Genomic DNA, 57,671 nt, shown 5'->3' on the forward strand with positions numbered 1-57,671 from the left:
GCGGTGGCGGCGCTCGGCTGGCTCGCCGTACGCCGCGGCCGGACCACCGGGTGGCGGCTGGCCGCCGGCTTCGGCCTGGGGCTGGTGCCGCTGGTCGCCGCCCCGCTCGCCGCCCAGCTGCTGTGGGCGGGGATCACCGCGGTCCGCCCCGGCTACGCCGAGCTGCTCGACCCGTATCGGCCGACCTGGTACCGGCTCGCCGTGGTGGCGTCCGCCGCCGCGATCCTCTTCACCTGGTACGCGCTGGCCCGCCGGTGGGCCGGCCCGGCCGCGCTGGCGATCGGCGGGCTGGCCTGGCTGGCCGTACTCGGGGTGCTGCTGGCCGTGGCGGTGCCCGGCGGGGCGTACCTGGCTACCCTGCCGGCCCTGGCCGGCGCGCTGGCCGGGCTGGTCGCGCTGGCGAGCCGGGTCGACGGCCCGGTGCCGGTGGTGGCGGTGACCCTGGCCGGCGCGGTGGCCGTGGTGATCCTGCTGCCGACGGTGGTGCTGCTCTTCCCGGCGCTCGGCATGGCGATGGGCGGCGTCGCGGCGCTCTTCGCGGTGCTGCTCGGGCTGGCCGCGCTGCCGGTGGTCGACCTGCTGCACCCGCAGGCGGGCGGGCAGCGCGGCCTGGTCGCGCTCCGCGCCCGCCGGCTCGGCGCGCTGCCGGCCGTCGCCGCCGCGGTCGCGGCGGCGGTGTTCGCCGGGGTCGGCCTGGCCGTCGACCGCTTCGACGCCGCCCACCCGGCGCCCACCCACCTGATGTACGCCCTGGACGCCGGCACCGGCCAGGCCCGGTGGCTCAGCCACGAGGAGGACCCGCAGCCCTGGACCGACGGGTACGTCGACGGCATGGTCTCCGTCGCCGACGATTTCCCCGGGCTGGGTGACGGGGAGTTGCGGGCCGGTCCGGCGCCGGCGGCGAACCTGCCCGCCCCGAAGTTGGAGGTTCTCTCCGACACCGGCGCGGCCGGCGGCGAACGCACCCTGCGGCTGCGCCTGGTTCCGCAGCGGTCGGTCCGGCTGGCCTCGCTGCACGTCGAGACCGCCGGTCTCGGCAGCGCGGGTGTCACCGCGGCGACGGCGGCCGGCAGGCCGGTCGAGATCGAGAAGCGGCACCTGGACGGCCGCTGGTGGGGCCTGGTGTTCCACGCCCCACCGGCGGAGGGGATCGAGGTCACCCTGACTGTGCAACCGCGCGGTGGGCAGGTGCGGCTGCGGGCGATGGACGCCAGCGACGGTCTCGAGGCGCTGCCCGGTTTCCGCCCCCGACCGTCGGACGTCGGGGTGGTCGGCTCGCACAGCTCGGAGATGCTGGCGGTGGCCCGCACCTATCCCCTCTGACCCGCACCCCCGCCCGGAAGGAGTCGCGCTGCTCCTTCCGGGCGGATGCGGGGTCGCTGTTCACGTCGGCGGAGGCGGCCCCAGCGGGGACAATGGGGCGGGAGCAGGGAGGTCGCCATGACTGAGGATCGCGAGCCCACCGACCGGCCGACGGACGACGAGTCCGAGGCGCGGCGGCGCGCCAGGTTCGGCAAGCTGCCGAAGCGGTTCGCGCCGGAGGAGCTGGTCGAGACGAAGGACACGGAGCCCCCGCCCGAGGGGCCGGGCGAGCCGCCGGTGCGCCGGGAGTGGGTGTAGCAGCTCAGGCGTCGACCCGGGTGCCCGGTTCGAGCCGGCGGTACTCCCCCTCGAAGAGCCGGCTGAAGTTGCCGTTCAGCACGCCCAGCCCGGTGTCGTTGAGGTACCCGTCGTGCAGCGCGTACGCCCGGCGCGGGGCGACCGCCCGGAGGAAGTCCAGCGACTCGGAGAACTTCGTCCACGGGGCGTGGATGGGCACGAAGAGGGTGTCGATCTGGGTGTCCTCCGGCACGACGAGCGAGTCGCCGGGGTGGTAGACCCGGTCGTCGATCAGGTACGCCAGGTTGTCCACCACGGGGATGTCGGGGTGGATCACCGCGTGCCGCCCGCCGTAGGCGCGGACCGGGACGCCAGCGGCGGTGAACTCCGCGCCCGGCTCCACCGGCGCGAGCAGGTCGGCCACTCCGTCCAGCATGGCGGCCAGCGACGCCGGCCCGTGCACGGTGAACGGGCGCCGTTCGTGCTGGGCCGCCAGGGCCTCGACGTGCACGTGGTCGGGGTGCTCGTGGGTGATCAGCACGGCGTCGACGCCGTCCAGCGCCTCCGGCTCGCTGACCGTGCCCGGGTCGATGACCAGCACTCCCCCGTCGTGCTCGACGCGTACGCAGGAATGGCCGTACTTGGTCAGGCGCACTCGTGACTCCTCGATCCTCGAATCGTGACGTCCTCAGCGCAGTCTGCCGGAACGGGCGCGGCACCGCGCCGCGTCTGACCGATCGCCACCCGGAAGTCCCGCCGGCCCAGACGGGGCTCCTACTTCCACCGGAAGTGGACGAAGAGCCGGCCGAAGTTCTTCGAGTCCTTCTCGACCCGGTGGTAGAGCTGCTTGACGTCCTTCTGGTCGAGGAAGCGCAGCACCCGCTTCTTGAGCTGGCCGGAGCCCTTGCCGGGGATGATCTCCACCAGGGTGGCCTTCTTCGCCACCGCCTCGTCCATGATCCCGCGCAGCGCCCGGTCGATGTCCTGGCCCTTGTTGAAGATGTCGTGCAGGTCCAGCTTCAGCTTCATGCCCGGTCCACCACCAGCTCAGGTCCCATCCCGCAATGGTAGGTGGGGCGACCCCGCCTCCCGGAGACGCGTCGGGGCGGCCCGGACGGGCCGCCCCGAGGGTCAGCGTCAGCGACCGAGGCCGACCCGGGTCTCCACCCGGCGCAGCGCGGTCGTGTAGTCGTCGTTGGTCGAGTTCATGGCCGCGGCGATCCGCAGGTGCCGCAGCGCGTCGGCGTGCCGGTTCAGCCGCTCCAGCGTCCGGCCCAGCACGTGGTGGGCGTAGTGGTCGCTGGGGTCCCGGTCGACCAGCTCGCGCAGCTGCTCCTCGGCCCGGTTGAGCTGGGCCGACTGGAAGTACGCCCGGGCCAGCAGCTGCCGTACCGAGGAGTTGCCGGGCTCGGCCTCGACGATCGGTTCGAGCAGCCGCGCCGCTCCGGTCGGGTCACCCGCTTCGAAGTACATGGTCGCCCGCCGGTACTCCGCCAGAAGATCCATCCGACCCACCTCCTCGTGTCGAGCCGCCTCTGCTCCGACGCTGGCACAACATCAGCCGCGCCGCGAGTGTTCCTGCGACGGGAATCGCCTCAGGGGGTGGCGCCGTGCCGGTCCGCGACCAGCTCCCAGGCCCGGACCCCGCCGATGATCCCGGCGGTGTTCGGGACGACCACGACGTCGTCGCCCATCCGGGCCAGTTGTTCCGGGCGGATCAGCCGCGAGTTGCCCCCGCCCAGGTAGAGCCGGTCCCACCGGAACACCGGCCGGAGCCCGTCGACCACCTGTCGGATCCGCCGGGACCAGAACGCGTCGCCGAGTCGCCGCCGCTCCGGCTCCCCCACGTACGTGTCGTAGGTGGTGCCCCAGCGCACCGGGGCGTGCGACAGCTCCAGGTGCGGGGCGAGCACCCCACCGTCGAAGAGCGCGCTGCCCAGCCCGGTGCCGAGGGTCAGCACCAGTTCACAGCCGGTGCCGGCGACCACTCCGGCGCCGTGCACCTCGGCGTCGTTGAGCACCAGCGCCGGCATTCCGAAGGCCTCGGCGAGCGCGGTACGCGCGTCGTAGCCGGACCACTCGGCCAGCAGGTCCGGGTCGACCCGGCTGCGCGGGCCGGACCGGGTCACGTAGTGCGGGGTCGCCACCACCACACCGTGCCGGATCATCCCGGGCATGCCGACGGTCACCCGGTCCGCCGTTGGCAGCCGGCCGCCCAGCTCCAGCAGCGTCTTCACGAAGAGCCCGGGCGACAGCGGGTACGGGGTGGGCACCCGCAACGGCCGGGCCCGCATGGTGCCGGCGGCGTCCAGCACCGAGCCCTTGATCCCGCCGCCCCCGCAGTCGATCGCCAAAGTGGTCACCACGCCAGTGAGTCTCCCTCGCGTCCACCCCGCCGCCTTCTCCGCCCGCCGATCCGCGGGAGATCGCGGTGGAACGATCTCCCGCGGCACCGATTTCCCCTGGATCGCGCGGGATAGGCTCGGCTCCTCATGAGCGCCACGTTGATCATCAAGGACCTCGCAGCCGGGCACGGTGACCGGTTGCTCTTCTCCGACCTCGAGCTGGTGGTCGCCCCGGGGGACGTCGTCGGGCTGGTCGGGGTGAACGGGGCGGGCAAGTCGACGCTGCTGCGGACCCTCGCCGGGCTCCAGCCGGTGGAGCTGGGCAGCGTCTCGCTCAACCCGCCGAGCGCCACCGTGGGCTACCTGCCGCAGGAGCCGGAGCGCCGGCCGGGCGAGACGGTCCGCGACTTCCTGGCCCGGCGTACCGGGGTCACCGAGGCGCAGGCGGTGCTGGACGCGACGGCCGAGGCGCTGACCGCGGGCGGCCCGGGCGCCGACGACGCGTACGCCGAGGCGTTGGAGCGCTGGCTCGCCCTGGGCGGCGCGGACCTGGAGGAACGCGCCGAGCAGGTCGCCGCGGAGCTGGGGCTGACGGTCGACCTGGACCACCCGATGACCGGCCTCTCCGGCGGCCAGGCGGCCCGGGCCGGGCTGGCCTCGCTGCTGCTCAGCCGGTACGACATCTTCCTGCTCGACGAGCCCACCAACGACCTCGACCTGGCCGGCCTGGAACGGCTGGAGCGGTTCGTCACCGGGCTGCGGGCCGGCACCGTGCTGGTCAGCCACGACCGGGAGTTCCTCACCCGCACCGTGACCCGGGTGCTGGAGCTGGACCTGCCCCAGCAGCAGGTCCGGCACTACGGGGGCGGCTACGCGGCGTACCTGGAGGAGCGGGAGGTGGCCCGCCGGCACGCCCGCGCCGACTTCGAGGAGTACGCCGACACCCGCGCGGCGCTGGAGGCCCGGGCCCGCACCCAGCGGGCCTGGATGGAGAAGGGCGTGAAGAACGCCCGGCGCAAGGCCACCGACAACGACAAGATCGGCCGCAAGTTCCGCAGCGAGGCCACCGAGAAGCAGGCGGCGAAGGCGAAGCAGACCGCACGGCTGATCGAGCGGCTGGACGAGGTCGAGGAGCCGCGCAAGGAGTGGGAGCTGCGGATGGAGATCGCCGCGGCGCCCCGCGCCGGGGCGGTCGTGGCCGCGCTGCGCGGGGCGGTCGTCCGCCGGGGCGCCTTCACCCTCGGACCGGTGGACCTCCAGATCGACTGGGCCGACCGGGTGGCGATCACCGGGGCGAACGGCTCCGGCAAGACGACCCTGCTCGCCGCGCTGCTGGGCCGGCTGCCGGTGGACGAGGGGCACGCCGCGCTCGGCCCCGGCGTGGTGGTCGGCGAGGTCGACCAGGCCCGCGGGCTCTTCCTCGGCGACCAGCCCCTGCTGGACGCGTTCGGCGCCGCCGTACCCGAGCTGAACCCGGCGGACGCGCGGACGCTGCTGGCCAAGTTCGGCCTGCGCGCGGCGCACGTGCTGCGGCCGGCGGCGACCCTCTCCCCCGGCGAGCGGACCCGGGCCGCGCTGGCCCTGTTGCAGGGGCGTGGGGTGAACCTGCTGGTGCTGGACGAGCCGACCAACCACCTGGACCTGCCCGCGATCGAGCAGTTGGAGTCGGCGCTGGCCCACTATCCGGGGACGCTGCTGCTGGTCACCCACGACCGGCGGATGCTGGACGCGGTGAGCGTCAACCGGCGGCTGCGGGTGGACGCCGGACGGATCGCCGAGGATTGATCCGTGCCGGCGGGCGCGCGCGGGGTGAGAATGACCTCATGCTCAAGTGGGAGTACGCGCTGCTGGTCCGGCGCCGCCAGGCGGCCACCACCGACGTCGGCTGGGAGGTCGTCTTCATCTGGTACGGCCCGGACGGCTCGATGATCGACGTGACGCCGTACGGCGACACCGCGCTGGCCCACCTCAACCGGGCCGGTGACCAGGGCTGGGAGCTGGTCGCGATGAGCGAGGACCCCTCCCTGCCCGGCAACAACGAGCTGCACCGCTACCACCTGAAGCGACCGAAGGCCGCGACGCCGCGCCAGCGGGTCCGGGGCGCCGGCCGCACTGCCCGGCGGACCATCTCCGGCTGAACCGGCCGGTGGTGAGGCATACCGGGCGGCGCTGCGGGTAACGGCCGGCGGGAGGTGGCCATGGTCGCGCTGGCGCAGACACCGCCCTCGGCCGACCGGCTGCGGGCGATCGACGGGTTCCTCGCCGAGTCCTGGGCCGACCAGGCCCGGCACGACGAGCGGCTGCGGGGCCTCGCCGTGGAGGTCCGGTTCGACCGGGGTGTCGCCCACCTGACCGGCGAGGTGGCCGAGCCGGCCGAGCTGCGGCTGGTCCGGGCGCTGGTGGGCCGGCTGGCCGGCGTGTACGGGGTCTGGGACCGGGTGCGCGTCGACGGGCGGGACCCGGTGGTGGTGGACCTGGGCTGCGGCGGCCAGAAGCAGTACCCGACGAACCTGGGCCTGGACATCTTCCCGGCGCCCGGGGTGGACGCGGTGGCGGACCTCTCCGGTTCGCTGCCGCTGGCGACCGACTCGGTCGACGCGCTCTTCGCGGTGCACATCCTGGAGCACCTGATCGACTTCCTGCCGCTGGTGGACGAGTGCCACCGGGTGCTCCGGCCGGGCGGCGTGCTGCACGTGATGAGTCCCTGGTGGGGGCATGTCAACGCGGTCGCCGACCCGACCCACGTACGCCTGCTGGACGTGCAGACGGTCAAGGGCATCTGCGGCCAGCGCCCACCGGGCACCCCGCGCTGGTATCCGCTGCACGCCGGCTGCGACGGCGCCTCGATCTTCGCCGACCTCACCCCGCTCGCCCCGGGCGCCGAGGGGCCGACCCCCACCCAGCTGGCCCGCTTCTTCGACTGACCGCGCCCGTCGGTGGTGGTCAGGCGGTGGCGGGCCGGGTGGATTCGCGCGGGGTCAGTTGGTAGGGGACCTGGAGTTCGCGTGGGGGCGCGGCGCGGTCGCCGTTGAGGCGCCCGGCCAGGAGTTCGACCGCCAGGCGGGCGATCCGCTCCTTGTCGGGGGCGATGGTGCTGAGGGTGGGGATGGAGAAGCGGCCGTCCTCGATGTCGTCGAAGCCGGCCACCGCGACGTCCTCGGGCACCCGCAGGCCGGCCTCGTGCAGGGCACGCAGCGCGCCGAGGGCCAGCGTGTCGTTGAAGCAGAAGACGGCGTCGGGGCGGGCCCCGCTGTCGATCAGTTGCCGCATGGCGGCGGCGCCGTCGGCCCGGTGCCAGGCCGGCGCGGGCGCGACCAGCCGGTCGTCGTACGCGATGCCGGCGTCGGCGAGCCCGGCGGCGTAGCCCTCCAGCCGGAGCCGGGCGCTGGCCCCCTCCGGGGTGCGTTGCGACCCGATGGCGGCGATCCGGCGGCGGCCCAGACCGGCGAGGTGGCCGGTGATCTCCCGGGCGGCGGCCACGTTGTCGATCACCACGTGGTCGGCCGGGCCGTGGTCGACCCGCTCGCCGAGCAGCACCATCGGCATGCCGTCCAGGCCGGCGAGGTCGTCGGCGGTGAGCGCCAGCGGGCTGAAGATCAAGCCGTCGATCATGTGGTCGGCGATGCCGGAGGCGGCCACCCGCTCCTGCTCGGGGCCGCCGCCGGTCTGGTCGATCAGCACCGTCCAGCCGTGCTCGGCGGCGGCGACGACCACGTGCCGGGCCAGCTCCGCGAAGTACGGTATGTCCAGTTCGGGGACCGCCAGGGCGATCACCCCGGTCCGCCCCTTGCGCAGATTGCGGGCGGAGAGGTTGGGCCGGTAGTTGAGTTCGGCGATCGCCTCCTCGACCCGGGCCCGGGTGTCCGGTTTCACGTGCAGGTAGCCGTTGACCACGTTCGAAACGGTCTTGACCGACACTCCGGCCCGTTCGGCCACGTCCTTGAGCCTGTGTCGCACGCTCTCGTCCCTCCTGCGGGTAACCGCCTCGGACTCTATCGTGTAACGAACCCTTTACAACGTTGCTTACAACGTTGTAGAAACCGTAGGGACGGAGTGACTCCTGGTCACCCGGCACAGTGAACGGAAAGGTGGCACCCCTTGCGCAGTGCTCAGCTGACGATCGACCCGGCCTTCGCGATCGGACCCGCGGACCGGCGGCTCTTCGGCTCGTTCGTCGAGCACATGGGGCGCTGCGTCTACGGCGGGGTCTACGAGCCCGGCCACTCCACCGCCGACTCGCGAGGCCTGCGCGGCGACGTGCTCGACCTGACCCGCGAGCTGGGCGTCTCGGTGGTCCGCTACCCGGGCGGCAACTTCGTCTCCGGCTACCGCTGGGAGGACGGCATCGGCCCGGTCGGCGACCGGCCGCGCCGGCTCGACCTGGCCTGGAAGACCATCGAGACCAACGCCTTCGGGCTGGACGAGTTCATGACCTGGGCCGCCGAGGCCGGCGTCGAGCCGATGATGGCGGTCAACCTCGGCACCCGCGGCGTGCAGGAGGCGCTGGACCTGCTCGAGTACTCGAACCACCCGGGCGGCACCCAGCTCTCCGACCTGCGCCGCAAGCACGGCGCGGAGGACCCGTACGGGGTGCGGCTCTGGTGCCTGGGCAACGAGATGGACGGCCCGTGGCAGGTCGGCCACAAGACCGCCGACGAGTACGGCCGGCTCGCCGCCGAGGCCGCCCGGGCGATGAAGATGATCGACCCCTCGATCAGCCTGATCGCCTGCGGCAGCTCCAACCGGCGCATGCCCACCTTCGCCTCCTGGGAGGCGACCGTGCTGGAGCACACCTACGAGCACGTCGACTACATCTCCGCGCACACCTACTACGACCCGTCCGACGGTGACCGGGCCAGCATCCTCGCCTCGGCCGTGGACATGGACAACTTCATCACCGAGGTGGTCGCCACCGCCGACCACGTGGCGGCGAAGCAGCGCCACAAGCGCAAGCTCAAGATCTCCTTCGACGAGTGGAACGTCTGGTACGAGTCCCGCCTCCAGGCCGACCTGGACCGGCGCGGCTGGGTCGAGGCGCCGGCGCTGATCGAGGACGACTTCACCGCCGTCGACGCGGTGGTGGTCGGGGACCTGCTGATCACGCTGCTCCGGCACGCCGACCGGGTGGGCGTCGCCTGCCAGGCGCAGCTGGCCAACGTGATCGCCCCGATCCGGACCCGCAACGGCGGCCCGGCCTGGCGGCAGAGCATTTTCCACCCGTTCGCGCTGACCGCCCGGTACGCCCGCGGCACCGTGCTGCGCACCGAGCCCATCTCGCCCGACTACGAGACGAAGAAGTACGGCGCCGTCCCGGTGCTGGACACCGTCGCGGTGCACGACGAGGAGACCGGCGAGCTGACCGTCTTCGCGGTCAACCGGGGCTCCGACGACCTCCCCCTGGACCTCGACCTGCGTGGCCTGCCGGGCCTGCGCGGGGTCGAGCACCTGAGCCTCGCCGCCGGCGACGACCCGGAGGCGATGAACACCGAGGCGGAGCCCGACCGGGTGACGCCGCGGGAACTGCCCACCCCCACCCCCGACGGCGGTCGGTGCTCCGTGCGCCTGCCGGCGGTCTCCTGGAACGTCCTGCGCTTCGCGCCCCGGCTCTGACCAGGTAATACTTTAATCCGTCCCCCCCAAGGAGAGAACCGCATGATGCAGAACGAAATGAGCCGGCGGCGCCTGCTCGGGCTCGGCGTCGGCCTCGGCGCGGCCGCCTCGCTGACCCTCGCCGGCTGCGGTGGCGGCAGTGCCAGCAAGTCCACCGCCTCCGGCAACGGCGGCAAGGACTACACCGGCCCCAAGGTCTCGCTGAACCTGTGGAACGGCTTCACCGGCGGCGACGGGGACATCTTCAAGAAGCTGGTCGAGCAGTTCAACTCCGAGCACCAGAACATCGCGATCGCGGTGAACACGTACCGGTGGGAGGACTACTACAGCAAGCTCCCCGGTGCGGTCTCCAGCGGCTCCGGCCCGGACATCGCGGTCATGCACATGGACCAGCTGGCCACCTTCGCCGCCCGCGGTGTGATCACCGAGCTGGACGACGTGTCGAAGGCGTTGGAGCTCAGCGAGGGCGACTTCGCCCCGACCGTCTGGAAGGGCGGGCTCTACAACAACAAGCGGTACGGCATCCCGCTGGACATGCACCCGCTCGGCTTCTACTACAACAAGGCCGTCATGCAGAAGGCCGGCCTGGACCCGAACAAGCCGCCGACCACCCGCGACGAGTACACCGCGGCGCTGACGGAGCTGAAGAAGTCCGGCATCCAGGGCTTCTGGATCAGCCCCTTCCAGTTCACCGGCGGCATGACCTTCTACTCGCTGCTGCACCAGTGGGGCGGCACCCTCTTCGACGCCGAGGTGGCCAAGGCGACCTTCAACTCGGAGCAGGCCGTCGAGGCGTGCACCTGGCTGGTCGACCTGATCAAGCAGGGCCACTCCCCGGCGAACGTCGGCCAGGACGCCGACTACCTGGCGCTCAAGAGCGGCAAGAACGCCTTCAACTGGAACGGCATCTGGCAGATCAACGACATCGCCAAGGACCCGAACGCGCAGATCGGGGTCGCCCCGCTGCCACAGATCGGCACCCAGCAGGCCGCCTGGGCGAATTCGCACAACTTCACCATCGTCAAGCAGCGCAGCGCCGACAACAACAAGATCTCCGGCGCGAAGGTCTTCATCAACTGGCTCAGTGAGCACTCGCTGGACTGGGCCAAGGGCGGCCAGGTGCCGGCCCGCAAGGAGGTCCGCGAGGGCGCCGAGTTCAAGGCGCTGCCGCAGATCTCCGCGCTCGCGCCGGAGCTGGACTACGCGGCGTTCCCGCCGGCCTCCCCGGGGCTCGGTGAGGTGATGACCACCTTCTACAACTCGTTCAACGAGGCGGCGCTGGGCAAGAAGTCCCCGAAGCAGGCCCTGGACGACGGTGTCGCCAAGGCCAACAAGCAGCTCGAGGACAACCGCAAGAAGTACGGGAGCTGAGTCCCTTGGCGGACGTGATCGAGGTCGGGGCGGCGCGCAAGGACGCGCCGCCCCCGGCGGTCGGGAAGACCCGCCGGGGCGTGTCGAACCGGGGCAACCGCGCGACCCCTTACCTCTTCCTCGCGCCGTACCTGCTCCTGTTCCTCACCTTCGGCCTGCTGCCGATCCTCTTCGGTGTCTGGCTGAGCGTGCACCAGTGGGACCTGCAACTGCCGTACCGGCCCTTCGTCGGGCTGGACAACTACAAGGACCTGTTCGACAGCGAGTCGGCGATCTACGGCGACTGGTGGTCGAGCGTCCGGGCCACCGCGATCTTCACGGTCTTCTCGGTGCCGCTGCTGGTGGTCATCCCGCTGGGGCTGGCCCTGCTGCTGAACAAGTCGTTCCCGGGCCGGACGTTCTTCCGGGCGATCTACTTCGCCCCGTACGTCCTCGGGGTGGCGGTGATCGGTCTGCTCTGGCGATTCCTGCTGGACGCGAACCTGGGCCTGGTCAACCGCCTGCTCGGCCTGGTGGGGCTGCCGGCGGACACCCCGTGGGTGACCGACGTGCCCTGGGCGTGGGTGTCGCTGGTCGGGGTGACCGTGTGGTGGACCTCCGGGTTCAACGCGGTGATCTACCTCGCCGGCCTCCAGGACATCTCGCCGGAGCTCTACGAGGCGGCGAGGATGGACGGCGCGAACGGCTGGGAACGGTTCCGCAACGTCACCCTGCCGGGGCTGCGCCCGGTCATGCTCTTCGTGCTGACCACCACGATCCTCGCCTCGGCGAACGTCTTCGGTCAGTCCTTCCTGATCACCCAGGGCGCACCGGGCCAGCAGACCCGGACCGTGGTGTGGCGGATCGTCGACGAGGGGCTACGGGACAACGACGCCGGCCGGGCCGCCGCGATGAGCATCGTCTTCGCGCTGGCGCTCACGGTGATCAGCCTGATCAACTTCCGGTTCTTCCGGTACCGGGAAGACTGAGGGGCCGACCATGACGACTCTCCGCCGATCCGCGCGCTACGCGGTCCTGGTGCTGCTGGCCCTGATCTTCCTGACCCCGCTGGTCTGGATGGTCATCACCTCGATCAAGACCTACGGCGACGCACAGAAGATCCCGCCCAGCTTCGTGCCGAACCCGTTCTCCACGTACGGCTACGAGCAGATCCTCAGCAACGCCTCCAACCCGGTGCTGCGCTGGTTCTTCAACAGCATGCTCGCCGCCACCCTGCACTCGCTGCTGGTGCTGGTGACCGCCTCGATGGCCGCGTACGCGCTGGCCCGGCTGCGCTTCCGCGGCCGGGGCGTGGGCTTCGCGCTGATCGTGGGCACCCTGTTCATCCCGCCCACCTCGCTGATCATCCCGAACTTCGTGATCGCCGACCGGCTGGGCTGGCTCGACACCCTGACCGTGGTGATCGTGCCGGGCGCGGCGAGCGCGTTCGGGGTGTTCTTCCTGCGGCAGTTCTTCATCTCCATCCCCCCGGAGCTGGAGGAGGCCGCGGTGCTGGACGGCGCGAACCACTGGCAGATCTTCACCCGGGTGCTGCTGCCGCTGTCGAAGCCCGCCCTGGCCACCCTGGCGGTGCTGTCGTTCCTGACCAACTGGAACGACTTCCTCTGGCCGATCTACGTGCTGTTCAGCCCCGAGCGGCTCACCCTGCCGCCCGGCCTGGGTCTGCTCCAGGGCGCCTACGTCAGCGACTACCCGGTGATCATGGCCGGGGCGGTGCTGGCCAGCGTGCCGGTGCTGATCCTGTTCGTGCTGGCACAGCGGCACATCATCCAGGGCGTGTCGCGCAGCGGCCTCAAGGGATGAGGCCGGTGTCCCGGCGACGTGGTGCGGCGGCGGTTCTCGCCGCCGCACTGCTCGTCGCCGGGTGCGGCGACGAGCCGACCCCTTCGAGTACGCGGAGCGACCCGACCATGTTCACCAACCCGGTGGTACGCGCCGACGCCCCCGACCCGCACGTGATCCGGGCCGGAGACGCCTGGTGGCTCTTCCACACCAACAGCGGCGGGCGCAACGTGCCGGTGCTGCGCTCGACCGACCTGGTCGACTGGAGCGCGGCGGGCGACGCCCTGCCCGAGCTGCCCGACTGGGCCGACGCCGGCAAGACCTGGGCGCCGGAGGCGATCCAGCTGGCCCCGGACCGGTTCCTGCTCTACTACACGGTCGCGGGCCGGGAGTCCGGCCGGCAGTGCGTCGGGCGGGCGGTCGCGAGCAGCCCGCAGGGGCCGTACCGGGACGACTCCACCGGGCCGCTGATCTGCCAGGCGGAGCTGGGCGGGGCGATCGACGCGAGCCCCTTCCGGGACGCCGACGGCAGCCTGTGGCTGCTCTGGAAGAACGACGGCAACGCCATCGGGGTGGACACCTGGCTCTGGTCCCAGCGCCTCTCCGACGACGGGCTGAGCCTGGTCGGCGAGCCGACGAAGCTGCTCAAGCAGACCGAGCCGTGGGAGGGCACCCTGATCGAGGGGCCGTTCTTCCACCGGCAGGACGGGAAGCTGTACCTCTTCTTCGCCGCCAACGCGTACGACAAGGCCGAATACGCCGAGGGGTACGCGGTCTGCGAGAGCCCGACCGGTCCCTGCGTGAAGGCCGCGGAGAACCCGATCCTGAAGACCAACGAGGTCGCCTCCGGCCCCGGCCACGCCTCGATGGTGGTCAAGGACGGCCGGACCTGGCTGGTGTACCACGCCTGGCCGCCCGGCCAGGAGGGCACCACCGACCCGGGCCGTCAGGTCTGGCTGGACGAGGTGACCTGGACCGACGGCAGGCCGACCGTCAAGGGGCCCACCGGCGGCCCGCAGCCGCGCCCCTGAGTGCGTGAAAAGGGCCCCGGTCATCGCCGAGCGATGACCGGGGCCCTTTTCGTGCGAGCGGTCAGCTGCCGGCGGCCGGCTGCCGGGGTTCGGGGGCGACGCCCTGCCCGCGGGCGGCGAGCCGGTTGCGGCGGTAGCCGTAGCCGAGGTAGATGACCGCGCCGAGCGCCATCCAGATCAGGAACCGGATCCAGGTCTCCACCGACAGGTTGAGCATCAGGTAGAAGCAGGCCAGCGCGGAGACGATCGGCAGCACCGGGGAGAACGGCACCGTGAACGGCCGGTCCAGGTCGGGGCGCCTGCGGCGCAGGATCGGCACCGCGATCGAGACGATGACGAAGGCGCAGAGCGCGCCGATGCTGACCAGGTCGGCCAGCGCCGACAGCGGCAGGAAGCCGGCGAGCAGCGCCACCGCCACGGTCATCACGGCGGAGATCCGGTACGGGGTGCCCCAGCGCGGGTGCACCTTGGCGATCGAGGGCGGGATCAGGCCGTCCCGGGAGATGGCGAAGCCGATCCGGCCCATGGCCACCAGGTCGACCAGGATGACGCTGGTCAGGCCGGCGACGGCGGCGATGGAGACGAGCGCCCCGGCCCAGCCGGCGCCGACCGCGTTGAAGGCGGAGGCGATCGGGGCGCCCCGGTCGATCTCGGTGTACGGCACCATGCCGACCACGACCAGCGAGACCCCGATGTACAGCACGGTGGAGATCAGCAGGGTGCCGAGCAGGCCCAGGGTGAGGTCGCGCCGGGGCCGGCGGGCCTCCTCCCCCAGGTTGGCCACCGCCTCGAAACCGGTGTAGGCGAAGAAGACCACCGCGGCGGCGCTGAGCACCCCGACGAAGCCGAAGACCGACGGCTCCAGCCCGAACAGCGCCTGGGTGACGGGCTGCTTGATGCCGTCGTCGCCGCCACCGGCGGGCTCCGACGGCGGGATGAACGGGGTGAGGTTGGCGGCCTTCACGAAGAACAGACCGGCGACCACGATGAAGACGCAGATGGCGACCTTGACCAGCACCAGCAGGTTGGTCACCCGCGCGGACTCACGGACGCCGACGATCGCCACGATGCCGAGCAGCAGCACGATGCCGATCGCGCCGACGTTGACGATGCTGCCCTCCTCGCCGAACCAGGCGGTGGGCAGCCCGAGGAGTTCGGCGAGGTAGCCGGACCAGCCACGGGCCACCACCGCCGCACCGAGCGCGAACTCCAGCAGCAGGTCCCAGCCGATGATCCAGGCGACGACCTCGCCCATGGTGGCGTACGCGTAGGTGTAGGCGCTGCCGGCGGCCGGCACGCTGGAGGCCAGCTCGGCGTAGCAGAGCGCGGCGAGCAGGGCGACCACGCCGGCGATGGCGAACGAGATCACCACGCCGGGTCCGGCGCTGTCGCGCGCCTCGATACCGGTGAGCGTGAAGATGCCGGTGCCGATCACGATGCCGATACCGAAGCCGGTGAGGTCGCGGGCGCCGAGGCGGCGCCGGAGCCCCGGTGTGCCGTCGCTGCCGTCGGCCTCGCTCTGCGCTATGACGTCCTTGATCGGTTTGGTACGCAGCATGGACAACCCGAGCACTCCTCCCCACCGTGCGACCACCCTGGTGGCGGCCGGTGACCGGCGATGCTACCCAGCACAGACCCTCGCCAATCACGACTTCTCGCCCCAACCCGGCATTGACCCGCCGTGTGCATCTCGTCACTTTGCGTCGCGCGGGTCGCGCCGCTGGACCCGCCGGGGCTCCGGTATCCGGACATCCAGGTCAGACCCTTGCGCTGAACCCGTACGGTGTGAAAATTTTCTACCAGCGGCACATAGCCGGCGGCGAATCTTGCCGACGGGTGGCCGCCACCCACGGGAGCCCGACGAAGGGACACACCGCATGAAGGCAACTCGGCTCGGGGCCGCCGGGCTGGCCGTGGCGCTGCTCGGCGCGCTCGTCGCCGGCACGCCCGCGAGCGCCGCACCCGACGCGACCGCCGACACCTCCACCACCACCTGCACCACCGACCCGGCCACCCCGAAGCGCCAGTTCCGGGCGATGTGGATCTCCTCCGTGGTCAACATCGACTGGCCGAGCAAGGCGTCCCAGACCGCCCCCGACCGGGTGGCCGCCCAGCAGGCCGAGTACCGCGGCTGGCTCGACCTCGCCCAGAAGCTGAACCACAACGCGGTCGTGGTGCAGGTCCGCCCGACCGCGGACGCCTTCTGGCCGTCGCCGCACGAGCCCTGGTCGGAGTTCCTGACCGGGGTGCGCGGGCAGGACCCGGGCTGGGACCCGCTGGCCTTCCTGGTCGACGAGTCACACAAGCGGAACCTGGAGTTCCACGCCTGGTTCAACCCGTACCGGATCTCCATGCCGGCCCCCGGCGGGGCCGGCGCGGACCTGACGAAGCTCGCGCCGGACCACCCGGCCCGCGCGCACCCGGACTGGACCTTCGCCTACCCGCCGGCCGGCGTCGCCGGCAGCCGGCTCTACTACAACCCCGGCATCCCGGCGGTCCGCGAGTTCGTCCAGACCGCGATGATGGACGCGGTCAACCGGTACGACGTCGACGGTGTGCACTTCGACGACTACTTCTACCCGTACCCGAGCGGCGCCCACCAGGTGCCCGACGACGCCACCTTCGCCGAGTTCAACCGCGGCTTCACCGACCGGGCGGACTGGCGACGGGACAACATCAACCTGCTGATCCAGGAGATGAGCGGCCGGATCAAGGCGGCCAAGCCGTGGGTGAAGTTCGGGGTCAGCCCGTTCGGCATCTGGCGCAACAAGTCCGTCGACCCGCTCGGCTCGGACACCACCGGCTCCCAGTCGTACGACATCATCTCGGCCGACACCCGGAAGTGGATCAAGCAGGAGTGGATCGACTACGTGGTGCCGCAGCTCTACTGGTACATCGGCCAGTACCCGGCGGCCGACTACGCGCGGCTGGTGCCGTGGTGGGCCGAGCAGGTGCGCGGCACCCGGGTGCAGCTCTACATCGGCCAGGCCGACTACAAGAGCGGTGACCCGGCGTACGGGCCGTACTGGCAGAACCCGCGCGAGCTCTCCGACCACCTGACGCTCAACCGGTCGTACCCGGAGGTGCTCGGCAACGTGCACTTCTCCGCGGTGCAGGTGAGGGCGAACCGGCTCGGGGCCACCGACATCTACGCCGCCGAGCACTACTCCCGGCCGGCGCTGGTCCCGGCCATGCCGCACCTGCCGGCGAAGCCGCTGCTCCCCCCGGTGGTCACCGGCGCGCAGCGGACCGCCGACGGGGTACGCCTGACCTGGCGGCAGCCGGCCGACGGCGAGGGCCCGTTCGGGCACGCCACCTCGTACGCGGTCTACCGCTTCGACGGGCTGGACGCCGCGAACCGGTGCGACCTCGCCGACGCCGGCCACCTGGTCGCCACCGTGCGGGGTTCCGCCGGGGACGTGCAGTCCTGGGTGGACGACACGGCCGTGCCCGGCCGGCGGTACACCTACCAGCTGACCGCGCTGGACCGGCTGGCCAACGAGAGCCCGGTCAGCCCGCCGCGCTTCGTGCACTGACGCCGGACGGATGCCCCGGACGCCTCCCGCGTCCGGGGCATTCGTCTGTTTCAACGTATGTCACCAATAGTTCACGATGGCCACCGCTCGGCGTTCGGGACTTGATCGACACTGATCGACATCCGGTGACCCGCCGGTAACCCACCGCCCGCACACCACCGCGGAGGTACCCGTGTCCAGACGCCTCGCCACCCTCCTCGCCGCCGGCACGCTCACCCTGCTCACGCTGCTCGGCCTCGCCTCCCCCGCGTTCGCCGCCGTCAGCACCGAGCAGAAGCTCGGCGTCCTGTCCAGCTGGACCCAGACCAGCTCGACCAGCTACCACGCCTGGAACTCCGGCCGCCTCAACAAGCCCGCCTGGTCCGAGTACGCGTTCGACTGGTCGACCGACTACTGCTCGTCCAGCCCGGACAACCCGCTCGGCTTCTCCTTCAGCCTCTCCTGCCACCGGCACGACTTCGGCTACCGCAACTACAAGGCGATGGGCCAGTTCTCCGCCAACAAGTCCCGCCTGGACAGCGCCTTCTACGCCGACCTCAAGCGGGTCTGCGCCACCTACCACGTGGTGGTCCGCCCGGCCTGCTACAGCCTCGCCTGGACCTACTACGAGGCGGTCAGCATCTTCGGCTCCACCGCCGCCGTCCAGCAGTCCGACCTCGACCGCGCCGCCCGGATGAAGGCCGACGCCGAGCGCCGCGCCGCCCTCCGCTGAACGAAGAGCCCCCTGTCGCCGCCGGAGGCGGGACAGGGGGCCCCGGTCACCGCCCCGGCCCGGGCAGTCGGCTGGTGGCGCCGCGACCGAGGTCCGGGCCGCTCTGGCGGGGGGCGGTCGCGCCGGAGACGCCGAAGCGGACCGAGTCCGCCCCCAGATCCGGGTGCTCCACCCGCAGGGCCAGCGCCGCCGCCTCCTCCAGGCCCAGCTCGGCCCCCTCGCCGTACGCCGCGTCGAAGTCCGCGTCGCCCAGCACCCGGCGCAGCTCCGCCTGCTGCTCCAACCAGTACGTGCCGTAGATGCCGGGCGTGGCCCGCAACTGCGTCCGGGTCGCCTGGGCGGCGCCGAAGAGGCGGGCGGCGGTCAACCCGTCCCCACCCGCCGCGCAACGGACCGCCACCGCGTTCACCGTGTCGCAGGCCCGACCGTGGTAGCCGTGGCTCATCCGCGACCGGAGCGCCACCAGCAGGTGCTCGTGCGCGGCGACGAGGTCGCCCCGGGCCAGCGCCACCATGCCGAGGAGCATGTCCACCGAGCGCCGGCCCCGCTCGACCGGCCGGGCCGCCTCCACCGGGCGGGACGCCCCGAGCAGCTCCGCCGCCTCGTCCAGCGCGCCCCGACGCCACAGCAGCTCGGCCAGGTTGTAGATGGCGAAGAGCGCGTCGCCGGCCACGCCCTGCTCGTGCGCCCAGTCGATGACCTCCCGGCAGACCCGTTCCGCCTCGGCGAACTGCCCCATGTCGATCAGCGGGGCGGCCCGGCCGGCGAGCACCCGGGCCAGCAGCCCGGCGTCGGCGGCCTGCCGGGCCGCCGCCTCCGCCCGCTGCGAGTAGCGCAACTCCTCGGCGAACTCGCCGTCCGCGCCGGCGTGCAGTGAGTGCAGGTGGTACGCCGCCGCCAGCTCCGCCTCCGGGATCACCTCGCCGGTCTCGGCGATCCGCCCGTACAGCCGGAACAGCCAGAGCCGCGCCTCGCGGGAGAGCCCGCGCTCGCGCCACCACTGGTCCAGCCCACCGGCCAGCCGCAGGCCCGCCCGGGCGCTCCCCCCGGTGGTGCACCAGCGCAGCGCGGCCCGCAGCTCCCCGGCCAGCGGGTCCAGTGCGTACAGCGACAGGGTGACCGGGCGCCCGTCCGGCCCGAGGTGGGCCGCCTCCAGCGCGTGCGCGGACCACGCCACGTGCCGGTCCCGGGCGGTCCGCTCCTCGCCCGCCTGGACCAGTCGCCGGGCCGCGTACGCCCGGATCGGGTCGAGCATCCGGTACGTGCTCCCCGAGGCGTGCGGCTCGGCCAGCACCATCGACTTGTCCACCAGCACCGACAGCGGGTCGAGCGGGTCGGCGTCGAGCAGCCACTCGACGGTGGGCAGGTCGACCGGGCCGGCGAAGACCGCCAGCCAGCGCAACAGCCGGGCGGCGCCCGGCCCGAGCGTCCGGTACGACCAGGTCACCGTCGCCTGCATGGTGAGGTGCCGCTCGGTGGCGGAACGCTGCACCGCCCGGTGCGCCGGGGACGGCGGCGCGCCACCGGCCGCCGCGGCCACCAGGTCGACGGTGTCCTGCTGGTTGCCCGCCCAACCCCGCTCCGCCGGCGGCTCCGGGTCGCCCCGCCCCGCGTCGAGCGTGCCGAGCACGTCGTCGAGACGGGCGGCGAGCTGCCCGGCGGAGAGCACCCGCAGCCGGGCCGCCGCCAGCTCGATGGCGAGCGGCAGGCCGTCCAGCCGCTGCACCACCCGGCGCAGGTCGCCGGCCTCGGCCCAGTCCGGCGGCCGGCCGCCCCGGGCCGCCGCCATCCGGTCCAGCAGCAGCGCGACCGCGTCGCTCTCGCCCCGGCCGGGCTGCGGATCGACCGAGAGCGGCGGGATCCGCCACACCACCTCGCCGGGCAGGTTGAGGGACTCGCGGCTGGTGGCCAGCACCGCCACCCCGCTCCCGCCGGCGAGCAGCCGCGCGGTCAGCTCGGCGCACGCCGCCGGCTGCGCGTCGCAGGTGTCCAGGACGATCAGCATCCGGCGCACCGCCGCGTACTCGACGAGGGTGTCCACCATCGGACGGCCCGGCTCGGGACGCAGCCCGAGCACCGCGGCGATCGCGAACGCCACCAGGCCCGGGTCGGTGACCGTGGCGATGTCGACGAACCAGACCCCGTCCGGGTACGCCTCGACCATCCCGGAGGCCAGCTCCACCGCCAGCCGGGTCTTGCCGGCGCCACCGGCGCCGAGCACGGTGACCAGCCGGTGCCGGCGCACCAGCAGGTCCAGCTCGGCCCGTTCGGTCTCCCGCCCGACGAAGGAGGTGACCTGGGTGGGCAGGTTGTGCGCCACCGCGTCGGCGGTACGCGGGCGCGGGAACTGCCGCTCCAGGCCCGGCGCGACGAGCTGGAAGAGCCGCTCCCGGTCGTCGAAGCCGCGCAGCCGGTGCAGCCCCAGGTCCAGCAGGGCGGCGCCGGCCGGGAGCGGGTCGGCGTGCCGGGCCGTCGACGCCGAACAGAGCACCTGCCCGCCGTGGGCGGCGGCGGCCACCCGGGCGGCCCGGTGCACCTCGGGGCTGGCGTACTCGCCGTCCCGCGGTTCGGCGTAGCCGGTGTGCAGCCCCATCCGCACCTTCGGCGCGGCGTCCGGATGCGGCCAGTCGTGAGTGGACAGCGCGCGCTGGGCCGTCAGGCAGGCGGTCAGGGCCACCGCGGCGTCGGGAAAGGCGAGGAAGAACGAGTCCCCCTCGGTGAGCAGCTCCGCGCCGCCGGTGCCGGCGAGGGTGTCCCGGAGCAGCCGCCGGTGCTCCCACAGCACCGGGCGGTAGCCCGGCCCGAGCAGCTGGGCCAACCGGGTCGAACCCTCGATGTCGGTGAACACGAAGGTCACCCACCCGCTCGGGAGGTGGATCCGTGGCGACATGCGTGGAACCTCCGCCCCTGACGTCGGGTTCATGCTGCCCTATGGTCGAGCCGTCACACATCGTGAGAACGGTCGGGCGACCTGGAACCCAAGGTGCCACTCCACCTGCGCACCGGCAAGGTCGATGCGCGCTGGTGGGGTCAGCAGCAGCCGCCGCCACCACAGCAGCCGCCACCGGCCGGCGCCGGTGGCGCGCCGCCGACGGGGCCGCCGCCGCGGCCGGTGACCGCGACGGTGGAGAGGAGCTTGACCGTGTCGGCGTGGCCCTGGGGGCAGGACGCCGGCTCGCCGGCCTGCGCCATCGGGCGGTTGACCTCGAAGGTGTCGCCGCAGGCGCGGCAACGGAACTCGTACCGGGGCATGCCGTCAGCGTACGGCCGGGCCTGACGCCCCGACGGACATGGGTGATACTCGTCAGGTGGCCAGCGGCGAGGACAGATCGACGGTACGTCCCCTGCGACCGGCGACGCCGCCCGACGGCCCGCTCGCCAGCTCCGGCGCCGCGCCCGAGGCGAATCCGCTGCCCCGCCCCCGCCGGGCGACCCGCGAGACGCCGCCCCCGCCGTCGCCCGGTGACCCGACCGGGGCCGGGGCCACCGAGACCGCCGAGCCCGCCGAGACCGCCGACGCGGATCGGACCACCCCCACCACCCAGGCCGAAGAGGACACCCGCACCGGCGAGCTGGCGGAGGCCGCGCCGACCGCCGACGCGGATCGGACCACCCGGGCCCCCGAGGCCGAAGAGGACACCGGCACCGGCGAGCCGGCCGTGGACACGCAGCCCGCCGCCGGGAGCGCGCCCGCCCCGGCCGGCCGGGCGGCGCGGCGGCGGGTGCCGTTCGCCCACGCCGTGCGGCTGCCGCCGCCCCGGCAGGCGGTCGCCGGCGCGGCCCGTGCCACCCGGGCCTGGTCCCGGCGTCCCAGCGGGCGGCTGGCCCTGCCCGCGCTGTTCCTGGTCGCGCTGGTCGCGGCGACCGCGGCGGTCGGCGCCCTGGTGGTGCCGGCGGCCGTCCGGGCACCCCGCCCGGTCGCGGTCGACGCGACCGCCGGCGCCGGCCTCGGGGCACCCACGGCGGCCGGCGGCAGCGCCCTGCCGGCCACCACCGCACTGCCGCTGCCGGCCACCCCGCTGCCCGGCACCCCGCTGCCGGGCACGGCGGCGCCGACCGGACCGGTCGTCCCGCCCGCCACCGGCCGCCCCGCCGACGCGCTCGCCGAGTGGGCACGGACCACCGGGGCGCGGATCGGCGTCTCGCCGGTGGCCATGCAGGCGTACGGCTACGCCGAGCTGGTGCTCGCCCAGACCAACCGCAGCTGCCAGTTGAGCTGGACCACCCTCGCCGCGATCGGGTACGTCGAGTCGCGGCACGGCCAGGCCGTCGGGGCCACGTTGAAGCCGGACGGCCGGGCGGAGCCGGAGATCATCGGCGATCCGCTCGACGGTCAGGGCGGCCGGATGCGGATCACCGACACCGACCGGGGGCTCTTCGACCAGGACACGGTCTACGACCGGGCCATCGGGCCGATGCAGTTCATCCCCACCACCTGGCAGGAGATCGGGGCGGACGCCGACAACGACGGCCGCAAGGACCCCCACGACCTGGACGACGCGGCGCTCGCCGCCGGGCAGTACCTCTGCAAGGGCGGCCGGAACATGACCATCCCGGGCGACTGGTGGGGGGCCATCCTCTCCTACAACGACGTGCGCCGGTACGCCCAGGACGTGTTCGACAAGGCCAACGCCTACGGTCGGGCCACCCACACGTGACGTGATCGTCCGCGTACATTGCCGGACCGGACACTTCCCCCGGGCAACCGTTGCCGGCAAGCTGTAGGGGTGATGGTGCGCGAGTGGGAACCCCGGACCGCGTCGTCCGACGAGATCGCGTCGCTGCTGGACACGCTGAACGCGGTCCTGGCGGCGGATCTTCCGCAGGACCCGCCCTGGCGGGAGAGCTCCCTGCGGGAATACCTCTCCGAGGTGATGCCGGGCGAACGACGGATCTCCTGGGTGGCACACGGCGACCCGGGCGCCGACGGCCGGCCCGGCCCGATCCTGGGGCACGTGCACGTGCTGCTGCTCGGCGACATCGGCGTGCTGGAGGTGCTGGTGCACCCCTCGGTGCGGCGCACCGGGCTGGGCCGTGACCTCGTCCTGCTGGCCGCCCGCCGGGTCTACCAGGAGGGCTTCCAGTCGATCGGGGTCGAGGTGGTCGGTGACACCCCGGCGCTCGCCTTCTACGAGTCGCTCGGCTTCACCCGGGAGTACGTGGAGACCCGCAGCGTGCTCGACCTGGGCACGGTGGACTGGCCGGCGCTGGCCGAGATGGCCACCGGCGTCGGCGCGGGCTACCACCTGGAGTTCTGCCCGGGCGGCCCGCCGGACGACCTCATCGAGGCCTACGCCCGGGCCAAGGCGGAGGTACGCGACATCGAAGACGGCGAGCTGCGGCCCAGCTCGTACGACCCGCAGCGGCTGCGGGACAGCCTCGACACGCTGCACCGGCGGGGGATGAAGCCGTACATCGTGCTGGCCCTGCACGAGCAGACCGGCGAGGTGGCCGGGCTGACCGAGGTGGTGGTGCCGGCCCAGCACCCCACCCGCGCCGACCAGTACGACACGATCGTGGCGCAGGACCACCGCGGCTACGGCATCGACCGGGCGATCAAGGCCCGGATGCTGCTGGAGCTGCGCTCGGCCGAGCCGGAAGTGGCCGAGGTGCAGACCTGGAACGCCCAGGCCAACGAGGCGATGCTGAAGGTGAACGCCGAGCTCGGCTACCGCCCCGACCGGGACTGGTGCGAGTACAGCGTGGACGTGGCCGAGCTGGTGCACCGTCTCGACGCCGCGCGCTGACCGTCGTTCACCACCGCGCTGTCCGGAGGATGGACGGCGGCCAGCAGCGCGGCTTAACGTGCGTTAGTTCACGTCCACCCATCGTGGAGGCCCTATGCGCCCGCGCCGCAGCTACGCCGCGCTCGCAACCGCCGCCGCCGTCACCATCCCGGTCATCGGCGTCGCACCCACCGCGGCCACCGCCGCGCCCACCGACCTGTTCATCTCCGAGTACGTCGAAGGCTCGTCGAACAACAAGGCGATCGAGCTGTACAACGGCACCGGCTCGCCGGTGGACCTGACCGCCGGCGGATACCAGCTGCAGCTGCACTTCAACGGCGCCACCACGCCCACCAACGTGGCCCTGAGCGGCACGGTCGCCGCCGGTGACGTCTTCGTGTTCGCCGCCGCCTCGGCCGCTCCCGCGGTGCTCGCCCAGGCCGACCAGACCACCGGCGCCAGCCTGTTCAACGGCGACGACGCCATCGTGCTCCGCCGGGGCGCCACCGTGCTCGACTCGATCGGCCAGGTCGGCGTCGACCCGGGCACCGAGTGGGGCGCCGGGCTCACCGGCACCGCCGACAACACGCTGCGCCGGCTGCCCACGGTGACGTCCGGCGACACCGACCCGTCGAACGCGTTCGACCCGGCCGCCACCTGGGCCGGCTTCGCCACCGACACCTTCGACGGCCTGGGCGCGCACACCGTCGACGACGGCGGCCCGGTCGACCAGCCCGCCGCGCTGAACTGCGGCGGCACGCTGACCCTGGAGGCGGGAGCCACCGCCACCCGCGAGGTCACCGCCACCGACGCGGACGACACGGTCACCGACCTCGCCGTCACCGCGGTGAGCCCGACGCCGGCCACCGGCTCGATCAGCCGCACCGCCCTCACCCCGGCCACCGCGGCCGGCGGGACCGCCACCGCCACGGTCACCGCGACCGGCCTGCCCGGCGGGGCGTACGCGGTGACGCTGACCGCCACCGACGCCGACGGCGGCACCGCCACCTGCACGCTCACCGTCCAGGTCACCACCGTGCTCTCGGTCGGCGAGGTGCAGGGCCCGACCCGGGACGACGAGAACCCGCGGACCGACCGCTCGCCGCTCGCCCCGGCCAGCGGCAACGCCACCAGCTCCGTCCTGTACGACGTGCGTGGCGTCATCACCCAGAAGTCGCTCACCCGCACCTCGGCCGGGGCCGACCAGCACGGCTTCTACCTGCAGAGCCGCACCGGCGCCGAGGACGGCGACCCGCTCAGCTCGGACGGCGTCTTCGTCTTCACCGGCTCGTTCACCACGCTGATCGGCGGCTACGCGCCGACCGTCGGCGACGAGGTGGTGCTGCGCGCCCGGGTGTCGGAGTACTTCAACCAGACCCAGCTCTCCAGCGCCTCGCTGGTCCGCAAGCTCGCCTCCGGACTGGACGTGGGCACCGACGTCGCGGTCCACGACGCGACCCCGCCGGCCGACGCGGGCGCCGCGGACCGGTTCTGGGAGCGGCACGAGGGCGCCCGGCTGCGGGTCCGCGCCGGCAGCGGCGTGACCGGCCCCCGGGACGTCTTCGGCTCCACCGCCGACTCCGAGGTCTGGGTGGTCGACCGGGCGGACCCGCTGATGACGCGGGCCGACCCGTACGCCCGCCGAGTGTTCCGGGACTCCCACCCGCTCGACGACGTGCCGGGGCAGCGCTTCGACAACGGCAACGGCCAGCGGATCCTGCTCGGCGGCGGTGGTGTTAAGGCGACCGCCGGCGACTCGACCGCGCTGCTCCCGCCGGCCCGTACCTTCGACACGCTCGCCGCCGACGCGTACGGGGCGGTCTCCTACGGCTTCAGCAAGTTCAGCGTGCAGCCGGAGGCGCTCTCCCTCACCGCCGGCGCCGACCCGTCGGCGAACAACCCGTCGACCCCGGCGAACCGCTCCCGGGAGGCCGCCGTGGCGACCTACAACGTGGAGAACCTGTACGACCACCGGGACGACCCCTTCGACGGCTGCGACTTCGCCGGCAACCCGGGCTGCCCCGGCGTCACCCCGCCGTTCGACTACGTGCCGGCCGGCGAGGCGGAGTACCGGGAGCACCTCACCGAGCTCGCCGACCAGATCCGGACCGACCTGCACTCGCCGGACCTGATCCTGGTGCAGGAGACCGAGGACCAGGACATCTGCGCGGTCTCCGGCACCGAGCTGGTGTGCGGTGACACCAACGACGCCGACGGCGCCCCGGACACCCTCCAGGACCTGGCGCTCGCCGTCGCCGCCGCCGGTGGCCCGGCGTACGCCGCCGCGTACGACCGGACCGGCGCGGACGCGCGCGGCATCACCTCGGCGTTCCTCTACCGCACCGACCGGCTCTCGCTGGCCGGGGCGACCGCCACCGACCCGCTGCTGGGCGCCGCTCCGACGGTGGAGTACCGCGCGGCCGGGCTGCCGTCGAACGCGGACGTGCAGAACCCGAAGGCGCTCAACGCGCTCCTGCCGGCGGACACGGACACCTCGACCGGCCGGGACGGCGCCAACGTCTTCACCCGCGCGCCCCAGCTGGGCAAGTTCGTGGTGCGGGCGACGCCGGACTCCGCGGAGTCCCACCTGCTGTACGCCCTGAGCAACCACTACTCGTCCGGCCCGGATACGAAGGTCGGGCAGCGGACCGAGCAGGCCAGGTACGGGGCGGCGATCGTCGCCGCGATCGAGAAGTCCGACCGGCACGCCCGGGTGGTCTACGGCGGGGACCTGAACGTCTTCCCCCGCCCCGATGACCCGATCGCCACCGGCGCGAACCCGACCCCCTCGGACCAGCTCGCCCCGCTCTACGAGGCCGGCCTGCACAACCTCTGGGACGACCTGGTGGCTGACGTGCCGTCGGCGGCCTACTCGTACAGCTTCCAGGGCTCGGCGCAGACGCTGGACCACCTCTTCGTCAACGACGCGCTGCACGAGGACCTGGTCCAGGTGCGGGCCGCGCACGTCAACGCCGACTGGCCGGCCGAGTTCACCGGTGACGGCTCGCGGGGCGCCAGCGACCACGACCCGCAGGTCGCGCGCTTCCGTACCCAGCCGTCGCTGCGGGTCGGCGACGCCTCGGTGGTGGAGGGCGACAAGGGTGACAGCACCCTGACGTTCACCGCGACGGTGTCGCGGCCGCTGTCGGTGCCGACGCGGATCTGCGCCGCCACCGACGGCCTGACCGCCACGGCCGGGTCGGACTTCGACCCGTACCTGGGTTGCCGGGTGCTGCCGGCCGGGGAGACCTCGCTGGCCTTCCCGGTGAACGTGCGCGGGGACCGGAAGGTCGAGGCGGACGAGCGGATCGCGTTCGCGGTCGCCGGCCCGCTGAGCGTGCGGCTGGCCGACCCGCTGGCGGTCGGCACCATCACCGACGACGACTGACCGTTCGACGTACGGGCGACGGCCCGCCGGCCCGGGTTCTCCCCGGGGCGGCGGGCCGTCTCAGTACCGCTCCCGCATGTCCTTCGGCGGCGGCAGGTGGCGGTGCTGCGCCACTCGCACCTCCCACTGGCTGCGGCGCCGGCGGGCCTCCCGGTCGATCGGGCAGCGGTGGAAGGTCTCCGGCGGCCGGGCCAGGCCGTAGATGTCGCCCCACCACTCCCCCGGCTCGGGGTCGAGGATGGTGTCCAGGTGCGAGGGGTACCGCCGCCCCGCGCCGTCGCGGGTGTCGTCCCAGTCCGCCATCGGCTGGATGGCCCGACCGTCAGGGTCGACCACGGCGAGATAGAGGCCCGCCGCGCCAAGCAGCCGCTCCAGCACCGCGAGACCGGGAGTCATCTCCCCCGTCTCCACCCGGCCCACCGTCGACGGGGCGACCTTCGCGAACCGGGCCATCTGCCGCTGCCCCAGGCCGGCGAGACGTCTGGCCTTGCGGACCAGGCCGGCGATCGGAAACTGACCGACGGTGGGTCCGGTGGGCGGCGGGTCGAGCGCGGAGGCCATACCGGCACCCTGCCCGCCCCCTCCACCAGCGGCAAGTCCTGTGGACAGGGCTGTGGAAAATCCACGCCGCTGCGGTGGAGGCTGACGCGCCGGCCGGGCAGACCCCCGACCACCCTCTTTCGCGCGCTTTGCTCTGCTGCGCCGACGGCAACGCTGGAAGGGCTCCACTGTTGCGGGGGCGGCAGCAGAGCAAAGCGTGCGGGACAGGCAGGTGGCGGCAGCGCCCGCTACAGGTGCGTCCGGGACAGGCAGGTGGCGGCAGCGCCGGCTACAGGCGCGTGCGCCACAGGCAGGGCTACCGGTTGGCCGGGTTCACCGTCGCGGACTCCGCGCCCGTCGCCCGCTCAGTAGCGCTCGCGGAGCAGTTGGGCGGCCTCGACGGCCCAGTAGGTGAGGATGATCTGCGCGCCCGCGCGCCGGATCGAGGTGAGCGTCTCCAGCATCACCCGCTCCCGGTCGATCCAGCCGTTCGCGGCGGCCGCCTCGACCATCGCGTACTCGCCGGAGACCTGGTAGGCGGCGACCGGGACGTCCACCGCGGCCCGGACCGCCGACACCACGTCGAGGTAGGGCAGCGCCGGCTTGACCATCACGATGTCGGCGCCCTCGGCGACGTCCAGCGCGACCTCGCGCAGCGACTCCCGCAGGTTCGCCGGGTCCTGCTGGTAGGTGCGCCGGTCGCCGTCCAGCGCCGACTCCACCGCGTCCCGGAACGGGCCGTAGAAGGCGGAGGCGTACTTCACGGCGTACGCCAGCACCGCCACGTCCTGGTGCCCGGCGGCGTCGAGGGCCCGGCGGACCACGCCGACCTGGCCGTCCATCATCCCGGACGGCCCGACCACGCCGACCCCGGCGGCGGCCTGGGCCACCGCCATCTCGGCGTACGCGGCGAGGGTGGCGTCGTTGTCCACGCCGCCGTCGGGGGTGAGCAGCCCGCAGTGCCCGTGCGAGGTGAACTCGTCCAGGCAGAGGTCGCTCATCACCACGGTGGCGTCGCCCACCTCGGAGACGACGTCCCGGATGGCGACGTTGAGGATGCCGTCCGGGTCGATGCCGCCGGACCCGGTGGCGTCGCGCGACGCCGGCACCCCGAAGAGCATGATGCCGCCCACCCCGGCCTGGACCGCCTCGACGGCGGCCTTGCGCAGCGAGTCCCGGGAGTGCTGGAGCACCCCCGGGAGCGACGCGATGGCCCGTGGTTCGGCCAGCCCCTCCTTGACGAACATCGGCACGACCAGCTCGGCCGGGTCGACGCGGGTCTCGGCGACCAGCCGCCGCACGGCCGCGTTACGACGCAGCCGGCGGGGCCGGATCTCGGGGTACGACACGGGAGCCTCCTGTCAGCGGAACCTCAGGGCGGTCGGCCCCTGCACCTTCGAGCCGCGGCGCTGCTTCGCCGGCATGGCGGCGAGCTTCTCGCGCAGCTCGACGGCGTAGGCGGCGAGCGCCTCCACCAGGTCGGGGACCGAGGCGTGCGGCGGCTGGACGTCGACCCGAAGGCCGAACTCCGTCGCGGTCTCCGCCGTCTTGGGCCCGATGACTGCAACAACGGTACGCGCGTGCGGCTTCCCGGCGATGCCGACCAGGTTCCGGACGGTGGAGGACGAGGTGAAGAGCACCGCGTCGAACCCGCCCGACTTGATCGCGTCGCGGATCTCGGCGGGCGGCGGGGCGGCCCGGACCGTGCGGTACGCGGTCACGTCGTCGACCTCCCAGCCGCGCTCGGTGAGCCCGGCGGCGAGCGTCTCGGTGGCGATGTCGGCGCGCGGCAGCAGCACCCGGCCGACCGGGTCGAGGATCTCGTCGTGCGGCGAGAACTCGGCCAGCAGGCCCTCGGAGGACTGCTCACCGGCGGGGACCAGCTCCGGCTGGATGCCGAAGGCGCGGACCGCGTCGGCGGTGGCCTCGCCGATGCAGGCGATCTTGACGCCGCCGAAGTGGCGGGCGTCGAGGCCGTGCTCGGCGAACTTCTCCCAGACCGCCCGGACGGCGTTGACCGAGGTGAAGATCACCCAGGCGTACCGGCCGTCGACCAGGCCCTTGACCGCCCGCTCCATCTGCGCCGGGGTGCGCGGCGGCTCGACCGCGATGGTCGGCACCTCGCACGGGATCGCCCCGTACGCGCGCAGCCGGGCGCTCATCGCGCCGGCCTGCTCCTTGGTCCGGGGTACGAGCACCTTCCAGCCGTACAGCGGCCGGTTCTCCCACCAGCTCAGCTTGTCGCGCTGGCCGACGCCCTCACCGATGGTGAGCACCACCCGGCCGGTGAAGCCGAGCGCCGCCGCGACGAAGGAGTCCACGGTCGACGTGGTGGTGTACTGCGTCTCGCCGGTGCCGTCGCCGGTCACCCCGACGCCGGTGCCGCCGTCGACCCCGGCGGCCAGCAGGCCGTCCCGGATGGCGGCCAGGTCACCGGCGTCCACGGCCAGGGCCAGCGAGCCCCGGCCGACGGCCGCGGCGAGCGCCTCGAAGTCCAGCGTGCTGACGTCCTCGACGTCGGCGGCGGTCCGGACGCCCGGCAGCGGCACGCCCGCGTAGGTGGCGACGCCCTCGGCCTGGCCGACGCCCGGCACCACCTCGAAGTGCGCGGCGGTACGCGCCACCGCCTGCACCTCCTTGACCACCGAGTCGTGGCCGAACGGGTCACCGGCGACCAGGTGCACCGCGTTCAGCCCGGAGCGGGCGGCGGAGATGAGCACCTTGGCCACGTCACCCGGGGCGCCCTCGGCCGGGCTGAACTGGGCGTCGGACCTGGCCTGGGCGCGGACGGCGTCGAGCAGCGACTCGGGGACTCCCCGGTCGTACACCACCTGGTCGGCGTCGACCAGGGCGTCGTGCGCCCGGCGGGTCAGCAGGCCCGGGTCGCCGGGGCCGGCCCCGACGAACGCGATCCGGCCTACGGGCTTACGGGTGCGGGTCATTCTGTGCTCCCAAATTGCTGGGTCCCCGGGCCGGTGTGTCCTTCGTGGCCGAGGATCGAGTCGGCGCCGAGTTCGAGGAGTTCGGCGGCGAGTGCCTTGCCGATCTCCGCCGCGTCGGCGGGCGTTCCGGTGCGGGACAGCCGGAGGTCTCGGGTGCCGTCCGGGCTGATCACCGCCCCGCGCAGGTAGATCTCATCACCGGCGTCGCCTTCGGCGAGTTCGGCGTAGGCGGCGACCGGGGCGGAGCATCCGGCCTCCAGGGTGGCCAGCAGCGCCCGTTCCGCGGCGACCGCGGCCCGGGACGGTGCGTGGTCGAGCACGGCGAGCAGCTCGACCAGTTCGGGGTCGTCGGCCCGGCACTCCACCGCCAGCGCGCCCTGGGCGGGCGCGGGCAGCATCAGCATCGGGTCGAGCGTCTCGGTGATCACGTCGGTCCGGCCGAGGCGGGCCAGGCCGGCCCGGGCCAGGACGACCGCGTCGAGGTCGCCGTCCGGGCCGAGCACCCGGTTGAGTCGGGTGTCGACGTTGCCGCGGATCGGGGTGACCTCCAGCTGGAGTCCGAGCGCGTGCAGCTGGGCGATGCGGCGCAGCGCGCCGGTGCCCACCACCGCGCCCGGCGGCAGCTCGGCGAGGGTGCGACCGCCCTTGGCGACCAGCGCGTCGCGCGGGTCCTGCCGGGGCGGCACCGCCGCGATGTGCAGCCCGGCCGCCGCGGCGGTGGGCAGGTCCTTGTACGAGTGCACCGCCAGGTCGATGGTGCCGGCGACCAGCGCGTCGCGCAGGGCGGAGACGAAGACTCCGACGCCGAGCCGGTGCACGGGGGCGGTCGAACGGTCACCGGCGGTGACCACCTCGACCAGCTCGACCTCGCGGCCGGTCGCCGCGGTCAGGGCCTCGGCGATCTGGCCGGACTGGGCCATCGCCAGGGCGCTGCCCCGGGTACCGAGGCGCAGGGGCTTGCTCATCGCTCACCTCCGGTGGGCGGTACGTCGGCGACGCCGAACGACGGCGGTACGTCGGCGACACCGAACGACGGCCGGCCGTCGGCACTGTCGACGACGTCGGGAACGCTGTCCACCGGGGAGGTCTGCGGCACCTCCAGGTCGAACAGCTCGCGCAGCAGGGCGGCGTACTGGTCACCGCCGGGCTCCGCGGCGAGCTGACGGACCCGCACGGTGGGCTGGTGCAGCAGCCGCTGCACCACCCGGTGCACCGTCCGGGCGACCTCGGCGCGCTGGTCGTCGCTGAAGTCGGGGCGGCGCTGGGCGAGCCGGCGCAGCTCGGCGGTGACCACGTCGTCGGCCCGGCCGCGCAGGGCGGCCACGGTGGGCGCCACGTCGGCGCCGCGCAGCCAGGACAGGAACGCCTCGACCTCGCCGGTGACGATCCGGGTCACCTCGGCGGCGTCGGCGGCGGCCTCGCCGGTGGCGAGCAGCGTTGCCATCCGGTCGATGTCGATCACCTCGACGCCGGGCAGCTCGGCCACGCCGGGTGCGACGTCGCGCGGCACGGCCAGGTCGAGCAGGACCAGCGGGCCCCGATCGGCGTCGCGGGCGGCGAGCGCCCGGGTCACCACGTCGAGGGTGAGGACCGCTTCGGTGGACGCGGTGGCGGCCACTACGATGTCCACTGTGGAGAGCGCGGTGACGAGATCGGCCATCGGGACGGCGGTCGCGCCGTACGACTCGGCCAGCCGCACCGCCCGGTCGGCGCCCCGGTTGGTGACGGTGATCGGGCCGGCGCCCAGCCGGGAGAGCGTCGCCACGCCCAGCGAGCCCATCGCGCCCGCCCCGACCACCATCGCCGGCCGGCCGGCGAGGTCACCCTCGAGGTGGTCGGCGGCCAGGTCCAGCGCGGCGGTGACCACGCTCTGCCCGGCCCGGTCGATGTTGGTCTCGGCGTGCGCCCGCTTGCCGACCCGCAGCGCCTGCTGCATCAGCTCGTGCAGCAGGCGGCCGGCGGTGTCGGCGCCGCTGGCCCAGTGGTACGAGTCCCGCAGCTGGCCGAGGATCTGCGCCTCGCCGACCACCATGGAGTCCAGCCCGGTGGCGACCCGGAAGACGTGGTCTACCGCGGCGGCGTCGTAGTGCACGTAGAGGTGGTTGGCGAGCGCGGCGGGCGGAGCGCCGGCCTGCTCGGCCAGGACGGCGCAGATGTCGCCGAGGCCGCCGTGGAAACCGGACACGGCGGCGTAGACCTCCACCCGGTTGCAGGTGGAGACCAGCACCGCCTCGGCGACGTACGGCTGGGCGACGAGGCGGTCCAGGGTGCGGGTGAGATCAGCGGGGGCGACCGCCAGCTGCTCCAGCGTGGCGACCGGAGCGGTGCGGTAGGACGCGCCGACGACGAGCAGTTTCACGTGCCGATCGCCTCCTGGGTGTCGGTGGCCGCGAGCCCGCCGGGCAGGGCGGTGAGCGCTGCCCCGGCGGCGGGGAGCGCGGTCAGCGACGCCTTACGGTGCTCGTGGAAGGACAGGATCTGCAACTCGATGGCGAGGTCGACCTTGCGCACGTCGACCCCCTCCGGCACCGAGAGTACGCACGGCGCGAAGTTCAGGATGCTCGTCACGCCGACGGCGACGAGCTGGTCGGCGACCCGCTGGGCGGCCGGGGCGGGGGTGGCGATCACGCCGATCGCGATCGACTCCTCGGCGGCGACCCGGGGCAGCTCGTCGACGTGCCGTACGACCAGGTCGTTGATGACCTCGCCGACCCGGGCGCGATCGGCGTCGAAGAGGGCGGCGATCCGGAAACCCCGGCTGGCGAAGCCGTCGTAGCCGGCCAGGGCGTGACCGAGGTTACCCACTCCGACCAGTGCGACCGAGCGGCATTGGGTGAGCCCGAGCACCGACTCGATCTGGTCGATCAGCAGCGCGACGTCGTAGCCGACGCCCCGGGTGCCGTACGAGCCCAGGTGGGAGAGGTCCTTGCGGAGCTTGGCCGAGTTGACCCCGGCGGCGCTGGACAGCCCCTCGCTGGAGACCGTCTCGTGCCCGGTCTCGGCGAGGTTGTGCAGAGCGCGGAGGTACTCGGGGAGCCGCGCGACGGTCGCCTCCGGAAGGTCCGGGAGCGCCGGTACGGCACCGGCGCGGCCGGGCGCGCCAGGGTGACGGTGCTGACTCATGAGACTCCGTGCGGTGCGATCCTCGGCCGGCGACCGGCCGTATCGGGACTCCCACTGGCCACCGAGATTGCCGGCTGTGCTAGCAGGGCGCGTCGGAACTACAGAGTAGGCGCTTGTGAAGACGTGCACAAATCGCGATCTTGCCGGCTCGCGACGCCCCTTCACCAGGCCCTCCATTCCGCAAGATCGATAGACCGCGCCCCCGCGACGCCGCACGGCGATTATTGCTCAATCCCGACTTCTCTGACCAATCGCACGCGCCCGGTCGCGCTGTGTCATCGCTCGCTCCGAGGCGAGCCTCACGCTCCGGTAGGGAGAACCCCACCCTCGGAAGGCCGGCGAACGGGATGGGCCGGTACCGGCCCCGCCCCTAGCCTCGACGGCATGACCGCTCTCCCCGTGGCGACCCTGCCCGCCCCGGCGCCCGCCCGCGGCGTCGCCGGCCAGCTCCTGCGCGACTCCGGCTACGTGCTGCTCGGCCTGCCGCTGGCGCTGGTCAGCTTCGTGCTCCTGGTGGTGGGGCTCGCGCTGAGCGTCGGGCTGCTGGTCACCACGGTCGGCCTGCCGATCCTCGCCGGCACCCTCTACGCCGCCCGCGGCCTGGCCGACATCGAGCGGCTGCGCCTGCCGGCGGTGCTGCGCCAGCCCCGGGTCCGGCCGGCGTACCGGACGCCGGAGCCCGGGGCGAAGCTCTGGCGGCGGGTCTTCGTGCCGATGCGCGACGCGCAGTCCTGGCTCGATCTGGCCCACGGCATCTCCAAGCTGGTCGTGGCCCTGGTCACCTTCGTGCTGACGCTGGTCTGGTGGGCCGTCGCGGTGACCGGCGCGCTCTACTGGGCGTACGACTGGGCCATCCCGCACGGCCCCGACGACCAGGACCTCAGTCAGCTCCTCGGGATGGGTGACGGGTCCGTCGCGCGGATCGCCCTGAACACCGCGCTCGGGCTGTTCGCCCTGTTCACCCTGCCCCTGGTGGCCCGTGGCTGCGCCCTGCTCCAGGCCGGCTTCGCCCGGACGCTGCTGACCGGGGTGGCCGAGATGCGGCACCGGATCACCACGCTGGAGGAGCAGAAGCGGGCCGCCGCGTCAGCCGAGGCGGTCGCCCTGCGCCGGCTCGAACGCGACATCCACGACGGCCCCCAGCAGCGCCTGGTCCGCCTCGCGATGGACCTGAGCCGGGCCCGGCAGCAGCTGGCGACCGACCCGGACGCGGCCGGCCGGACCCTGGACGAGGCGGTCGCCCAGACCCGGGAGGCCCTCGCCGAGCTGCGGGCCCTGTCCCGGGGCATCGCCCCGCCGATCCTGGTGGACCGCGGCCTGCCCAGCGCGCTGGCCGCCCTCGCCGGCCGCGCCCTGGTCCCGGTCGAGCTGGTGACCGGCCCGGACCTCGGCACGCCCGCCGGACGGCTGGACCCGGCGGTGGAGAACACCGCGTACTTCGTGGTCGCCGAGGCGCTCACCAACGTGGCCAAGCACAGCGGCGCGAGCACCTGCCGGGTGGAGGTGAGCCGGGCCGGCGGGCAGCTGGACATCGTCGTGTCCGACGACGGCGTGGGCGGCGCGCACCTGGCCAAGGGACACGGCCTGGCCGGCATCGCCGACCGGGCCCGGGCCGCCGGAGGCACGCTCGACGTGGTCAGCCCGGTCGGCGGCCCGACCGTGATCAGCGCCACGCTCCCGCTGTGAGTTCGGGCGGCGTGGTAGAAAACCGGACCATGCGGGTGGTGATCGCGGACGACGCCGTGCTGCTCCGGGAGGGGCTGGTCCGACTGCTGACCGAGTCGGGGCACCAGGTGGTGGCCGCCGTCGGGGACGGCGACGCGCTGGTCGAGGCGGTGGTGACGCACCGGCCGGACGTCTCGGTGGTGGACGTGCGGATGCCGCCGTCGCACACCGACGAGGGGCTGCGGGCGGCGGTGGAGGCGCGCCGGCTGGTGCCGCGCACCCCGGTCCTGGTGCTCTCCCAGTACGTCGAGGTGTCGTACGCCGACGACCTGCTGGCGAGCACCGGCGAGGCCGGCGGCGGCGGGATCGGCTACCTGCTCAAGGACCGGGTGGCCGCGATCGACGAGTTCCTGGACGCGCTGGCCCGGGTGGCCGGCGGGGGCACGGTGCTCGACCCGGAGGTGGTCGGCCAGTTGCTGGTCCGCCGCCGCCGGGACGACCCGCTGCGGGAGCTGACCCCGCGCGAGCGCGAGGTGCTGGCGCTGATGGCCGAGGGGCGCTCCAATACCGCCATCGCCCGGACCCTGGTGGTCTCCGACGGCGCGGTCGAGAAGCACGTCGGCAACATCTTCACCAAGCTCGGCCTGCCCCCCGACGCCGACCAGCACCGCCGCGTCCGCGCAGTCCTGGCCCACCTCCGCGCCTGACCCCAGCCCTGTCGATCATGAAGTTGTCGCCTCGACGCGCCGGGCCGGAGCGCAACAACTTCATGATCGACGACGCCAGCGGGAGGCCGGGGGTTACGGCAGGGTGGTGGCCAGGGTTACGGCGGCGGTGAGGGTGTCGGCGGTGGGGTGGGTGCTGGCGCGGAGGCGGGCCGGGTCGGACAGGCCGCCGGTGTAGAGCACGCAGCTCGCGCCGACGCTCTCGGCGGCGTGCGCGTCGTCGAGCGAGTCGCCGATCAGCACCACCTGGCGACCGTCGAGCCCCAGCTCGGCGAGGTGCTTCTCCAGCCACTCCGCCTTGAAGCCCCCACCGACCGTGGCGCGCAGCCCGTCGACCCGGCTGAAGTGCGGGGTCAGCCCGTAGGTGTGCACGGTCGGCACCAGCTCGTCGTGGAACCACATCGAGAGCAGCGACTGGCTGCCCGGCCAGGCCGCGATGGCCGCCGTCGCGTCATCCGCCAGCGCGCAGGTGGTCAGCCGGCTCCGGTACGCCTCGTGGAAGATCCGGTCCAGCTCGCCGAACGCCTCGGCGTCGACCGCCCGCCCCAGCATCTCGGCGTAGTAGTCGGCGATCGGCCGGCGGAACCGGACCCGGTGCTCGTCGGTGGTGACCGACGGCCCGCCGACGCTGGCGAAGGCGATGTTGGTCGCCTCCACCACCAGGTCGAGGTCGTTGAGCAGGGTGCCGTTCCAGTCCCACACCAGGTGGTGGCGCGCAGGGGTCATCGCAGCACCATAAGGCCCGCTCAGAGCTGTGGGGTGGTCAGGTCCCGCAGCAGCCGCTCCTCCTCCACCCGCCAGTAGCCGTGCTCCCGGCCGTCGAGGAGCACCACCGGCAGCCGGTCGCCGTACTCGCGCTCCAGCTCGACGTCGCCGGTCACGTCCTTCTCCACCCACCGGTCACCGGTGACCGCCACCACCCGGTCCAGCGCCGCCTTGGCCTCCTCGCAGAGGTGGCAGCCGGGCCGGGTGATCAGGGCGAGCCGGGCGTCAGTGGACATCGGGCACCTCCGTAGAGCGGGCGGGCGGCGCCGGCCGCAGCTGGGTCTTGCGTACCTTGCCGATCGCGGAGTATGGCAGCTCGTCGACGAACTCCACGTCGGTCGGGCACTTGAACCGGGCCAGGTTGCGCGCGCAGTGGGCGAGCAGCTCCTCGCCGCTGACCGGACGGCCCGGCGCCGGCACCACGTACGCCCGGACAGTCTCCCCCGTCCGGGGGTGCGGCACACCGAGGACGGCCGAGCCGGCGACCCCGGGGTGCCCGTCGAGCACCAGTTCGACCTCGTGCGGGTAGACGTTGAAGCCGTTGACCAGGATCAGCTCGCCGAGCCGGTCGACCAGGAACAGGTCACCCTCGTCGTCGGCGTAGGCCACGTCCCCGGTGGCCCACCAGCCGTCGGCGTCGGGGCCGCCCCGGCCGTCCGGCCAGTAGCCGGCGAAGAGGTTGGCCCCGCGGACCACGACCTGGCCGGGGTCGGTGCCGGGCGAGGGGTCGACCAGGAAGGGGTCGTCCCCGTCGTCCTCCGGCGCCGTCGCGCCGTCCCGCCACAGGTCGACCCCGTCCGGCCCGACCAGGCGGAGCTCGACGCCGGGCAGCGGCCGGCCGACCGAGCCGGGCTTCGGCTCGCCACCGACCAGGGTCGAGGTGAGCACCGGGGCGGTCTCGGTCAGCCCGTACCCGACGTGCACCGGGTGTCCGGTGGCCTCGGTGAAGCGGGCCGCGGTGGCCGGGTCCAGCGGCGCGGCGCCGCAGACCGCGACCCGCACCGAGGCGGTGGCCGCGGCGACCGTGTCGGCGTCCGCGCCGGCCCAGGCCAGGAACATCGACGGTACGCCGACCAGCACGCTGACCCGGTGCCGGGCGATCACGTCGAGCGCGCCGGTGTCGCCGAGATCGTCGACGAGCACCCCGGTGGCGCCATGGTGGATCACCGCGCCCAGCCCCGAGTTCAACCCGTACGCGTGGAACAGCGGCAGGGCGAGCAGCACGGTGTCGTCCGGCCCGACCACCGGCGGGGTGATCCGGTCGAGCTGGTCGTGGTTGGCGGCGAGCGCCCGGTGCGGGAGCATCGCCCCCTTGGGCCAGCCCTCGGTGCCCGAGGTGTAGAGCAGTACCGCCAGGTCCTCGCCGCCGCGCGCCGGGGCCGGCGGCGCCGCCGGCCCGCCCGTGGGCAGTTCGGTGTGCACGGCCGCCAGGGCCGGCAGCTCGGCGGCGAACCCGGCGACCCGGTCGCGGACCGCCCCGGTGCAGAGCAGCACCGTCGCACCCGAGTCGGCGAGCACGTGGCGCAGCTCCCGGGCGGTGAAGCCCGGGTTGACCGGCACCGCGACCAGCCCGGCCCGCAGCGCGGCCAGGTAGGCCACCACGAAGTCCGGCGAGTTGGGCAGCGCGATCGCCACCCGGGGCGGGTGCCCGTCGGTCGCGGCGGGGGCCTCCGCGGCGAGGGCGGCGGCGGTGGCGGTCACCGCGGCGTCGAGTTCGGACCAGGTGACGGTGCGATCGCGGTGGTGCAGCGCGGCGCGGTCGCCGTGGGCGACCACCGCCCGGCTGAGTCGGTCGGCGAGGTTCGGCGCGGGGCTGTCGGCGGGGTCCTGCACGGTGGCTGAGTCTGGCACAGCGGCACCCCGCCCGGCCATGCCCCGCCGACACCCGGTCACCACGGGTGGGCCGCACGGCCGACCGGACCCGTCCCGCCGGGTCCCCGGGGCATCCGCCGCGCGGCCGGAGCCGTCCGGCCCGCGACACGCCGGTCAGCCGGCCGCGACGGCTCCCACCAGGACTTTCCACTCCGGATCAAGCCACGACGTGAAAGTCAACCGCACACGACGGACAACCGGTCCGCCGTGCGTGCGACCCAGGGGGAAATACTTTGGCCCTGTGTAACGGACTTGCCACGCGCGGGTGACGTTGGCCCTATCATCACTCGGGTCGGCTCACCCGATTTGCCGTGAGTCGACACCCCTCAGCCCGAGGAGGCCCCCGTGCCTGTGAGCGCATTGGACCAGCACCTCAAGGGGATCTGCCGCCCGTCGGCACACCCCTGTAAGGCCCGGCCCGCCCGGGGCCGACCGGACGCCGCCACGGCGTCCCGTCGCCACCGGGCGCGTCCGGCCGCGCAGCGCACCGGGGAGGCACGGTGACCACCTTCGGCTACGCGGAACGACCCGCCGGCCTGAACGGCCTCACCGGCCCGACACCCCGGACGTCGCCGAACGAACGCCTGGAGCCGGTCCGCTCCGACGACACCCGCAGCCGCGCCGACGGCGCGTCCCGACGGCTGCGCAACCGGCACAACGAGGCCCCGGCCCGGCAGGTCGTACCGGGCGGCAACGCCAAGCCGAACGGCGGCCGGGTGGTGTCCCCCGCCCGGCCCAGCATGCCGGCGCAGAGCCGGCGGGCCGGCGAGCCGCCCGCGGTGGCCGACCAGTCCGGCCCCGAGACCGCGGTGCTGCCGGCGGTGCCGGCGGGTGACACCGCCGTGCTGCCCGCCGTGCCGGCCGCCACGACACCGGCCACCGGGTTCCCCAGCCGGCCCGACCCGTCCGACCCGGCCACCGAGGTCTGGGGGCTGGTGGAGCGGGCGCAGGCCGGCGAGTCCGAGGCGTTCGGCCTGATCTACGACCGGTACGTCGACACCGTCTTCCGCTTCGTCTACTTCCGGGTGGGCAACCGGCAGCTCGCCGAGGACCTCACCTCGGACACCTTCCTCCGCGCGCTCAAGCGGATCGGCAGCTTCACCTGGCAGGGCCGCGACCTCGGCGCCTGGCTGGTCACCATCGCCCGCAACCTGGTCGCCGACCACTTCAAGTCCGGCCGTTACCGGCTGGAGGTGACCACCGGCGACGTGCTCGACGCCGACCGGGAGGACCGCGGCCCGGAGGGCAGCCCGGAGGCGGCGGTGGTGGAGCACATCACCAACGTCGCGCTGCTCACCGCCGTCAAGCAGCTCAACCCGGAACAGCAGGAGTGCATCGTGCTCCGCTTCCTGCAGGGCTTCTCGGTGGCCGAGACGGCCCGCGCGATGGGCAAGAACGAAGGCGCCATCAAGGCGCTCCAGTACCGCGCCGTGCGCGCCCTGGCCCGCCTGCTCCCGGACGGTTTCCAACCCTGAGCGGCCGGCGATGACGATCACGCATCGTGATTTCACTGCCGGCCGCCCCGTAACCCGGGCCCCTCGCGGACCGTTTTTCCGGGTGCGACCGGTGGTTGTGCCGGCGCCGCCGGACCCACCCGGTCCGGAACAGCGCCGGCCACGCACTCCGCCCGTCGGCGTACGCCGCCGCCGGTCGCTGGGAACCAGCGCGGCCGACCGGCCGTGACCAGCGAGAGGGGGTGCCTGCGGTGGACAGCGACCTCTTCTCCCGTCGGCGGGCCGCACGCTTCGCCCAGCTTCTCGACGAGGCCAACGGCGGCCGGCGACACCATGTCCGGTCCCGCGCCGACGACCAGCTCACCGCCCTCGTGGCGGTGGGTCGGCGGCTCGTCGACGAACGCCCGGACGTCGAGGTGGACCAGGAGTTCCGGACCGGGCTCCGCGCGATGCTGATGGCCACCGCGGAGCGGGAGGGGGTCGGCGTCACCGCCGGCGCGGCGACCGGCACCACGCCGGCCACCGCCACCTCCCGGGGTTCCCTGCTCGGCGCGGTCACCGCGCGCCAGGTCCGCGCCCGGGGCGCGATCCTGGTCGGGATCGCCGCCGGCGCCGTGGCGCTGTCGGGGATCTCCGCCGCCAGCGAGGACGCGGTCCCCGGCGACGCGCTGTACGGCATGAAACGCTCCACCGAGCGGGCGCAGCTCGCCCTGGCCAGCTCCGACCTCGGCCGGGGGCAGCTCTTCCTCGACTTCGCCCGCACCCGGCTCGACGAGGCCGCCACCCTCCACGGTGACCTGGCCGGCTTCAGCGCCGTGCTGGACGACATGGACGCCGACACCCGGCAGGGCGTACGGCTGCTGACCACGACCGCGGCGCAGCGGTCGGACCCGGCCGGGCTGGACGCCGTCAACACCTTCGTCGCCGGGCAGCGGCGGGCGGTCACCGGGCTGCTCGACGGGGCCAGCCGCGCCGAGCGGGACCGCACCCGGCGCTCCCTGACCCTGCTGGACACGATCCGCGAGCGCTCCGACGCGCTGCGGGCCGCCATCGCCTGCGAACTGCCGGCCCCGGCGGCCAGCGACGCCCTCGGTCCGGCGCCGGCCAGCTGTCCCGCCGACCGCTGAGCCGACCGGGGTGGCGGAGCTGCGCACGCCACAGTTCACCCTTCGCCCGACCGCCGTTCTCCGGCGTCCGGCTAGGCTCGGCGGTGCAGACGTCACGGGTCGGACGAGGGGAAGTGGCATGACCGGCAGCCGTAAGGTCACGGTCAGCACCGACGCCCGCGGGCACACCGCCGGGTGGGCGGACGCCGAGCTGGAGACGCCGGCGCCGCCGTGCCCCGATCCCACCGCCGCCGCCTTCTTCGACGTGGACAACACGATGATGCAGGGCGCGTCGATCTACTGGTTCGCCCGCGGCCTGGCCGCCCGGAAGTACTTCACCACCGGAGACCTGGCCCGGTTCGCCTGGCAGCAGGCCCGGTTCCGGCTGCTCGCCACCGAGCACGCCGGGGACATGTCGCAGGCCAAGGAGGCCGCCCTCGCCTTCGTCGAGGGCTGGCGGGTGGACGACGTGGAACGCCTCGCCGAGGAGATCTTCGACGAGCTGATGGCCCCGCGGATCTGGGCCGGGACCCGACGGCTGGCCCAGCGGCACCTCGACGCCGGTGAGCGGGTCTGGCTGGTCAGCGCCGCCCCGGTGGAGATCGGCCGGGTGATCGCCACCCGGCTCGGCCTCACCGGCGCGGTCGGCACCGTCGCCGAGGTGGTCGACGGCGCGTACACCGGGCGGCTGGTCGGTGACCTGATGCACGGCCCGGCGAAGGCGGAGGCGGTCGGGCAGCTCGCCGCGGTGGAGGGGCTGGACCTGTCCCGCTGCGCGGCCTACAGCGACTCCGCCAACGACCTGCCGATGCTCTCCGCGGTCGGGCGGGCGGTGGCGATCAACCCGGACGGCACGCTGCTGCGGCAGGCCCGCCAGCGGGGCTGGGAGGTGCGGGACTTCCGCACCGGGCGGCGGGCGGTCAAGATCGCCGTACCGTCGACCGCCGCGGCCGGTCTGCTGGCCGGCGCGGTCAGCGCGGGCCTGGCGCTGCACCGCCGTCGCCGCGCCGTCTGACCGGCCGGGTCAGCCGGCGACGTGGTAGTTCACCGCCCAGTAGCCGGTGTTGGCGGTGAAGTTCGACGCCTCGACGCCGACCCAGCCCTGGAAGCTGCCGTCGTCACCGATCACCTGCAGGTACGGCTTGCGGTGTGACCCGCCGGTGTAGCAGGCGGCGCTGGTCAGGCAGGTGCACCAGTGCTCGTAGAAGTTCCGCCGACCGGCTCCCGCCAGGTAGTACCGGATCGGCGCGGAGGTCGCCCCGCCGCCGCACGCCGAGCACGCGGTGGTCGGCTGGCCGAGCAGGCTCAGGCAGGTGGCGCCGCACCGGGAGAAGAGGTTGATGTGCATGTTGCTGGAGCCGCGCACCCCGGTCGACCCGCTGTAGCCGGCGTACTCGCCCGCATACATCACCTTGGGGATGTCCCCCACCGGCACGTAGGCGTTGTTGGACGCGGAACTGCCGAAGCCCCAACCCACGGTGACCCCGTAGTTGGAACTCACGAAGTCCATCCTGGCCAGGTTGCTTCCCGCCGCGCCCACCCGCCAGGTCTCCCGGGAGCCCTCGCTCCAGGAGATGGTGACGGTGTCACCCGAGGTGGTGTAGGTCCCGGAGAGGCTCCTGTTGCCCGCGCCGGGCTGGAACCCGGTGGCCGTGCGCACCTCGCAGTCGTGGTTGGGGCAGCCGGTGGTGCGGATACCCGTGCCGGAGGCGCCGACGGCGGTGGCGCGGTTCCAGTACCAGAAGCCCTCGGTGACGGTGCCGTCGCCGAAGAAGTAGTACATGGCGAGGCGCACCCAGACCGGGCCGCCGGCCGGCTCGCCCGCCGGCGGGATCGCGCCGAGCGCGACGGTGTAGATGCGCCGCCCGCCCGGATAGTCCACCGCCTGTGCCGGCGTGGGCGCGACGAAAGTCGCCATGGTCACCGCGACCAGCACGGCCGCCAACGACCGCCGAACCGCCCTCCACCTGTCACACATGACTGGACTCCCCTGCGTACGGATCAACAGACGGTTCGATGACGGGCGGAACGGAGCGGCTGAGGTGGCGACGGTCAGAAGTCGAGGTGGTAGTGCACCGCGAAGTAGCCGGTGTTCGCGGTGAAGTTGGACGCCTCGACACCGATCCAGCCGTGGAACGTGCCGTTGTCACCGATCACCTGGAGCTGGGGCTTGCGGTGCGAGCCGCCGGTGTAGCAGGCGGCGCTGGTCAGGCAGGTGCACCAGTGCTCGTAGAAGTTCCGCCGGCCGGAGCCGGCCAGGTAGTAACGGACCGGTGAGGAGGACGCCCCGGTCGGGCACGCCGAGCACGCGGTGGTCGGCTCGCTCAGGCGGCTGAGACAGTTCGCGCTGCACCGGGAGAAGAGCTGCAGGTCCATCTGGCTGGGCCCGGCGTAGCCCCGGACGTTGTTGTAGGCCGCGTACTCGCCCCGGTACTGCTTCAACGGCACGCTGCTGATCGGCGTGTACGTGTCGTTCGACGCGAGACTGCCGAAGCCCCAGCCCTCGGTGACCCCGTAGTTGGAGCCGACGAGGTCGAGCCGGGTGAGGTCGCTGACCGGATCGCTGGCCCGCCAGGTCTCCACGGATCCCTCGCTCCAGGAGATGGTCGTGGTGTCCCCGGACGTGGTCCAGGTGCCGTTGAGGGTCTTGGCCGCCGCGGTCGGCTCGAAGTTCTTCGCCGTCCGCACCTCGCAGTCGTGCCCCGCGCAACCCGTCGTCCGGTAGCCGGTACGGGCGTCACCGACCGCCGTGGCGTGGTTCCAGTACCAGAAGCTCTCGCGGATGGTGCCGTCGGCGTAGAAGTAGTACATGGCCAACCGGACCCAGACCGGACCCGTCGCCGGATCGCCGTTGGCCGGCACGGAACCGAGGGCGACGCTGTAGATGCGCCGCCCGCCGGGGTACTCGGCGGCCTGGGCGGGGGCCGGAGCGATCAACGCCACCATCATCAGTCCCAGCAGGGCCGCCGTGACCCGCCGCGCCGTCGCCCAGTACGTACCCATGTGTCTCCCCCGTCCGGTCATCGACCGGGGTCATCGTAGGGGTGCGCCGTGCCCGCCCGGGGCCCGCCGGGACGAATGGGGCGCCGACGCGCACCGGCCTCAGGGGCCGAACGGGTCGGGGCGGCGTTCCAGGAGCTTGTGCAGGGTCTGCTGGATGGTCTCCCGGACCTGGTCGGCGAGGTTGAACACGACCAGCGGGTCGTCGGCGGAGTCGGTCAGGTGCGCCGTGGGGATCGGCGGGCAGAACTCGATCAGCCACTTGCTCGGCAGCGGCACCATGCCCAACGGCCCGAGCCACGGGAACGTCGGGGTGACCGGGAAGTACGGCAGCTTGAGCAGCCGGGCCAGGGGCTTGATGTCGGCCAGCATCGGATAGATCTCCTCGCCGCCCACGATGGCGACGGGCACGATCGGGGTGCCGGTACGCAGCGCCGCCGAGACGAACCCACCCCGGCCGAAGCGTTGCAGCTTGTAGCGGTCGGAGTAGAGCTTGCCGATGCCCTTGAACCCCTCGGGGAAGACGCCGACCAGCTCCCCGTTGCCGAGCAGCCGCTCCGCGTCCGGGTTGCAGGCGACCGTGCCGCCGGTCTTGCGGGCGATCTCGGAGACCACCGGCATCCGGAAGACCAGGTCGGCGCCGAGCAACCGCAGGTAGCGCTGCGCCGGGTGCTGGTCGTGCAGGGCGGTGGAGAGGATCAGCGCGTCCAGCGCCACGGTGCCGGAGTGGTTGCCGACCACGAGGCCGGGCCCGTCGGCCGGCACATGTTCCAGCCCGGTGACCTCGGTGCGGAACCAGTCCCGGTAGAGCAGCCGCAGCAGCGGGTGGAAGACCGAGCCGGTCAGGTCCGGGTCGAACCCGAACTCGTCCACCTCGTAGTCGCCGGAGAGGCGCCGGCGCAGGAACGCCAGCCCGGCGGCGACCTTCTGGTCCCAGTGGTCGTGCCGGTCCGGCACCGCCGGCCCGTCCGGCGCCGTCGCGGACGCCCGCCCGGTCGCCGCGGCCTCGTCCGCGCCGGCCGGCCGCTGCGCCGCCGGGCCGGTCCCGTTCGCCGGTTCGGGGTGCGGGGACGGCTCGTCGGTCGCGGAGAGGTCCGGCTCGCCGTCGGTGGCCGGGTCGACCCGGGTCCGGTCGGGGGCGACGGCCGCCGTGGGGCGCCGGTGCCCGTTGCGCCGCGCCGGCTCCGACCCCGGACCGGCCGCGGTCAGCGGTACGTCGTACCGGCCGTCGGCCCCGGCGCCCTCGCGGCGCTCCTCCGGGCCGGTCACGACCGCTCCCGTACGGCCGAGCGGACCTGCCGGATGCGCTCCAGCACCAACTGCTCGGCCGCGGCCAACTGGTTGCGGTGGAGCACCACCCCGCCCCGGTGGGCGCGGATGAAGTCGTCGAAGGCGGCGGCGGTGGAGCGCGGGGTGAAGCCGTACTCCCGCTCCAGCCGGCTGGTGTCGACGACCCGGCCGTGCACGAAGAGGTCGACCTGGTCGAGGCCGTAGCGGCCGAAGCCGAGGTTGCGGGCGATCGCGGCGGCGCCGGAGAGCCCCGGCTCCAGCACCGGCATCGCCACCCGGCCGGCCCGACGGATGGCCTGGGAGAGCGAGAGGACGCCGGGGCCGGCGACGTTGTACGTCCCCGGGTGCTCCTCGGCGATGGACCGGTGCAGCACCTCCAGGGCGTCGTCGAAGTGCACGAACTGCAACCGCGGGTCGCGGCCGAAGACGGTGGGCACCACCGGCTGGGAGAAGTAGCGGGTGAGCGTGGTGTCGGCGGTGGAGCCGATGAACGGCGCGAAGCGCAGCACGGTGGCGGTCACGTCGGGACGGCGGCGACGGAACCCGCGGACGTACCCCTCGATGTCGAGGATGTCGCGGCCGAAACCGCCGCGCGGCACCTCGCGCGGCTCGGTCTCCTCGGTGAAGACCGCCGGGTCGCGGAAGGACGCGCCGTACGCGGCGGTGGAGGAGCGCACCACCAGCTTGCGCAGCCGGGGTGCCCGCTGGCAGGCGGCGAGCAGTTGCATGGTGCCGATGACGTTCTGTTCCTTCATCGCCGCCCGGCCGCCGTGCTGCGGGTCGGGGGCGCTGACCAGCGCCAGGTGCACCACGGCGTCGACGTCGAGGTCGGCGAGGAGGCCACCGAGCGAGCCCAGGTCGAGCCGGATCCGCTCCACCCGGTCGAGCAGGTCGGTGAACTCCGGGCCGGGGGTGGTCGGGTCCACCCCGATCACCCGTTCGATCCGCGGGTCGGCGGCGAGCCGGGCGGCGACGTGCGCGCCGAGGTAGCGACCGACCCCGGTCACGACGACGACCCCCGGAGCACCAGAGGTGCCACCGGGGGTCATCTCGCACGCCTTGACCGGCAGGCGGGATCGAGCCGGGACGTCCACGGCCTGATCACCTGAGCCTCCGAGGGTCGACAGTTGGCAAGTGGTGCCGGATGCCGGGCCGTGGCCCGGCGTCGGTCACTTGCCGAGACGGCGACGCTGGACGCGGGTCTTGCGCAGCAGCTTGCGGTGCTTCTTCTTAGCCATGCGCTTGCGGCGCTTCTTGACCACCGAGCCCATACGACAGCCTTTCGATGCAACGTGCGGGGCGGACGGGTGGCACCACCTCGGTGGTGCCGGCGACCGCGTGCGGACAACGGACCGGACCAGCCTGGTGGCGTCGGGGCGCACCGGCGTGCGGTCACGGTCGACTCCAGGGTAGCCGGAGAGCGTCAGCAGGACCAACGCGCCCCCGTCGATGCCCGTTACGTCGCAGTCGACGGGTCAGGCGGTCTCCTGGAACGCGCCCCGGAGATAGTCGTGCACCGCGTGCTCGGGAACCCGGAACGAGCGGCCGACCCGGACCGCGGTGAGCTCACCGCTGTGCACCAGGCGGTAGACCGTCATCTTGGAGACCCGCATCACCGCCGCCACCTCGGCGACGGTGAGGAACTTGACATCCGACAGCCGACCGTCGGACTGCGACCCGGCCATGGCTCACCCGACCCATCCCATGCCCGGCGCGTGCCGAGCGACCGGAGTGTGCGTCCGGGGCGGCAACGCGCGTGTTACCAGTACGGTAGCGGGGCGGCTGTTACCGGCGCGATCCCTTCGTACAACTGATCATGCCTGAGCCCGCGATCACTCGACCGTGACCAGGCGTTTTCTCCCCGCTCGCGCCCCCCGTCCCATTGCCGAGACCTCCGACGGACAGGGTGATCGGATTGGGCGGGAGCGGGCCGGGGTCACTCGGCGCGGAGGGCGGTGACGGGGTCGAGGCGGCCGGCGCGTTGGGCGGGGACCACGCCGAAGACGATGCCCACCGCGGCGGAGACGCCGAACGCCAACGCCAGCGACCACCAGGTGATCGCGGCCGGGATCGGCGAGAAGGCGTCCACCAGCAGCGCGGTGCCGACGCCGAGCGCCATCCCGGTGAGCCCGCCGATGGCGGTGAGCAGCACCGCCTCCAGCAGGAACTGCACCCCGATGTCCCGGGGCCGCGCGCCGACCGCCTTGCGCAGGCCGATCTCCCGGGTCCGTTCCCGGACCGAGACGAGCATGATGTTGGAGACGCCGACCCCGCCGACCAGCAGCGAGATGCCGGCGATGGCGGCCAGCACGCCGGTGAGGACGCCGAGGATGTCGCCGAGCACGCCGAGGATCTGCTGCTGGGTGACCGCGCTGAACTCGGTGTCCGGGTGCCGCCGGCCCAGCTCGGCGACGATCCGGTCGCCCAGTTCGTCGATCCGCTCCCGGTCCGGCGCCTTCACCGCGATGCCGTCCACCCGTTGGGTGCCCCAGAGCCGCTGCGCGGCGGTGACCGGCACGTGCACCTCGTCGTCCCGGTCGACGCCGAGGCTCTGGCCCAGCGGGGTGAAGACGCCGATCACCCGGAACCGGACCCCGGCGAGCGTCACCTGCTGGCCGAGCGGGTCCCGGTCGGGGAAGAGCGCGCGGGCCACCGAGTCGCCGAGCACCGCGACCCGCCGGCTGGTGTCCACGTCGGCCCCGGTGAGGTAGCGGCCCCGAGCGAGCGACCGGGTGAAGACGGTCGGGGTGGTCTCCAGCACCCCCTGCACGGTGGTGAAGTCGGACCGGTTGCCGGCGCGGGCGGTCGCGCCCGAGGCGACGGTCACCGCCACCCGGCTCGGGTCGCCGACCACCCGGGAGACCGCGTCGACGTCCTTCAGGGTCAGCGGCGACACCACCGGCGCGGTACCCACCTCGATCTTGCCGGGCACCACCAGCAGCAGGTTGGAGCCGAGCCCCTCGACCTGCTGCTCGACCTTCTGCTTCGTACCGGTGCCGATGGCGACCAGCAGCACCACCGAGGCCACCCCGATGATCACGCCGAGCATGGTCAGCGCGCTGCGCATCCGGTTGGCCCGCAGCGCGTCCAGGGCCACCCGCCACGCCTCCGCGACCCTCACCGGTCACCCCCGGCGTCCGCCGTGGGCCCGGTCCGCTCGGCGGTGGAGCCGTCGCCGGCACCATCGGGGGTACGGCCGGCAGCCCCACGCGGAAGGCGCCCGGTGGCTCCGGCGGGCCCACCGGAGCCACCGGGCGGGTGCCCCGGGCCGCTTCCGGACGCGGACCGGGGCTCCGCGCTGGGAGCGGTCCTCAGTGTCTCAGGTCGCCCGTCCGGGCCGGACAGCGGTCGATCATGGCCCGCCGCGGTCGCGGGCTGCTCCGCCGCCACCGGGTCGGTGGCCGGTCGCGGCGCACTCGTCGCCGGCACCGTCGACGCGGCCGTGACCAGCGGTTCGGCGGCGCTGTCGGACTCCACCACCCCGTCGCGCATGGCGATCTGCCGGCGGGCCCGGGCGGCCACCTCCCGGTCGTGGGTCACCATCACCAGGGCCACCCCCGACTCGGCGTTGAGCTGCTCCAGCAGAGCCAGCACCGCCTGACCGGTGGCGCTGTCCAGGTTGCCGGTCGGTTCGTCGGCGAGCAGCACCGTCGGGTCGGTGACCAGTGCCCGGGCGATCGCCACCCGCTGCTGTTCACCACCGGACATCTGGTTGGGGCGGTGGTCCAGCCGGTGCCCCAGGCCGACCCGGCCCAGCATCGCCGCGGCCCGCTCGCGTCGCTGCCGGGCGCCCACGCCCCGGTAGACCAGCGGCAGCGCCACGTTGTCCACCGCCGAGGTACGCGGCAGCAGGTGGAACGCCTGGAAGACGAAGCCGATGGTCTCGTTGCGCAGGGTCGCCAGCTCCGGCGCGGAGAGGCTGCCGACGTCCCGGCCGCCGATCACCAGCCGGCCGCCGGTCGGCCGGTCCAACCCGCCGAGCAGGTGCATCAGGGTGGACTTGCCGGAGCCGGACGGCCCGACCAGCGCCACGTAGTCGCCGGGCTGGACGGTCAGCGACACCCCGCGCAGGGCGGGTACCGAGACGCCGTCGAGTTCGTAGGTGCGGGAGACGTCGACCGCCTCGATCGCCGGCGCCGGGCTCACCGGACTTCCTGGCCGTCGGTGACCCGGTCGGCGCCGCGCACCACCACCCGGTCACCGGCCTGCACCCCGTCGAGGATCTGCACCAGGTCGGGCCCCTGCACGCCGACGGTCACCGTGGCCCGGTCCGCCTTCCCGTCGCGGACCACCCAGACCGCGTCCCGGCCGTCGGCGGAGAAGACCGCCGAGGCGGGCACGGTGACCGCGTCGGCGGCCTCGCGTACCTGGAGGTGCACGATCGCGTTCATGCCCGGGCGGGGCGTCGGCGCGGCCGCACCCTCGCCCAGCTTCCCGGCGCCGAGGGCGAGGCGTACCCGGTAGGTCACCCCACCCCGGGCGGAGCTGGTCGGGAGCACGTCGACCGAGCGGACGGTGGCCTCGTACGTCGCGCCGGTGACCGCGTCCAGCTCGACCGTGGCGGTCAACCCGGGCCGGACCAGCAGCACGTCCGTCTCGTCCACCTCGGCGGCCAGGCCGAGCGCGCCGGTGTCCACGATGGTCAGCACGGCCGCACCGGCGGTGACCCGGCCACCGACGCCGATCGCGTCGTCCACCCCCGGCGGCGGGCCGGCCCGGGATCCGGTGGGCGCCGACGGGCCGAGGTCGGCGGGAAGCTGACCGCCACCGAGCAGCGCGGCCAGATCGGTGCCGCCACCGCTCGGGGTGCCACCGGGCTGGACCACACCCCCGATCGGGGCGCGCAGGGTCAACGCGTCGACGGTCGCCTTCGCCAGGTCGTACGCCTGCTGGGCCTGGAGCCGCTGGGCGGACGACAGCGCGCCCACGGCGGAGTTCAACCCGGCGACGCCCCGCTGCACCGAACGGACCGCCCGGTCGGCGCTGCGCGCGGCGGCGGCGTACTGCTTCTGCGCGGAGGTCACCTGGGCCAGCAGCGCGTCGCGCAGCTGCTTGTCGGCGATCTTGTCGGCGGCGTCCCGGGCCGCGTCGAACGCCTCGTCGGCGGCCTTGTCGGTGCCGCGCCGGCTGCCGGACAGGTCGCCCGTGCCGACGCCCCGGCCGGCCCGCTTCGCGGCGGTCAGCGCCTCCTTCGCCTGGCGGAGCCGCTGTCGGGCCGACGGCGAGTCGACCACGGCGAGGATCTGGCCGCGCTTCACCCGCTGTCCGGGTTGGACGCGCAGGCTGGCGAGGGTGCCGTCGGCGGGGGCGGTGAGGGTGGCGGCGGCCCGGGCGGTCACCGTCGCCGGGGCGTCGATGACCTCGGCGACCGCGTTCTTCGCGGCCGAGGCGAGGGTGACGTCCGGCTTGTCCTCGCCGCAGGAGGCGGCGGTGGTGCTGGTCAGGACGGTGACGGCGAGCAGGGCGGTGAGCAGGCGGGGCCGCGTGGCTGCGCGCAGCCGCGGCGAGTGGGTGCGGCGCACCCGTCGATCGTACGAGTACGCCGCACCCGCCCCAAAGCATCCGGCGGAATTACACCACTAATCGAGCGTGTAGAAGACGGTCACCCGAGGCCATTCACCGTATTCGTTCACCTCATCGTTGCTGTACATCAGGCCCGAGATGTCAACCGTTCCGTACTTGGCGAGTTCATCGATGGAACTCGCCACATGCCGCAACAGTGCAGGCACATCGTCCTGCCCTTCGCCGAGGGGCAAGCCGATCGAATAGTAGTAGCAGCTCGAGTCCCCGGCCGGACCTCTACCGTCGTCGACGCTCAATTTCTCTCCACCTAAGCCACTCTGCTAAGCACTGGCGATCCCTGGGGCGAAAATGCACACCAGGATACACAGGACAACGAGCCCGACAGTGGCTGCCGTTCCGGCGATCGCCGCCGACTCGGCATCAGGAGCCTGGAACTGCACACCCTGCTCTCCGCCGCCAGCTTCATCAGTCTTCTTCTGCCGTTCACCCGCACCATACTGACTCTGCCGCTTCTTCTGGTTACGGGCACCTTCAGCCTTCTCGTTAGTGTTCTGTTTCTTCAGAGCACTCTTGAGGGCCTTAGGGTTCGAGACCTTCTCGCCCTCCTTCCTCTGCCTGAGCGCCTCATTCTCCTCATCAGTGAACTGCTCGAAGATATTCCGCTTTCCTCGCGAACCCATCAAGCAGGCGCCGTCGTCGTCGTCGCACTCCTTCACCTGCTGCATTTGCAGACGCTCGTTATCCTGCAGCGCCTCCTTGGCTTCCTGGCGCGCCTTTCGCTCTTCGTTGCTCAGGCACGAGTCGGGCTGGGGACAGCCGCGGTGACCCGGTCCCCGAAAGGCGCCAGCGTTGACGCCTTGGCGGTGCATACGGGCTCGGGTAGTGCTCTTGCCGTGCTTCTGACCCCACGACAGGTTCTTGGGAGTGCCGCACCCGTGCGGGCAACCCCCGGCGCCACGACCATCGCCCTTCTTGAGCGGGCGCGGATCGTAGCCGTAACAGTCGAACTCGAGGCAGTCACTGGGGATCATGCCAGTGGGGTCGCTCAGGGTGATCGGCGTGTTGTTGGCATACGAATACCCGTTCCACTGCTGCGGATCATCGACGTCCAGCAGTGGGTCGACGGAGACGAAGCGGCCTATCGCTGCATCGTAGGGACGGGCGCCGACCATCGTCAGCCCGGTGGCACTGACCGGCTTGTTGAGGAAGCCCCGGTTGTCGGGTGCGGTGACAGTCGCACCGCGGGATCCGCCGTAGGGGGTGTACTGCCGCCAGGTGGGGTTCTGGGCGGTGCTGTCGAGATAGAGCGACGGGGTGCCCTGATGGTCCGAGACGGCGAAGGTGTAGGCCGCGCCGCTTCCGGTACGGACACAGCTACCGCCGCCTGGCAACTGGTAGTAGCGAGCACCGCCCATGATGCTGGTGGCGGTGTCGAGGGTGAGCTGCTGCCCGGGCAGGTAGAGGGTGTTCTTGCCGGCCTCCTTCTGCAGCAGCAGGTTGCCGTCGGCGTCGTAGATGAAGGAGTTGCTGCCGCTCGTGCCGCCGGTGACTCCGGTGAGCTTGCCGGCGTCGTCCCAGGTAAGGGTCTGGTTGCCCTGGGCGGCGTTGCGGCCGGTGGTGTTGCCGGCGGCGTCGTAGGTGTAGGAGGTGGTGCCGGTGGCGCCGCCGGTCTTGGTGGCCGAGGTCAGGGTGTGGGGCTTGTTCTGACCGTTGCCGTCGTAGGTGTAGGTGGTGGTGATGTCGGTGCCGCCGGCCAGGTTGCGCTCGACCTGCTCCTCGCGGTTGCCGATCAGGTCGATCTTCCAGCTGGTCCAGTAGGCACTGCCTGCGCCGATGCTGTTGCCGACCATGGACTTGTTGGTGGTGGTCGGCGTGGTGGCGCAGGCGTCGGTGCCGGTCCAGGCCTCGGTGAGCCGGGCCAGGCCGTCGTAGCTGTAGCACTGGGTCTCGGCGGGGGTGGCAACCCCAAGCCGCTTGCTGATCTTGCGGGTGATGTTGCCGGCCGGGTCGTACCGGTACTCCTGCTCGTCAACCGTTGACGGAATGGTTGTCGAGCGGGTGACGAGCTGCTTGGCCAACCGACTGTTGTGCGGGTCATAGGTGTTGGTGACGTACGCCAGGTTGGTACCCGAGCCGAGGGTCTGCTGGTTCACCCGGCCGTAGGCGTCGTAGGTGACCCCGTTGGCGTAACCGGCCGCACCGCCGAGGGTGGTAGGCAGGTCCAGCACGCCGGAGTAGCCGTGCAGCACGGTCTCCGAGGGCAGGCTGCCCTTGGCCGGGTAGGTGTCGGTCAACGGCAGACCCAACACCGAGGTGTAGGAGTGCCCGAAGTAGTAGGACCCGCCAAGCGCTCCCTCGGTGTCCGGGATCGTGACCGTCATGCCGAGCGAGCTGCCGAAGACGTTGAACGCCTTCTGCTGCGTGGTGTACGCCTGTCCGTCGCGGTACGCGATGGTCGTGGTCAGCTTGCCGATGGCATTGGTGACCCCGGCCACGGCGTTGCTGTTGTCGTACACCCACGCCGCCCGCTGATTCGCCGACGACTGGTTCGCCACCGTCGACGCGTACTCACCGGTCTTCCGGTTGAGCGCGTCGTAGGTGAAGGACAGCGCCTTGTTCCGCGCATCAGTCGACTGAGTCAGGTTTCCGTTGGCGTCGTAGACCATGCTGCTGCTGCCGTTGTCCGGATCGGCCTTGCTCTCGACCTGACCGAGCAGGTTGTAGTTCGACGTCCAGACATTGCTCTTGGCGTCGGTCAGGGTGGATTGGTTGCCGTGGCCGTCGTAGCCGTACTTGCTGACGGCGGCGGTGCCCCCGGTGACGGTGAACGTGCCGGTGAAGGTGTCCGTCGGCGTCGCGACGGTCGGACGGGTGCTGTACTCGTGCCGCTCCCTGTCCCGGCCGATCGGGTCGGTGACCGCAGCTTCAACGACTCCACCGGTCGGTGGGACGACAGTCGTGCGGTCACCGCCGTGCACGGTCGTCACCGTCGAGACGGTCACGCCGTCCTTGGCGCTCGTGACGATGACCGGCCGGCCCAACCCGTCGTACGTGGTGAAGGTCTGGTTCGGCACCTGCTTGCCCAGGTTGGTCGCCGACACCGGGGTGCTCACCGTCGGAGTGGTCGCGTCGTCCCACCAACCGTTGTACGACGACCGGACCCATCCGTGCGTGTCGTAGAACTGGTCGCTGATCATCCGACCGCCCTGCGGGGTCACCTCCTGGCTCTGCCGCTCGCGCAGCAACGCGTCATAGATGACCACCGAGGTCTGGTAGCCGTTGGAATTGTTTAATTCCTGGCTGGTGAGAGCGGTGACGCCGGTCCTCGACACCGTGTAGGCGAACTTGTGGTTCGCCGGGCTGCTGGTCGCACGGTTGTTCAGCCACACTGCCGTACTACGGCCGAGAGCGTCGTAGTGCTGGCGGGCAACGACACCGTTCGCATCCGTACTGGTCGCCGCATTCCCGCGACGGGTGTTGAACGTCGTGGATCGGACGTGCCCCAGCGCGTTCGTTTGGGAACTCCCGGTCAGCAGGTTCACACCGTTCATCGTGTACGCGCTGGTCGTCTTGTTGCCCTTGGCGTCGTACTCATCGACGACCCGGCCGTAGGGGTCGTACGTCGTCCTGCTGTCCGTCTGCCACACGTAGGCGCCGGAGACATGGTCCTTGGCGACCTGGGTGAGGGTGGCATTCCCCGTGGCGGGAGCAGTCGGTTGAGGGAATGTCGTGGCGAACTCCGGGTCGTCGTAGAAGGTGCGCTGGGCTGCGACCACCTGCGCCGGCCGATTCACCGTCGCGGGCGCGGCCAGCGTGTTGACGCTGCCCGCTTCGCTGGCGGGCGTGCCCTGGGTGAAACCGCCACACCCTACCGAGACCGTTTCGGTCTGACTCACCAGACCGACGAGGTTCTTGGCCGTGTTGACGGGCGCGTAGGTGTAGCTGGTGCACTGGTCGTAGGCCGTACCCGCCGGCATCGCGTAGGTGTAGGAGTGCTTGAGAACGCCGAGGGTGGCGCTGGCCGTGTTGCTGTCGTAGCTGCTCTCGGTGGCGGTGTACCGCCACGTCGTCGAAGCGCCGCTCGTGACCGCCTGCCGGGTGTACGTCTTGATCGGCGCAACCCACTGCGCCGTCATAGCCGGCAGGCCGCTACGGCTGCGCGTCGCGGTGGCGCCGGATACCCAGTACGAGGTGATCGTGGACGAGTCAACCCGGCCACCCTCACCGAGGTACGCCGTCGATTCCAACTCACGGCCGGCCAATTCGTCGACGTCCTCGTGCACGCCGCCGGCCGAGTCGGTCAGGTTGACGACGGTGGTGTTGTTGTTCCTGGACATGCCGCGGTAGTAGACGGTCTCAGACAGGGTGCGGCGGTCGTTGACGCCGTCACCGGTCAGAGTTTGCACCTTGCCGTAACCGCGGAACTGGCCGTAGGTGCGGTACTTGGCCTTGACGACCTCGTTCTCGTCGTAGTGCCAGGCGGCACCGTTGAGGTACTTGTAGCTGCTCGACAGGGCTGCGGCGCCGCCGGTGGGGTCGGTGGAGGTGACCCGGGTGACGGCCCACTTGTTGAACCAGTCCTTGATCGGGTTCACGTAGCCGTCGGGGGTCCAGTAGATCGGGTAGCACGACTTGGCGTTCGCCGCCGGATCCGTGGTCACCGGGGCAGCACACGCCGACGGGAGTTCGTAGGTCGGCGAGATGACCGAGCCGGTCTCGGTGGTGATGGTGGCGAGGCGCTGCCGGTAGAACGACGGCAAGCCACCGGTGGTGTCCACCCGGTTGGCCAACTTGATGCCTGTGAACGAGATCGACGGCAGCGTGATGGGCGCGGTGGAGCCACCGGCACTGGTGTCGTGGCCGGTGCGGGTAATCGACGACAGCCACAGCGTCGGCGCAGTCCCGTCCCCCGTTGCCGGCATGGTGTGCGCCAGAGCGTACGAGTCGACCTCCTCGTAGGCCGAGGTGGCGACGTTGTACTGCTGCGTCTCGATCGACGACAGGCGCGCGGTGGAGAAGAACGACGGACTCCATGCCGTGCAGTTGGTCCCCGAGTTGCAGATCAGGTCGAACGGCACGTCCGGCCAGTTCGCCTTGTTCGTCGAGTTGAGCGGCTGGCAGGTGCCGGCCAGGCAGCGGTCACCGGTGTTGAAGACGACCCGGTTCGGGACGGTGCCGTAAGCGCCGTTGTCGCGGAAGCCGTAGTCGATCCGGGCGAGGTTGCTGTCCCGCACGTAGGCGACATCCGTCGCACCCATGTTACGGCCGTAGTAGTTGGTGGCCTGGTCGTAGTAGTAGGCCATCGCGTTGCCGTTGGCATCGGTGACGTAGTCGAGGTTCCACCGGCGTGCCATGGTGCAGACCGAGGACGAAAACCCGGCAGAGTTGTAGCACGGGTCACCGGCGTGCGGAGAATACACGGGCATGTGGTCCACCGACTTGGTCTCCGGCTTACCGGACGCCCAGCCCGGCAGCCGGTTGCGGCCGAACTCGTAGGTCGTGCCGTCGCGCAGGGTCACCCGCCAGTAGTCGGTGTTGTAGGTACCGGTGCCGTTGTTCGAGTTCACGACGTGGGTGACGACCTCACCGTTGTCCGACTCCGGCTTCCAGACCTTCTTCGTCGCGTCCCAGACCAGGGACGTGGACGACCCGTTCAGCGAGAGCGTCAGGACCGGCCCGTCATAGCAGCGGTCGAACGTCTTGACCGGGGAAGGGCTGCCTCCCGGGTCGTCCCGGCAGGACGCGAAGCTCTGCTCGACGAAGGAGCGCGGAGTCGACCAGCCGTCACCCGCCCATGAGGCCTGGGCGTTGGTCGCGGCGGTCTGCCCGTCCACGCTGCCCGAGTCGTACGACAGCGCGACCGTCGGCACCAGGCTCGAGGCCGCCGGTGGTGTGGTGATCGGATACGAGTACGTGAACGAGCCGGTGCTACCACCACCGGCCCACGTCTCGGACGGCTTCAGATCGGTAGCGTCATAGGTTCCGCCGGCGCCGCCACCGTCAGCGGTCGCGGCGAGCACCATCATGCTGCTACTTGCGCCCTGCAGACGCGTGTCCGACGTCGCCATCGCAACCTCGGCCGAGACCGTCTTCGCGGCCACGTCGTTGGTCGACGCCAACGGCTGATCAGTGCGACACTCGCTCAGCTTCGGCGTCGTCAATGCACACGCCGGCAGCTGGACCAGCTTCAACCGCGACCCGTAGTTGCCGCCGTACGCCTCCGCGAACCCCTCATAGTCCAGACCGACCCGCACCGCGCCGGAAGACACGTCGGGAGCGACGGACAGCAGCACGCCGTCCACGCCGGCCGCCTCGGCGGCCTTGCGGTCGGCGACCTTGACCTCCAGGCTGCGCGGACCGGCCGATCGGCCGGCCACCGGTTGCGCCCACACCGGCGTACCCGCGGCGCGCATCTTCGCTGCCGCGGCACCCCGCGCCCCCGCAACCGAGGCCGAAGCCGATGTCAGGTCGACCCGGGCCGACGCGGCCTTCGGCCACGACACCCGGGTCGGCTTGAAGTTCGACTTCGCGTCATCCGGTGGCGTGACGAACTTCGTCGGCAACGG

48 protein-coding genes (2 of these 48 running past the window's edge) are annotated in these 57,671 nt (G+C 72.8%); 20 read left to right on the plus strand and 28 right to left on the minus strand.

Features of this window, described 5'->3' with window-relative positions:
* On the plus strand, positions 1-1,323 hold the 3' portion of the coding sequence (locus V6U79_RS15380; protein WP_442933784.1) for a M28 family peptidase. 1,104 nt of this gene lie to the left of the window's left edge; the window shows 1,323 of its 2,427 coding nt (coding positions 1,105-2,427); the start codon falls outside the window, past its left edge; its stop codon occupies positions 1,321-1,323.
* 117 nt (positions 1,324-1,440) lie between these two features.
* A complete protein-coding gene (locus V6U79_RS15385) occupies positions 1,441-1,620 on the plus strand; it encodes a hypothetical protein (protein ID WP_334615031.1) in 180 nt (59 codons plus the stop codon).
* 4 nt (positions 1,621-1,624) lie between these two features.
* Here V6U79_RS15385 and V6U79_RS15390 read toward each other — a convergent pair whose 3' ends face one another.
* The 4 genes from V6U79_RS15390 to V6U79_RS15405 form a co-directional block, all read right to left on the minus strand.
* On the minus strand, positions 1,625-2,254 hold the full coding sequence (locus V6U79_RS15390; protein WP_334615032.1) for an MBL fold metallo-hydrolase: 630 nt from the start codon (positions 2,252-2,254) through the stop codon (positions 1,625-1,627).
* 119 nt (positions 2,255-2,373) lie between these two features.
* Entirely contained in the window at positions 2,374-2,628 is a 255-nt protein-coding gene (locus tag V6U79_RS15395) for a Smr/MutS family protein (protein ID WP_088987488.1), read from the minus strand.
* A gap of 108 nt (positions 2,629-2,736) precedes the next feature.
* Positions 2,737-3,105: a tetratricopeptide repeat protein gene (locus tag V6U79_RS15400; RefSeq protein WP_334533120.1), complete on the minus strand. Its 369-nt coding sequence runs from the start codon at positions 3,103-3,105 to the stop codon at positions 2,737-2,739.
* An 89-nt stretch (positions 3,106-3,194) separates the two neighbouring features.
* Entirely contained in the window at positions 3,195-3,965 is a 771-nt protein-coding gene (locus V6U79_RS15405) for an ROK family protein (RefSeq protein ID WP_334533117.1), read from the minus strand.
* A 126-nt stretch (positions 3,966-4,091) separates the two neighbouring features.
* On the opposite strand from V6U79_RS15405, the gene V6U79_RS15410 reads away from it, so the two are divergent.
* From V6U79_RS15410 to V6U79_RS15420, 3 genes are read left to right on the plus strand one after another with little or no spacing between them, the layout of a single operon-like run.
* Positions 4,092-5,729: an ABC-F family ATP-binding cassette domain-containing protein gene (locus V6U79_RS15410; protein ID WP_334533114.1), complete on the plus strand. Its 1,638-nt coding sequence runs from the start codon at positions 4,092-4,094 to the stop codon at positions 5,727-5,729.
* Positions 5,730-5,767: 38 nt separating this feature from the next.
* On the plus strand, positions 5,768-6,082 hold the full coding sequence (locus tag V6U79_RS15415) for a hypothetical protein (RefSeq protein ID WP_334533111.1): 315 nt from the start codon (positions 5,768-5,770) through the stop codon (positions 6,080-6,082).
* Between the two features lie 60 nt (positions 6,083-6,142).
* Entirely contained in the window at positions 6,143-6,868 is a 726-nt protein-coding gene (locus V6U79_RS15420) for a methyltransferase domain-containing protein (RefSeq protein WP_334533108.1), read from the plus strand.
* Between the two features lie 19 nt (positions 6,869-6,887).
* On the opposite strand, the gene V6U79_RS15425 is transcribed toward V6U79_RS15420, so the two are convergent.
* Positions 6,888-7,901 carry a LacI family DNA-binding transcriptional regulator gene (locus tag V6U79_RS15425; RefSeq protein WP_334615033.1) on the minus strand — a complete coding sequence of 338 codons (1,014 nt, stop codon included), beginning with the start codon at positions 7,899-7,901 and terminating at the stop codon, positions 6,888-6,890.
* A gap of 141 nt (positions 7,902-8,042) precedes the next feature.
* Here V6U79_RS15425 and arfA point away from each other — a divergent pair, with 141 nt between their 5' ends.
* From arfA to V6U79_RS15450, 5 genes are read left to right on the plus strand one after another with little or no spacing between them, the layout of a single operon-like run.
* A complete protein-coding gene (gene arfA, locus V6U79_RS15430; RefSeq protein WP_334533104.1) occupies positions 8,043-9,554 on the plus strand; it encodes an arabinosylfuranosidase ArfA in 1,512 nt (503 codons plus the stop codon).
* A 42-nt stretch (positions 9,555-9,596) separates the two neighbouring features.
* A complete protein-coding gene (locus V6U79_RS15435; RefSeq protein WP_334615034.1) occupies positions 9,597-10,925 on the plus strand; it encodes an ABC transporter substrate-binding protein in 1,329 nt (442 codons plus the stop codon).
* Between the two features lie 14 nt (positions 10,926-10,939).
* Complete coding sequence (locus V6U79_RS15440) at positions 10,940-11,893, plus strand: carbohydrate ABC transporter permease (RefSeq protein WP_334533147.1); 954 nt, start codon at positions 10,940-10,942, stop codon at positions 11,891-11,893.
* A 10-nt stretch (positions 11,894-11,903) separates the two neighbouring features.
* Positions 11,904-12,728, plus strand: a complete 825-nt coding sequence (locus V6U79_RS15445) for a carbohydrate ABC transporter permease (RefSeq protein WP_334533098.1) — start codon at positions 11,904-11,906, stop codon at positions 12,726-12,728.
* Positions 12,725-13,738 (plus strand): glycoside hydrolase family 43 protein, encoded by a 1,014-nt coding sequence (locus V6U79_RS15450; protein ID WP_442933391.1) that lies wholly within the window; start codon positions 12,725-12,727, stop codon positions 13,736-13,738. Before V6U79_RS15445 ends, V6U79_RS15450 begins: the two co-directional genes overlap by 4 nt.
* A gap of 61 nt (positions 13,739-13,799) precedes the next feature.
* Here V6U79_RS15450 and V6U79_RS15455 read toward each other — a convergent pair whose 3' ends face one another.
* Positions 13,800-15,296: an amino acid permease gene (locus V6U79_RS15455; RefSeq protein ID WP_442933390.1), complete on the minus strand. Its 1,497-nt coding sequence runs from the start codon at positions 15,294-15,296 to the stop codon at positions 13,800-13,802.
* A 319-nt stretch (positions 15,297-15,615) separates the two neighbouring features.
* Here V6U79_RS15455 and V6U79_RS15460 point away from each other — a divergent pair, with 319 nt between their 5' ends.
* Both V6U79_RS15460 and V6U79_RS15465 read left to right on the plus strand, forming a co-directional pair.
* Positions 15,616-17,274, plus strand: a complete 1,659-nt coding sequence (locus V6U79_RS15460) for a glycoside hydrolase family 10-like protein (protein ID WP_334615035.1) — start codon at positions 15,616-15,618, stop codon at positions 17,272-17,274.
* A 172-nt stretch (positions 17,275-17,446) separates the two neighbouring features.
* Positions 17,447-17,986 (plus strand): phospholipase, encoded by a 540-nt coding sequence (locus tag V6U79_RS15465; protein WP_334615036.1) that lies wholly within the window; start codon positions 17,447-17,449, stop codon positions 17,984-17,986.
* A gap of 46 nt (positions 17,987-18,032) precedes the next feature.
* On the opposite strand, the gene V6U79_RS15470 is transcribed toward V6U79_RS15465, so the two are convergent.
* The gene (locus tag V6U79_RS15470; protein ID WP_334615037.1) at positions 18,033-20,876 is read right to left on the minus strand and encodes an ATP-binding protein; all 2,844 of its coding nucleotides are present in this window, start codon (positions 20,874-20,876) and stop codon (positions 18,033-18,035) included.
* A 140-nt stretch (positions 20,877-21,016) separates the two neighbouring features.
* Positions 21,017-21,238 carry an FmdB family zinc ribbon protein gene (locus V6U79_RS15475; protein WP_334533080.1) on the minus strand — a complete coding sequence of 74 codons (222 nt, stop codon included), beginning with the start codon at positions 21,236-21,238 and terminating at the stop codon, positions 21,017-21,019.
* Between the two features lie 38 nt (positions 21,239-21,276).
* On the opposite strand from V6U79_RS15475, the gene V6U79_RS15480 reads away from it, so the two are divergent.
* The 3 genes from V6U79_RS15480 (at position 21,277) to V6U79_RS15490 (ending at position 27,100) form a co-directional block, all read left to right on the plus strand.
* On the plus strand, positions 21,277-22,644 hold the full coding sequence (locus V6U79_RS15480; RefSeq protein ID WP_442933785.1) for a lytic transglycosylase domain-containing protein: 1,368 nt from the start codon (positions 21,277-21,279) through the stop codon (positions 22,642-22,644).
* A 72-nt stretch (positions 22,645-22,716) separates the two neighbouring features.
* Positions 22,717-23,733, plus strand: coding sequence for a GNAT family N-acetyltransferase (locus V6U79_RS15485; RefSeq protein WP_334615039.1), 1,017 nt, complete (start codon positions 22,717-22,719; stop codon positions 23,731-23,733).
* A 94-nt stretch (positions 23,734-23,827) separates the two neighbouring features.
* Entirely contained in the window at positions 23,828-27,100 is a 3,273-nt protein-coding gene (locus tag V6U79_RS15490; RefSeq protein ID WP_334615040.1) for a lamin tail domain-containing protein, read from the plus strand.
* 60 nt (positions 27,101-27,160) lie between these two features.
* Here the strand turns inward: V6U79_RS15490 and V6U79_RS15495 are convergent, their stop codons facing one another.
* The 6 genes from V6U79_RS15495 to V6U79_RS15520 form a co-directional block, all read right to left on the minus strand.
* Entirely contained in the window at positions 27,161-27,661 is a 501-nt protein-coding gene (locus V6U79_RS15495) for a helix-turn-helix domain-containing protein (RefSeq protein ID WP_334615041.1), read from the minus strand.
* Between the two features lie 344 nt (positions 27,662-28,005).
* Positions 28,006-28,989, minus strand: coding sequence for a porphobilinogen synthase (hemB, locus tag V6U79_RS15500; protein ID WP_334615042.1), 984 nt, complete (start codon positions 28,987-28,989; stop codon positions 28,006-28,008).
* Positions 28,990-29,001: 12 nt separating this feature from the next.
* Entirely contained in the window at positions 29,002-30,582 is a 1,581-nt protein-coding gene (locus V6U79_RS15505) for a bifunctional uroporphyrinogen-III C-methyltransferase/uroporphyrinogen-III synthase (RefSeq protein ID WP_334525235.1), read from the minus strand.
* Complete coding sequence (hemC, locus tag V6U79_RS15510) at positions 30,579-31,547, minus strand: hydroxymethylbilane synthase (RefSeq protein ID WP_334525238.1); 969 nt, start codon at positions 31,545-31,547, stop codon at positions 30,579-30,581. Before hemC ends, V6U79_RS15505 begins: the two co-directional genes overlap by 4 nt.
* The gene (locus V6U79_RS15515; RefSeq protein WP_334615043.1) at positions 31,544-32,941 is read right to left on the minus strand and encodes a glutamyl-tRNA reductase; all 1,398 of its coding nucleotides are present in this window, start codon (positions 32,939-32,941) and stop codon (positions 31,544-31,546) included. The genes hemC and V6U79_RS15515 overlap by 4 nt, the downstream gene beginning before the upstream one ends.
* Positions 32,938-33,705 (minus strand): redox-sensing transcriptional repressor Rex, encoded by a 768-nt coding sequence (locus V6U79_RS15520; protein WP_334525244.1) that lies wholly within the window; start codon positions 33,703-33,705, stop codon positions 32,938-32,940. The genes V6U79_RS15515 and V6U79_RS15520 overlap by 4 nt, the downstream gene beginning before the upstream one ends.
* Positions 33,706-34,089: 384 nt before the next feature.
* On the opposite strand from V6U79_RS15520, the gene V6U79_RS15525 reads away from it, so the two are divergent.
* Positions 34,090-35,391: a sensor histidine kinase gene (locus V6U79_RS15525; protein ID WP_334525247.1), complete on the plus strand. Its 1,302-nt coding sequence runs from the start codon at positions 34,090-34,092 to the stop codon at positions 35,389-35,391.
* A gap of 29 nt (positions 35,392-35,420) precedes the next feature.
* The gene (locus tag V6U79_RS15530; RefSeq protein ID WP_334525249.1) at positions 35,421-36,077 is read left to right on the plus strand and encodes a response regulator transcription factor; all 657 of its coding nucleotides are present in this window, start codon (positions 35,421-35,423) and stop codon (positions 36,075-36,077) included.
* A 93-nt stretch (positions 36,078-36,170) separates the two neighbouring features.
* Here V6U79_RS15530 and V6U79_RS15535 read toward each other — a convergent pair whose 3' ends face one another.
* The 3 genes from V6U79_RS15535 to V6U79_RS15545 are packed head-to-tail and all read right to left on the minus strand — an operon-like array spanning position 36,171 to position 38,732.
* Entirely contained in the window at positions 36,171-36,821 is a 651-nt protein-coding gene (locus tag V6U79_RS15535; protein WP_334525252.1) for an HAD family hydrolase, read from the minus strand.
* Positions 36,822-36,841: 20 nt separating this feature from the next.
* Entirely contained in the window at positions 36,842-37,096 is a 255-nt protein-coding gene (locus V6U79_RS15540; RefSeq protein ID WP_334615044.1) for a glutaredoxin family protein, read from the minus strand.
* On the minus strand, positions 37,086-38,732 hold the full coding sequence (locus V6U79_RS15545) for an AMP-binding protein (protein WP_334615045.1): 1,647 nt from the start codon (positions 38,730-38,732) through the stop codon (positions 37,086-37,088). Before V6U79_RS15545 ends, V6U79_RS15540 begins: the two co-directional genes overlap by 11 nt.
* Before the next feature lie 500 nt (positions 38,733-39,232).
* Here V6U79_RS15545 and V6U79_RS15550 point away from each other — a divergent pair, with 500 nt between their 5' ends.
* The 3 genes from V6U79_RS15550 (at position 39,233) to V6U79_RS15560 (ending at position 42,307) form a co-directional block, all read left to right on the plus strand.
* Complete coding sequence (locus tag V6U79_RS15550; protein ID WP_334615046.1) at positions 39,233-40,207, plus strand: ECF subfamily RNA polymerase sigma factor, BldN family; 975 nt, start codon at positions 39,233-39,235, stop codon at positions 40,205-40,207.
* 230 nt (positions 40,208-40,437) lie between these two features.
* Positions 40,438-41,313 (plus strand): DUF5667 domain-containing protein, encoded by an 876-nt coding sequence (locus V6U79_RS15555; protein WP_334615047.1) that lies wholly within the window; start codon positions 40,438-40,440, stop codon positions 41,311-41,313.
* Between the two features lie 118 nt (positions 41,314-41,431).
* Positions 41,432-42,307 carry an HAD family hydrolase gene (locus tag V6U79_RS15560; protein ID WP_334525267.1) on the plus strand — a complete coding sequence of 292 codons (876 nt, stop codon included), beginning with the start codon at positions 41,432-41,434 and terminating at the stop codon, positions 42,305-42,307.
* Positions 42,308-42,316: 9 nt separating this feature from the next.
* On the opposite strand, the gene V6U79_RS15565 is transcribed toward V6U79_RS15560, so the two are convergent.
* From V6U79_RS15565 to V6U79_RS15615, 11 genes are all read right to left on the minus strand, one after another.
* Entirely contained in the window at positions 42,317-43,270 is a 954-nt protein-coding gene (locus V6U79_RS15565; protein ID WP_334615048.1) for a hypothetical protein, read from the minus strand.
* Positions 43,271-43,344: 74 nt separating this feature from the next.
* On the minus strand, positions 43,345-44,295 hold the full coding sequence (locus V6U79_RS15570) for a hypothetical protein (protein ID WP_334615049.1): 951 nt from the start codon (positions 44,293-44,295) through the stop codon (positions 43,345-43,347).
* Between the two features lie 99 nt (positions 44,296-44,394).
* Entirely contained in the window at positions 44,395-45,249 is an 855-nt protein-coding gene (locus tag V6U79_RS15575) for a lysophospholipid acyltransferase family protein (protein WP_334525473.1), read from the minus strand.
* Between the two features lie 308 nt (positions 45,250-45,557).
* Positions 45,558-46,631: an NAD-dependent epimerase/dehydratase family protein gene (locus tag V6U79_RS15580; RefSeq protein ID WP_334525273.1), complete on the minus strand. Its 1,074-nt coding sequence runs from the start codon at positions 46,629-46,631 to the stop codon at positions 45,558-45,560.
* 120 nt (positions 46,632-46,751) lie between these two features.
* On the minus strand, positions 46,752-46,853 hold the full coding sequence (locus V6U79_RS15585) for a 30S ribosomal protein bS22 (RefSeq protein WP_007465623.1): 102 nt from the start codon (positions 46,851-46,853) through the stop codon (positions 46,752-46,754).
* A 204-nt stretch (positions 46,854-47,057) separates the two neighbouring features.
* Complete coding sequence (locus V6U79_RS15590) at positions 47,058-47,267, minus strand: helix-turn-helix domain-containing protein (RefSeq protein WP_334525276.1); 210 nt, start codon at positions 47,265-47,267, stop codon at positions 47,058-47,060.
* Between the two features lie 251 nt (positions 47,268-47,518).
* Positions 47,519-48,703 carry an ABC transporter permease gene (locus tag V6U79_RS15595; RefSeq protein ID WP_334525279.1) on the minus strand — a complete coding sequence of 395 codons (1,185 nt, stop codon included), beginning with the start codon at positions 48,701-48,703 and terminating at the stop codon, positions 47,519-47,521.
* The gene (locus tag V6U79_RS15600) at positions 48,700-49,728 is read right to left on the minus strand and encodes an ABC transporter ATP-binding protein (RefSeq protein ID WP_334615050.1); all 1,029 of its coding nucleotides are present in this window, start codon (positions 49,726-49,728) and stop codon (positions 48,700-48,702) included. Before V6U79_RS15600 ends, V6U79_RS15595 begins: the two co-directional genes overlap by 4 nt.
* Positions 49,725-51,104, minus strand: coding sequence for an efflux RND transporter periplasmic adaptor subunit (locus V6U79_RS15605; RefSeq protein WP_334525285.1), 1,380 nt, complete (start codon positions 51,102-51,104; stop codon positions 49,725-49,727). The genes V6U79_RS15600 and V6U79_RS15605 overlap by 4 nt, the downstream gene beginning before the upstream one ends.
* 57 nt (positions 51,105-51,161) lie before the next feature.
* Entirely contained in the window at positions 51,162-51,401 is a 240-nt protein-coding gene (locus V6U79_RS15610) for a hypothetical protein (protein ID WP_334525288.1), read from the minus strand.
* Between the two features lie 24 nt (positions 51,402-51,425).
* On the minus strand, positions 51,426-57,671 hold the 3' portion of the coding sequence (locus V6U79_RS15615; RefSeq protein ID WP_334525291.1) for an RHS repeat domain-containing protein. 120 nt of this gene lie beyond the right edge of the window; 6,246 of the gene's 6,366 nt are visible here — the last part of the coding sequence; its start codon lies beyond the right edge, outside the window; the stop codon is at positions 51,426-51,428.

Origin of the sequence: Micromonospora psammae, assembly GCF_036902725.1 — a bacterium.
In the GTDB taxonomy this organism is placed as follows: domain Bacteria; phylum Actinomycetota; class Actinomycetes; order Mycobacteriales; family Micromonosporaceae; genus Micromonospora.

Bases quoted from the DNA above. Each gene is read 5' to 3' on its own strand.
- V6U79_RS15385 (WP_334615031.1), top strand. From the start codon at position 1,441: ATGACTGAGGATCGCGAGCCCACCGACCGGCCGACGGACGACGAGTCC.
- V6U79_RS15395 (WP_088987488.1), bottom strand. From the start codon at position 2,628: ATGAAGCTGAAGCTGGACCTGCACGACATCTTCAACAAGGGCCAGGAC.
- V6U79_RS15400 (WP_334533120.1), bottom strand. From the start codon at position 3,105: ATGGATCTTCTGGCGGAGTACCGGCGGGCGACCATGTACTTCGAAGCG.
- V6U79_RS15410 (WP_334533114.1), top strand. From the start codon at position 4,092: ATGAGCGCCACGTTGATCATCAAGGACCTCGCAGCCGGGCACGGTGAC.
- V6U79_RS15415 (WP_334533111.1), top strand. From the start codon at position 5,768: ATGCTCAAGTGGGAGTACGCGCTGCTGGTCCGGCGCCGCCAGGCGGCC.
- V6U79_RS15420 (WP_334533108.1), top strand. From the start codon at position 6,143: ATGGTCGCGCTGGCGCAGACACCGCCCTCGGCCGACCGGCTGCGGGCG.
- V6U79_RS15435 (WP_334615034.1), top strand. From the start codon at position 9,597: ATGATGCAGAACGAAATGAGCCGGCGGCGCCTGCTCGGGCTCGGCGTC.
- V6U79_RS15445 (WP_334533098.1), top strand. From the start codon at position 11,904: ATGACGACTCTCCGCCGATCCGCGCGCTACGCGGTCCTGGTGCTGCTG.
- V6U79_RS15450 (WP_442933391.1), top strand. From the start codon at position 12,725: ATGAGGCCGGTGTCCCGGCGACGTGGTGCGGCGGCGGTTCTCGCCGCC.
- V6U79_RS15455 (WP_442933390.1), bottom strand. From the start codon at position 15,296: ATGCTGCGTACCAAACCGATCAAGGACGTCATAGCGCAGAGCGAGGCC.
- V6U79_RS15460 (WP_334615035.1), top strand. From the start codon at position 15,616: ATGAAGGCAACTCGGCTCGGGGCCGCCGGGCTGGCCGTGGCGCTGCTC.
- V6U79_RS15470 (WP_334615037.1), bottom strand. From the start codon at position 20,876: ATGTCGCCACGGATCCACCTCCCGAGCGGGTGGGTGACCTTCGTGTTC.
- V6U79_RS15475 (WP_334533080.1), bottom strand. From the start codon at position 21,238: ATGCCCCGGTACGAGTTCCGTTGCCGCGCCTGCGGCGACACCTTCGAG.
- V6U79_RS15480 (WP_442933785.1), top strand. From the start codon at position 21,277: ATGGGTGATACTCGTCAGGTGGCCAGCGGCGAGGACAGATCGACGGTA.
- V6U79_RS15485 (WP_334615039.1), top strand. From the start codon at position 22,717: ATGGTGCGCGAGTGGGAACCCCGGACCGCGTCGTCCGACGAGATCGCG.
- V6U79_RS15490 (WP_334615040.1), top strand. From the start codon at position 23,828: ATGCGCCCGCGCCGCAGCTACGCCGCGCTCGCAACCGCCGCCGCCGTC.
- V6U79_RS15495 (WP_334615041.1), bottom strand. From the start codon at position 27,661: ATGGCCTCCGCGCTCGACCCGCCGCCCACCGGACCCACCGTCGGTCAG.
- V6U79_RS15505 (WP_334525235.1), bottom strand. From the start codon at position 30,582: ATGACCCGCACCCGTAAGCCCGTAGGCCGGATCGCGTTCGTCGGGGCC.
- hemC (WP_334525238.1), bottom strand. From the start codon at position 31,547: ATGAGCAAGCCCCTGCGCCTCGGTACCCGGGGCAGCGCCCTGGCGATG.
- V6U79_RS15520 (WP_334525244.1), bottom strand. From the start codon at position 33,705: ATGAGTCAGCACCGTCACCCTGGCGCGCCCGGCCGCGCCGGTGCCGTA.
- V6U79_RS15525 (WP_334525247.1), top strand. From the start codon at position 34,090: ATGACCGCTCTCCCCGTGGCGACCCTGCCCGCCCCGGCGCCCGCCCGC.
- V6U79_RS15530 (WP_334525249.1), top strand. From the start codon at position 35,421: ATGCGGGTGGTGATCGCGGACGACGCCGTGCTGCTCCGGGAGGGGCTG.
- V6U79_RS15535 (WP_334525252.1), bottom strand. From the start codon at position 36,821: ATGACCCCTGCGCGCCACCACCTGGTGTGGGACTGGAACGGCACCCTG.
- V6U79_RS15540 (WP_334615044.1), bottom strand. From the start codon at position 37,096: ATGTCCACTGACGCCCGGCTCGCCCTGATCACCCGGCCCGGCTGCCAC.
- V6U79_RS15545 (WP_334615045.1), bottom strand. From the start codon at position 38,732: ATGGCCGGGCGGGGTGCCGCTGTGCCAGACTCAGCCACCGTGCAGGAC.
- V6U79_RS15560 (WP_334525267.1), top strand. From the start codon at position 41,432: ATGACCGGCAGCCGTAAGGTCACGGTCAGCACCGACGCCCGCGGGCAC.
- V6U79_RS15565 (WP_334615048.1), bottom strand. From the start codon at position 43,270: ATGTGTGACAGGTGGAGGGCGGTTCGGCGGTCGTTGGCGGCCGTGCTG.
- V6U79_RS15570 (WP_334615049.1), bottom strand. From the start codon at position 44,295: ATGGGTACGTACTGGGCGACGGCGCGGCGGGTCACGGCGGCCCTGCTG.
- V6U79_RS15580 (WP_334525273.1), bottom strand. From the start codon at position 46,631: ATGACCCCCGGTGGCACCTCTGGTGCTCCGGGGGTCGTCGTCGTGACC.
- V6U79_RS15585 (WP_007465623.1), bottom strand. From the start codon at position 46,853: ATGGGCTCGGTGGTCAAGAAGCGCCGCAAGCGCATGGCTAAGAAGAAG.
- V6U79_RS15590 (WP_334525276.1), bottom strand. From the start codon at position 47,267: ATGGCCGGGTCGCAGTCCGACGGTCGGCTGTCGGATGTCAAGTTCCTC.